Below are 53,082 nucleotides of genomic sequence, written 5' to 3' on the forward strand. Positions count from 1 at the left end.
CAGCGGTTTTCGCCTGATCCGATTTTGGACGGAATTCCTTGGTCAGCAGCGCTTCGAATTCTGAGGATCCAAACGCTGTTGCGCCTTCGGCGGCTTCTACATTGGCTTCTTGATCGGCCATCTTTTATTCCTCCTCGGCAGCATCGCCGCCCGGTTTGGGCTGGGCTGCAAGTGTTTTCAGCAGGCTGGGGTCCTGCATGATTTTCGAAATCAGATCCTCGGCCCCGGTTTTGCCATCCATGTACGTCATCAGGTTGGACAGCTGCGTCCGCGCATCCAGCAGCTCTTTCAGCGGAGCAACCTTGGCGGCGATAGCAGCAGGGCTGAAATCGTCCATACTTTCGAAAGTGATATCCACCGCCAAATTACCTTCACCGGTCAGGGTGTTCGGCACGGTAAACGCTGCACGCGGCGCCATCGACTTCATCCGGTCATCGAAATTGTCGACGTCGATCTCCAGGAATTTCCGGTCAGCGACGGCAGGCTGTTCCACCTCAGACTTACCGGCCAAATCGCTCATGACGCCCATAACGAAGGGCAGCTGCACCTTTTTCTCGGCTCCGTAAAGCTCCACATCATATTCGATCTGAACCCTCGGAGCCCTGTTCCGGGCTATGAATTTTTGTGAACTGTCAGCCATCTGTTGCTCCTCGATTCATCCGTCAGTTTTTTGTTTCGGTCCCCGCCCCGGCGCTGCCGGGCGCGGATTAAAATCCATCGTCATCATCATCTTTCAGGCCACCAATCTGGCGTACTTCGTCCAGGCCTTCCTTGGCCATGTCTTCGATGATCGTAAGAAAGTCGGCATTGACCAAGCGCTTGGCCCGCTCCAGCAAAATGGGAAGCGGGCTGGATGGCTCGCACCGCGCATAGTAGTCCATAATGCGATCCAGCATCCGGGTCACATCGTCGGGCGAATTGATCGCACCACCGCCCGCAGGTGCAGGCGCTGCCGCACCACCAGTCGGGGCCGCAGAAGGCGCTGAAACGCTTGCATCTACCATGTCATCGGCAGAAACCTCACCAACATCGGCATATTGGGCCAGTGCTTGCTTGATGCTCTTGAGCCCCACAATCAAAGGATCCAGATCGGGGCCTTCGCCTGGCGTCTTGTCCGAGAACACAGCGTCAATCGCGCTGACATCCTCTAGCGCTGACGAAACCGCATCGGCATTTGCAGACAGCACCTCGTCATCGGTGTCTTTGAAGGCTGCAGCAACGCTGTTGGCGTCCGGGATGTCGTCCAGATCGGCGGGCATATTGATCCGACCATCCACAACGTCCAAGTGACGCAGAGTCATGCGCCCAAACATACGGCTGTCCGTCAGACCCGTGCGACGCAGCGCTTTTACCATGCGATCCGACGAAGCCAGACCACGCACCGCGTTGATCCGCATTGTCGCATCGCCATCATCTTCGTCCAGCTCGGGGTGACATGTCTCCCAGAAATCTTCGAGCAGGGATTTGATATAATTCAGAGAGGTCGCAAATGCAGGCAGGCCCTTGGTGTGCAATACGGCCTCGGCCAGATAAACTGCGGCACGCAGGTCATGGCTTTGCTCCATGATCGCCAGCGCTTTGGACTCGACATCGCCCCAATCCTGTTCTTCGGCAGCGACGACCTCGTCACCCATTTGCCGTTCTTCGCCGGGCTGCGCGGCTATTTCCAGATCGGTAAACGCCGGATCATATTCCAGGTTTTCGCCGCTCGGCTGGTCCTCGTTTCTGGGCTCCAGATAAGACGATAAATTCATACTCTCCCCAATAACGTGGCGGTTGAGAACCGCTTTTTCGTTTGTTGGCACCGCTTAACGTGATGTTCCCGACTACCAATATGAACTATTTCACAGAGTGACAAAACTTGCACACATTTCACGTTTTAAGCCCAGTCATTGTGTTGAATCAGCCGCACACCCGGCACAAAGTCAAACCTTAAAAATACGTTTTTTTTACGACATTGCTTGGCCGCTACGGTGGGCAACAGCGATTTTTCTTTTGCCTGACGGATTTAGATGTAGTTGCAATGTATTTTTTTCTTCTTGCCTGCGGTTCAATGCTGCAATGATTGCTCAAAGTCGGACGAAGCGGTGTTTCGGAACTACGGCGCAAGCCCGCCAATCGGGAATGGGGAGAAGAATGAGAACAAGACTTATTGCAGCCATCGCGCTTTCATGTGCAGCTTTAATGGCCCAGGCGGACGAAAGCAGGCTTTCAATCGAGCTTAACAAATTCGAACCCGGCGAAGCAGGAGGCTGCCGCGCATTTTTCCTTTTTCGCAATCAGACAGACAACAGTTTCGAAGAATTTGAAATGTCGCTCGCGATCCTTGACAAAGATGGGGTGATCGACCGGCTTCTGTCGATTGACGCCGCCCCTCTGCCCGTTCAGCGGACCACTCTGAAACTGTTCGAAATCCCCGAAATTGAGTGCTCGGATATTTCTGAAATTCTGCTGCACGACCTGCCTGCATGCAAACCGCAGAATTCCGACCCTGTCGATTGCTTCCCGCTTCTGGCGCTGGACAGCAAGACCGCTGCCAATCTGGCGCAATAAGTCATGCCGGGCTTGGAAAACTTGGGCACCGGAGGCCCAATCATCGCCATTCTGGGGCTGCTATCCCTGCTGTCTCTGACCATAATCGTCGTCAAAGTGATCAAACTGGCCCCTGTCAATTCGGGCGGACCAGTAAGGGACGCAGCTTTTGTACAATGGTCCAAGGGCGAACGGCAAGCAGCGCAGCAGGCTGTCGCCGCGGGCAAATCCCCAGCGGACCGGGTGTGTGCCTACGCGATGCAGGGGCTTATCGACGGCTTCAAAGGCCCCGCCTTAATGGCCGAGCTGACACGGCGCGGCAATTTGGAATTTGCCACAATGATCAGCTGGATTCGCGTGCTGGAATTGATTGCAATGATCTCACCCCTGCTGGGTTTGCTGGGTACAGTGACCGGAATGATCCAGTCTTTTCAAGAGCTCGAGCTGGCACAGGGCGCTGCAAATGCCTCGGTTCTGGCAGGTGGTATATGGCAAGCACTTTTGACGACTGCAGCAGGGTTGGTGGTCGCCATTCCAGCCGCGATTGGGGCTTCATTACTATCAGGTCGGGCCGAAGCCGGCGCACAATCCATCGAGAACGCAGTGGGCCAACTCATGGTATTGGAGGAGCGCGGCGCGCATTAGGAAGATGTCGATGGACAGCGATCTCAGCCTGAACAGACGCAAGCCAACCCGGCCATTGATCTCGCTGGTGCCGATGATCGACGTCATGTTGATCTTGCTGGTGTTCTTCATGGTTACGTCGACGTATTTGAACCTCGACATGATCCCGGCGCTGGCGCAGCGCGACAGCCCCGCACAAGGGACGACCGGAGAGGGCACAGCTGAAACGTTACTGATCCGCATAGGCACGGACGGAGCCCCGTTTCATCAGGGCCAAGCGGTATCTCATGATGATTTGTCCGACCTATTGACCCGACGCCTAAGCCGAGACCCCGATCTTCAGGTCATCGTGCTGCCTACCGGAGGGGCCAGGCTACAATCTCTTGTATCGGTCATGGATACAGTCACCCAGGCCGGGACCGTGAACATGCGCGTGGTTCGACTGGAGGCTAGCCCGTGAAAATCACCCGCCCTGCCCCACGCCACCACCCCGAAACGATCATTGCCCTGATCGACGTTGTTTTCTTTTTGCTGGTCTTCTTCATGTTGATCGGACGTATGGATGCCACGGCACCCTTTGACGTGGCTCCGCCCGTCGCGGTGACCGGCGCGGACATGCCCGCAGGCGGCATCACAATCTCGGTGGCAGCAGATGGCATAATCGCATTGGACGGTGAGACCGTAGCGCCGGAAGACATCGAGCGTCGCGTTCAGTCGTTGCTGGTGGCCCAACCAGACATTCTGATCCGCATCAATGCGCATCGCGAAGCAACTTTACGATCAATCCTGCCCCGTATTGCTCAGTTTGAGGCTATGGGCGCTCGCGATGTGGTGTTGGTAGTAACCCCTCCGGGATCGCCGCAATGATCCGGGGGACCGTCTTATGGGGTATCGGGCTGGTCGTTTCACTCGCCCTGCATGTCGGAGGCGCCATTGCCCTTATCTGGAGCGTGGAGCCCGAACCGGTTGATGAACAGCCGGTTCCCGAAACACAAATGCAGCTGTCGGCCCACCGGGTAAAACAAAGCGAGGCCGTTGAATCTCAACCAGACTCAGAAACCGCTCAAACCGAGGACGCCTCGGGCGCGCAGCTGGGCCAAAGCACGATCCGACAGTCAACAGCGACTGCAGCTCAGCTTCCTCAGCAGCTGGTTGCAGTGACTATTCCGGACACCGATGCTTTGTCGGCGTCTGAGGCAAAGCTCGAACCCGCGCAGTTCGTTTCCGCCACATCTCAGCCACTGCAAGCGACAACATTACCCGCTTCGCAGTTGGTCTCTGCCGCGGTACAGGCCAATCCGGTCTCATTGAAGCAACCGCTGGCGCAAGCCGTGCCTCTGGCGCAACCCACTGCGGACGTCTCACAATCCGTGCAACTCCAACCCGTCGTCCTGACACAAACGGTTCCCGACATCCCGCAAACTGCAGCATCCGAGGTGTTTTCCACCTCTGGCGACGGACCGATAGACCCGGTCTCATTGGCCGCGATCCAGAGCTTTATGCAGCCGGAAGATGCCGGAAAATCGGCCGAGAACCTGCGCGACGGGATCGATGGACTTTTGGCGCAAGTCCCCTGCGCACGGCTGCAGGTTCAGTTTCAGCCAGACACAAACACTTTGCAGCTTATTGGACATATCCCCGAGGGTGGATTGCGTAACCCGGTTCTGGCCGCTCTTCAGACGCAGATGGGTTCCAACATCCAGGTCGAGGACAAGTTGCGCATCCTGCCGCGCCCGCAATGCGGCGCACTCAGCGGAATAGCCGATATTGGCTTGCCACAATCAACGGACCAGATCACCAATCCACTATTGATTGGGGAAGACGTTCACGCGCGTGCGTTTCGCTATGTGAACGGTCAACAACTGGTTCTTGATTTGACCGGAGCAGACTACGACGCATACGTCTATGTCGACTACTTTGATGCCCAAGGGCAAGTCATCCATTTGCGACCGAATGCATCGACCCCGATGCAGCCGACACTTGCAAAGTCCGCATTGCGCGTGGGCGCGGCCGCGCCGGGTGATCCCGGCCTTTTCATCACGATAGGTCCACCCTACGGACAGGAAATCGCCGTCGCCTTTGCTGCGTCAGATCCGCTATACCAAGAGGATCGCCCACTAATCGAACCGGCCGATGCTTACCTTAAGTTCCTCAAATCTCGCGTCGCCGAAGCTCGGGACGTGAACCCCGACTTCAAAGGAGAGTGGGTCTATTTCTTTATCACCACAGCCGAGCGTTAGAGACGCACCAAATCCGTGATCTAAGCAGAAGGACCTGCTGCCTTCACCCCGATGCTAATCCCGAACGCTGGACCTCAGGATCTACGCAGACTGTGCCGCTCTGATCTTGGCAACTGTTTGCTGAATATCCAAAATTTTGTTTTCCAATTCCGGGGCATTCAGAGAACCCTCACTGGCCAAGGTATCTTCTACAGCGCGCAGCCAGCAATCAAAATAAGCCGTTTCCACCGCCCGTGCCGTACCTGCTCGGTTGCGCCTTTCCGTTTCTGTGATCAGGGCCGCAAGGCAGGATTGAAACGTCGTCCAAGGGAAATGCCCTTGTTGGACCATGGCCACGACAAGAGCGAATATCCGAGTCTGCCATGGAGCAAGGAACAAAGGGCCGTTTTCATCCAGCCCGGGGATCGAGCGACGGACGTTTTGCAACGCCACGTCATGGGCATCACACATCGTCAAGATAACTCTCCCAAAGATCAAGACAGACGCAACCATTGGCGTCTGCAGCACTGCCCCACAAATCCTTGGACGAAAATTCGACCGTATAGCAATGCTGAGGATCAGGGCCTTGCCCGCTTGCCATCGAGTCGGCGAACTGAAACACCCCCATATCGGCGATGACCTTCCCGACGTGGTTGCGTACATAACGAGGCACCCGCGTGTGACCAACGGGACTGTTGGCCCGAACGCGCACCGACTGACCGACGGCAAAGCGTGGCGTGGCAGTGGTTGGGGGAAATGTCATCTCGGCCCCTGCCTTGGTGGCCGCCAGTATGTCAGCCGGACCGACCGCCGGATGATCACCCTGCGGGATATCGAACCGTTTCAAACCCGATGCGACTTCCTGTGGGTCAACCAGGCCCGCAGCTTGTACCAGCGCCGTCGCGGCCACGCTCCATTTTTCAAAGTAATCCAACCGCAGGTAATCCGCGGGGGCAATCCGTTCGATTGCCGCGCGGTGTTCATCGGCGCAGAAAGGCACGGACCAAGCCAAAGCCTCGGTCAGGGCAAAAGCGCGCTTTTGCCAATTGTGTTCAAAGGCCCGATCCTGATCGCAGGGAACCGGGCCAAACCCGTGCATCCCGCCCATATCATGAATGCCATCCATACCCTGCCCCTAGACCAAAGCCGTGCCGATCATGCCGTTGCGGGTGACACGATCAGCCAGTTCTGCAGCGGAAAGCCCCTCGGTCCCGTCGGGGCGGCGTGGCAGAACCAGATAGCGGATCTCGGCCGTGCTGTCCCAAACCTTGATCTGCACCTCTTCAGGCAGGCTGACACCAAATTCCGCCAAAACCGAGCGGGGTTCACGCACCACACTCGACCGGTAGGCGGGGCTTTTGTACCATGTGGGCGGCAGGCCCAAAACCGGCCATGGATAGCAGGAACACAAGGTGCAAACGATGACGTTGTGAACCGCGTCCGTGTTTTCGACCACCCGGATATGTTCGCCCTGGAACCCGCTGAACCCCATCGCATTGATCGCCGCGGACCCGTCGCGCAGTAGCCAGTCTTTGTATTCCGGATCCGTCCACGCACGCGCCACCACAGCCGCGCCGTTGCGCGGGCCGGTTTCGCGCTCATAATATTCAACGATACTGTCCAGCGTTTCGGGTTTGACCAACCCCTTGGCCACCATCAGCTCCTCCAGCGCGCGCACGCGCAGGGCGGGGCCTTCTTCCAGAGGATCGTGATCATGGGGCATGGCTCGGTTACTCCATCGCGCCGAGAATACGAGCGAGGTTCGAGAACCGCGCGATCAGGGCGAAAATCACGATATTTATCACCATGAAGATCACCGCAATCGACGCAATAACCGGCGTGTAGCCATAGCGCAGGGCGTTGAAAATCTTGATCGGCAGTGTCTCGACCGAGAAGCCCACGGTCATAAGCGCGATGATGTATTCATTCAGGCTGAGGACAAAGCAGAACGCAAACCCCGCAAAGGCAAAGGGGGCGGCAATCGGCAGGATCACCGTGCGGAAGACAACGGCGTTTGAGGCGCCCATGGTCTGGCTGGCCTCGATCAGCGCGTGATCGACGCTTTCCAACCCCAGAGAGATCGTCACCAAAGGCAGGGCCAGCAGGAAAACCGCATGGGCAATGATGACGTTGATCATCAGCCCGTTCAGCCCAATCCCGGTGAAGAACAACAGGAAGGCCAGCGCCATGATGACGGGCGGCAGGATAAACGGTGCTACCCCAAGCGCCAGCAGCGCCTTGGCATAGCGCAGTCCATAGCGCCACGCGAAATAGGCCACCGGCATCGCGATCAGAACCGAAAGGCTGGCCGAGGCGAAGGCGATGAACAAAGAGTTTTTCAGCGCAGTAAACCAATCATTCGCCACAAAAACCTCGGCATACCAGCGGAAGGAAAAGCCGCGCGGCGGGAAGGCTAGGAACTTTTTGGCGTTGAACGAAACGGCCGCAATCACAAGGATCGGCCCGATCAGATACAGCGCGAACAGCGCCAGATAGATACTGCGCAGCGCCCTCATGTCTTTTTCCCCGAGAATTTCGTGACCAGCCAGATCACCGTCGCGCTGAGAACCAGCAACACCACCGCCAGCGCTGAGGCAAAGGGCATATTGAAATTGAATATCGCCTGATCCGTAATCAGCACTGACAGCGTCCAGTGTTCGGGCTTACCCAGAACCTGCGGCACAATGATGGCCCCTAGCGTCAGCACGAAAACCGTCACCCCGCCCGAGATGATCGCAGGCCGCGTAACGGGAATGATCACCGTGAAAAACGTCCGCAAAGGCGAAGCCCCAAGCGTGCGCGATGCCTCGATCAAGCTTTTGTCCAACCGGCTTAGCGCGGGAAACAGCAGCAAGACCGAAAACGGCACGGTCAAATAGACCAGCGCGGCGACCACAGCGCCTGCCGAGGGGGTCATGGCAAAGCTTTTCTCAATCACCCCGATCCAGACAAGTATGTTGGCCACGCCTGCGGTGCGGGACAAAAGGATTTGCCAGCTGAAGGCGATCAGCACTTCGGACAGGGACAGCTGCGCCAGAATGTAGATCAACCAAAAGGTCTGCGAGCGCGGAGGGAAAGTGGTCAGGAAATAGGTGAAGGGATACGCGATCAGCAGGCTCAGCACTGCGATCAGCGCGCACAGACCTGCTGAGAACAACGCCCGCTCGATATAGAACCAGGTCAGAAATCGTTCAAAATGCTGGAGGTCAAAGCTGGTGGCATAACCTCCGTCATCGGTAGGCGTGGACACACTGGTCAGCAGGATCAGGACGAAGGGGATCACAAAAAACGCCCCGATCATCACCGAGGACGGGATCAGCCCGATATAGCGGGAAAGCGCGCTTGTCTGCATTTCGCCCTCCTATACCGCCAACACGCTGCAGGCCGTAGCAGGCATTTCAACATGGACCTGATCACCCACTTTCACATTGGGCCAGTCCTTTGGTGTCAGGACCGAGATCACCTCGTGCCCGGCGCAATCCACCAAAATCTCGATCGTGGCGCCGATATCGCGCACGAATGTCACCGTACCGGTGACTGAGTTGGCCACATCCACGTCCGAGGGATGATGCACGAACACCTCTTCGGGGCGGGTCATCAGCAGAACGTCATCGCCCTTGGTGAAGGTTCCAGTGTTGCCGTCCACCGTCAGATCAACCCCGTTCACATGTACACGGTCAGGCCCTGACATCTTGGCAGGCAGCAGGTTGCTGGTGCCGATGAAACCGGCCACGAATTTGTCGACCGGGGTCTTGTAAATCTCCATCGGGGTGCCGGTCTGCAGCACCTGCGCCTTTCCCATGACCACGATCTGATCGGCCATCGTCATCGCTTCGGTCTGGTCATGAGTGACGACGACAGTGGTGATCCCAAGCTCTTGTTGCAGCTTGCGCAGCTCGATCTGCATGACCTCGCGCAGATTGGCATCCAGCGCTGACATCGGCTCATCCAACAAAAACACATGTGGGTTCAGCGCAAGGGCCCGTGCGATGGCGACGCGCTGACGTTGACCGCCCGACAGCTGCGAGATTTTGCGGCCCTCAAGCCCCGGCAGGTGCACCATGTCCAGTAACTGCCGCGCGCGATCCTCGCATTCTGATCGGGAATGGCCCCGAATGCGCATCGCATAGCTGATGTTTTCGCCAACATTCAGATGCGGAAACAGCGCAAAGGACTGAAACACCATGCCGATATTACGCTGATGCACAGGCACGCCGGTCAGGTCCTGATCCTCGAAACGGATCGTGCCTTGCGTGGGTTCGTCCAGCCCGGCGATCATCCGCAGCAGCGTGGTCTTGCCACAGCCAGACGGACCCAGAAAACAGATCATCTCGCCGGTATTGAACTGAAGGTTCACATCTTTAACGGCCGTCACAGTGCCGAATTTCTTGGTGACGTTTTCGATGCTTAAACCTGGCATAAGGGTCTTTTCTTTCAACAAGGGAAGCGGCCCGCCCCACCTGCGCGGGACGGGCCAGTGTCGTGAGTGGTGTTAGCCCGCGATCATCTGGTTCCAGGTGTCGGAAATCCAGTTGGCATGCTCTTTGTAGACATCATACCGCGGAACGATTGGAGCCTCGGGGCTGCTCACCGCGGCGAGTTCTTCGGCGGTCAGATCGGTCAGGCTCGGGTCGATCACAGGAGCGGTGCCGACATTGCGCGACAACAACGCCTGCGTTTCGGGCGCAGCGATGAAGTCGATAAATGCGTGGATCTCATCCAACGGTTTGGCGTGTTCAGGCACGATCCAATAGCCCGAGTCCACGATCCCACCCTCTTTCGGGAAAGTCGAGACAACCGGGAAGCCTTCGGCAGCGGCCAGACCGGCCACGTCGTGATAGTACTGGCCCATCGGAATCTCACCGTCCTGCAGCGCTTGCTGGAACGCGCCTTCGTCCTTGTACCAAAGCCGCACATTGGGCACTACTTCGGACAGCTTTTCGAACACTTGTTGGATGCCATCTTTGGTATCAAGTATGTCCGTTCCACCAAAGAAAGTCGTCGCCGTTACCTCAAGCATGTACGAGTTCGAGGCCAGACCCAGAAGACCGATCTGATCTTTGTATGTCTCATCCCATAGCGCGGCCCAGCTGTCAGGAGCCTGCGGGATTTCGTCCGAATTGGTGCACAGCGTGATATACCAAGACACCGCGCCAACACCGAACAGGTTTCCGTCGTCATATCTGTCCTGGAACGAGTCGGTCATGTTGGCAAGGTTCGGGATTTTGGTGTCGTCCAGCGCCTTGAACACTTTCTGATCCGCCCCTTGACTGCGCGGAATACCCGCCATCAGCGACACATCTGCCGGGGCGGTTTTGGCGCGGGCAGCGTTCTTGATCTGCACCAGCCATGTCTCACCGGTAGGAACGGCGACCGAGTTCACTTCGATCCCGGTGGCCTTGGTGAATTCGGGGAAGATGAACTGCTTGAAGCTGTCTTCAAAGAACCCACCATAGGTTCCAACCTTGAGCGGCTGCGCCGCCTGAACGATGGCTGGCGCGGCTAGTGTGGCAGCCCCGGTTGCAGCAGCAGTGCCTAGAAATCGGCGGCGTGAAAGGGTGGTTGGCATTGTGATCTCCTGTTGGTTTTGTTCAGTTGGCCCGGTTTTTGGGCAGGACGCAAAGCATTTCATAGGCCAGATTGGCCCCGATCAGCGCAGTGCAGCCGCTAACATCATATTGCGGCGAGACCTCGACCAGATCTGTGCCGACAAGGTTCAGCCCTGCACAACCGCGCACGATTTCGAGCGCCTGAATATTGGTCAGCCCGCCCATTTCGACCGTCCCGGTTCCGGGCGCGTAGGCCGGGTCCAGACTGTCGATATCAAAGGTCAGGTAGGTCGGCACATCCCCGATCCGCGCGCGAATGTCCTGCATCAGGGGGGTCAGGGATTTGTGCCAGCACTCCTCGGCCTGAATGACAGTAAAGCCTTGATTGCGGCCCCAGTCAAAATCATCGGGCGCGTAACCCGTCCCCCGCAGGCCGATCTGGAACACCTTGTCATTCTGCAACAGCCCATCTTCGACCGCACGGCGGAACGGAGTGCCATGGGCGATCTTTTCGCCAAACATCTCGTCATTCGTGTCCGAATGCGCATCCACATGGATCAAGGCCACCGGACCGTGTTTGCGGGCGATCGCGCGCAGCACCGGATAGGTCAGCGTGTGATCTCCGCCCAGTGTGATCGGAACCACATCGTGGCTGAGTATCTCATCATAAGCCTCGGTGATGATGTCCATGGTTTTCTTAAGATCAAACGTGTTGATCGCCACATCGCCAATATCGGCCACCTGCATCTTGGCAAATGGTGCCGCGCCCGTGGCCATGTTGAAGGGCCGCAACATGCAGCTTTCGGCGCGGATCGCACGTGGCCCGTGACGCGTTCCCGTCCGGTTCGAGGTGCCGATATCCATCGGAATGCCCACGAAACAGGCGTCCAGTCCGGCGGCGGTTTCCTGCGCGGGCAGTCGCATCATTGTCGTGCCGCCTCCGAAACGGGGCATGTCATTGCCGCCCAGGGGTTGGTTGTAACGCGGCGCGGTCGTGTCTGGCATTATGGTTCCTGCAGCTGAGGTCATACGAAAGTCCTGCTGACCCTAATTGGCTCGGTTGGGCCAAAAAATAGCGATGCGCAAACCCTTACATTGTCATTTAGCAATGTATTCCCCCTCATACATTTGCTGAAGGGTCTGGATGAACAGTCCATTTACCTTAGGTACCGCTCCGGACCGTGTGACGATCTGCATAGGGCAAGAATAATCACGGCTGCTGTTGGGCAAGCGCCGCAACCGCCCCTGCTTTTCCCAACCCGAGGCCAGATGCAGCGGCAACAACCCGATATATGCCCCACTGAGGATCAGGATCAGCTGCGCTTCGATTTCTTGCGCAAAAAGGTCTCGGTCCGAGGAATGCTGGGTCTTTTGCCTTTGCTGGTTCCAATACCCGCGGTGGACCCAAGCCTGCTGGGCAATGGCATCATCACCAAGGGCGTGTTCCGGAACCCCAAACAACGGATGAGTGTCCGAACAATAGAGTGCGTGATGTTCGCGATACAGGTCGGTCAGGTTTAAGCCATTGCTTACATTGTCAAAACTACCAAATCCGATATGGTAGGTACCGTCCAGTACACCTTGCTGAATATCTTGCGGTTCGGAAATCACAAGGTCGATACGCACGGCCGGAGCAGCCTCGGTGAACTGTTTGATCGCCTGCGGCAGCTTGAATGCCTCATCGGTTGTGGTGGCGTCCACAACGGCCAGTTTTAGACGTCCAACCAGATTGCCCTTTAACTCGGCCAGATGGGTCGAATGCTGATCCAGCGAGTCCATTAGTGCCAGACCGATCTGATGCACCATCCGCCCTTTTTCAGTCAGCAGAAACCCGCGCCGCCCGCGCTGGCACAGACGCACGCCCAGACGTTCTTCAAGCGCCGTTATGTGGTTCGAGATCGTGGGCTGGCTGAGGCCCAGCTCGACCTGCGCCGCCGAGAAGCCCCGGTTCCGAACAACACTGTCGAAAACAGTCAAAAGATGAATGTCTGAACCCGTGATTTTCATCCTTGCATTGAGCCAGAGAAATGTATCGTTTTGCAACGCACTATTTGCAAAATCGGGCGCGCTGAATACGGTCGCGACCGCGGGCGCTGAAAATTTGATCGAACTGCGCCGGAACATAGGGACGTGTGCCATGAAGATCGCCGCATTTCAGATGCAAGCTGGAGGCAGCACCGAGGATCGGTTAGCCCAAATCGAACAGGCCCTGCACGATTCGGATGCCGATTTGCTGGTTGCGCCCGAACTGGCCATCACCGGATACGGGCGAGGTGCAGTTCTGCGCGATCTGGCGCAACCGAAAGATGGGCCATGGGTTCAACAGTTGACGCAGGCGGTGCGTGACAGCGGCATCAGCCTTGTCGCGGGTTTCCCCGAGGCCGATGGCGACGCCCGCTATATCAGCGCCTTGATCATCAACCGTGATGACCCTGATAGTCCGCTGATCTATCGCAAGAACTGTCTGTATGGCCCCTATGAAAAAGGTATCTTCCAGACGCCCGAGCGGTCCTTGGTGATGACCACAATGGCCGGTCTGCCCCTTGGTTTTCTGATCTGCTACGATATCGAATTTCCTGAAAACGTGCGTCGGTTGGCGCATGCCGGGGCGCAGGTGATCATTGTGCCAACAGCGATGGCCGAAGGCCCAGCCGGAGCGTTCATTGCGAAACAGGTTGTGCCGGTGCGCGCCTTTGAAAATCAGGTCTTTGTCGTCTACGCCAACCACGCAGGCTCTGACGAAAGCTATGCCTATCAGGGTATGTCCTCGATCGTGGCCCCGGACGGTCAGCAGTTGGGTTTTGCGGGGGAAGGCGGACAGGTGATCTCGGCTTCGATTGATCCAGATGCCTATGCCCAATCGCGCGACGAGAACCCCTATTTGTCAGACACCGTGACACTGAACCTAGCCCACCCCTAGTTGAAAGCCGCACGCATGACCGCTTCGCTTGCAATCGTGAATGCCGATCTGCGCACGATGGAGCCCGGTGGCCCTCGGCAGCAGGCGATATTCATGTCGGGGGATCGGGTCGCAGCGGTTGGATCAACGGAAGAGATCAAGGCATTATGTACCGTCGACACTCGGGTCCTCGACGCCGAGGGCGCAACGGTTCTGCCGGGCTTTGTCGAAAGCCATATGCATCTGTTTTTCGGCGCCTATTCCCTGAAGGTATTGCGGCTTGAGGCGATCACGGGCACTGCAGCCCTGACCCGCGCCATTCGGGAGTTTGCCGCACAAAACCCAGATGACAGCCTGCTTGTGGCACAGGGTCTGGCCTACGCGAGTTTTGACGGTCGCCAAAATCCGGACCGGCATATTCTTGACGCGATATGCCCCGATCGCCCGCTGTTGCTGCAAAGCGCTGATTTTCACAACGGCTGGGCAAATACCGCGGCGCTACAGGCTGCAGATGTGTTGCGGGGGCGCGATCTGGGACCGGGTTCGCATATTGAATTGGACCCGGACGGGATCGCCACTGGCACGCTGATTGAGCCTCCGGCCGTTGCCACGATACAGGCGCTTGGCCGCCATGGTGGGCGCGAGGTTCTGGGGCTGGAGGGGATCGAACCGGCCCAAGAAGTGACGCAAGCTCAGCGCGAGGCCGACAAGGTATTGATGCGCGAAGGGCTGCAATACTGCGCCCAGCACGGTATCACGACAATCATCAATATGGACGGCAACCTGTACCAGGCCAGTCTTCTGCAAGAAATCGAAGCCGAAGGCGATCTGTGTTGCCGGCTTGAGCTACCCTATCACTTCACGCCCGGCGAACCCGTCGAAAACATCGAGATTGCCGAGCAGATGCGGCGTAAGCTGAACAGCCCGATGCTGTGGTGCAACCGGGTCAAATTTTTCATGGACGGCACACTGGATGCGCACACCGGATACCGGGTGCGGGATTACCCCGATACACCTGGCCACAAAAGCGCACCGCTGCATGACCCGGCCCGATTTGCCGATCTGGCGGTGGAACTGGACAAGCGCGGGTTCCAGATCGCGGTTCATGCCATTGGGGATGGGGCCGTGCGCGCGGTGTTGGATGGTTATGAGGCCGCCCGCTCTGCCAACGGCCCACAGGGTAATCGGCACCGGGTGGAACATATCGAGTTGCTCGACCCTGCAGACCGGCACCGCTTTGCCGCGCTTGATGTGGTCGCCTCGTTCATGCCGCCGCATCCGCCGGGATGCGGGGATTTCCCGTTAGAGCCTCTGGCTTCGATCATCGGCAGGGACCAATGGCCTGACGCCTATGTGTGGCGGACGCTCAAAGAGGCGGGTGCGCGTGTCTGTTTCTCAAGCGATTGGCCGATTGCCGCCCTGCCACCTTTGACCGGGATCGACATCACCTTGACCCGGCAGGTCTGGGACGCCGATCAAAAGGACGAGCGACTGAGTTTTGAAGATACCCTAGCCGCCTATACCAGCGAAGGGGCCTATGCCTGCCGCCGCGATGATCAGTTCGGGCGCCTGGCCCCGGGCATGCTAGCCGATATCGTAGTTCTGGACCGGGTGCTGACGGATAACAACGCAGGCGACACCGCCGTTGAGGCTACGATCTGCAACGGGGTCGTGACCTACATGGCGAAAACTGAAAGCCTTACGCCGTCGACGCGTTCTTTCCATCCAACCACGCGCGAATGATTGCGCGGTGGCGATCCCGGTCATAGCTGGGGAAGTGACCCCCATGCACGGTTTCCACCGGCAAATCATACAAGCGCACCATCGAGCGGTAATAGTCCTGGGCATTGCTGTGATAGGTATCTTCGATCAACTCGCCATCATAGACAATATCGCCCGAGAACAAGATGCCCGTTGCAGCCTCCCACAAGGCAATTCCACCCGGCGAATGACCCGGCGTGTGGATCACCTCGAAATGCCTGTCCCCAAGATCGACGATATCGCCATCGTCCAACAGTCGCGTCGCCTGCGCACCGCTGACCGCATATGTGTCGGATCGGTAGGGCAATGGCGGCAGGCAGTCGAAAATCTCGTCCGTCACGTAGGGGTCGGCCAGCGTCGCCACGCGCGTCGGGTTGGCCAGAATATCGGCCTCGGCCCTGTGGACCGCGCGGTCCTCGAACTCATGATGACAGCCGATATGGTCGAAATGGGTGTGGCTTGCGACCGCCGTCAACGCACGTTCGGTCACCAGAGGCACCCATGTCCGCAGCGACACAACGCCCATGCCGCTGTCGACCAGCATATCGCGGTCGCGCCCACGCACATGCCACATGTTGCAGCGATAGAAAGGCGTGATGAAAGGCTCATCGATCAGGGTAATGTCTTCACCTTTGCGGGTGGTGCGGTACCAATCCTGCGGTTGCGCGCGCTGCATCAGGGGGTCTCCGGTTCGAACAGGCGAAAATTCTCGACATCTGCGGACAACGATACCACATCGCCCTGCGCCCAAGGGCGGTCAGGGGCCAGATAGGCCGTCAGGCTCAGGTCCGGGGCACAGGCCGGTGAAAGATGCGCCCGGCAATAGGTTCCGAAAAACGCCGCCGCAGTCACCGTGGCCATCCCCATCGGGAATGATCCTTGATCGTCGGCGCGGATATCCTCGGGGCGCAGGCAGATTGCGGCTTTGGTCGAGGCCGGGGCGTTCAGGGTTGGCAAAAGTCCAAACGGTGTTTCTAAACCCGCCCCGGATTTCACACCTGAAATGTGGTTATTTTCGCCCATGAAATCCGCCGTGAACAGGGTTGCCGGATAGCGGTAGACCCGGTCCGGGGTACCGTGATCTTCGATCCGGCCACGGCTCATGACCACGATCCGGTCGGCAATCGCCATGGCTTCCTCCTGATCATGAGTGACGTGGACAAAGGTTGTACCGATCTGTTGCTGAATGCTTTTCAACTCGTCCTGCATGGATCGCCGCAGCTTGAGGTCCAGCGCGCCCAACGGTTCGTCAAGCAGCAGAACGTCCGGGTTGACGGCCAGCGCCCGCGCTAGGGCGACGCGCTGTCGCTGCCCACCGGACAGGGCATGAGGACGTTTGAGCGCTGCATCCTTCAGGCCAACCAGATCCAGCATCTGTTCGGCGCGTGCGTGGCGGTCTTTCCGACCCATACCGCTCATACGCAGGCCAAAGCCAACATTGTCGCGCAAGGACATGTGCGGAAACAGGGCATAATCCTGAAACACCGTGGTCGTGGGACGTTTGACCGGCGCTACACGGGTCATGTCCTGACCGCCGATCAGCACGCGGCCCTGGGTAGGCTCAAGAAACCCCCCTAGGATCGACAAAAGAGTGGTCTTGCCGCAGCCGGACGGGCCCAGCAGAGTCACGTATTCACCGGCCTCGATCTGCAGGTCGATCCCGGACAGCGCCTGAAACTGACCAAACCAGTGATTGAGACCCGAAAACGTGACAGACGCGGTCATTGGCGGCCTTTCCGAAAGATGGTGAGTTCCAGCAGCAGCACAACCGCAACTGAAATCAAGAAGACAAAGCTGCCGATTGCGTTCAGTTGCGGCGACAGGCCCGACCTGAGCAGCGACCAGATTTCAACCGGCAAGGTGACGTCAAAGCGGGTCAGCAGGAAGGAGATAATAAACTCATCCCAGCTGAGCGTGACCGACAAGAAAAAGGCCGCCGCAATCGAGGGCAGCAACATCGGTACTGTCACCAACGCGATCACCTTGGGCTCGGACGCGCCCAGATCACGGGCGGCGCGTTCGGCGTTTTGCTGTTGTGCTCCCATCGAGGCATAGATGATGGCAAAGGCCAGCGGCAAGTTGATGACCACATGCCCGATGGCTGCGGTCCAAAGCGAAACGCCAAAGCCCGAGCGCGTAAGAACGATCAGCAGGCCCAGCCCAACGATCAGGTAGCTGACCGTCAGGGGGGCGATCAGCAGTCCTCGGATCAGGGCCGATCCTGGCAGAACGTGCCGTGCAAGCCCGTATGCCGCCAGAAATCCCAGCGCCACGGCAACCGCAGACGACCCGAACGCGACAAGGATCGAATTGCGCAGCGCTGCCATCAAATCCTCGTCCCCAAGAATGGTCTGATACCATTGCAGGGACGGCCCGTTGAACGGTGGCACAGGCAGCGATCCTTCCTGAAACGAGAACAGGACCAGCACGCCCACCGGAAGGTAGATAAATACAAACGCAGCGATCAGGTAGGCCCAGGGCAGAAAGCGCATCATAACCGGTCAAGCCTTAACCAGCGGGCAGACAGAAGATAGGCCAGCGCAACGATGCTCATCAAGACGATGGCCAGCGCCGAGGCCAACGGAAAATCCGCGCGCCGTCCCAGTTGCACCATGATAACCTGCGGCACGGTCAATTCGGTATTGCCGCCCAGAATCTGCGGCGTGACGTAGTCGCCGATACATAGGACAAACGTTAGGAATGCTCCGGTGACGATACCGGGCAGAGTCAACGGCAAGATCACGTGTCGGAAGGTTTGAAACGCGTTAGCGCCTAGGTCCATTGCCGCCCGGCGATAGTTCGGGGACAGCTGGATCAGGTTGGCATAGATCGTCAGAGTCAGAAGCATCACAAAGAAATGCACAAAGCCAGTCACCGTAGCAAAGCGCGTATTGGCCAGCGTGATCGGCTCGGCGATGGCTCCGATCCACATCAGGGTCTCGTTCACCACGCCCTCACGCGCCAGAACCAGCAACCATGCATAGGAGCGCACCACATAGGAGGTCCAGAACGGCAGGATTGCCAGCAGCAGGGCAAGACGCTGCCAGCGCGGTGACACACGAAAGGCAATGATCCAGGCCAGCGGATATGCCAGCACGACCGAGATCACCGTCACCGTCAGAGTGATTTCCAGCGAAACCAGGATCGCCCGCCATAGATATTTCTTTTCAAGCAGCTTGGCGTAGTTGGCCAGTGACAGATCCCAAACAAGCGTTCGCCCTTCAAGCGAAGCAAGGCTCATCGCGCCCATCACAACGAAAGGCACGATGAAAAAGGCGATGGTCCACAGCAGGGCCGGGGTTACAAAGCCCCAGCCGCCGACCTGGTCCTTGGACATGTTCACTGCTGCAGAGTTTCCAGCCACAGATCCTGCATTTCGATGTCCAGATCTGCATCCGGTGCAGGGTACAGCTGTGTCAACGCCAGATAGTCAGGCTGTTGATCCCAGCGCAGGATGTCTTTTTGTACGTCGGTCAGAACGTCTCCGGCCTTGGCATTTGCGGGCATTCCCCAAAAGCACGAAGACGTCGCCAGACGGGCCTGCCCTTCGGGGCTGGTGATGTACTTGATGAACTCAACCGCCAGATCGGGGTTACTGGCCCCCTCGACCACGCCGATGGATTGCGCCCAGCGAACCGCGCCCTCCTTGGGGATGGTCCATGTCAGTTCCGGCTGTTCCGAGGCGAGCACGGCCGTCAGCCACTCACCCCCACCCACAACGATATCTACTTCGCCTGTCGCCAGTGCCGTTTGCGCCGCAACCACCCCCGCGACCGAGGCAGCTCGGCTTCGCATGGTTGAAAGGACACCATCGATCTTTGCTAAATCTCCCGCGCCAATTGCGTCCGTTGCAATGCCCTCGGCAATGGCGGCCAGCCCCATCACGGGCAGGTAGTAGTCATAGATCGAAATCCGCCCGTCGTATTTCTCGGACCAGACAGTGCTCAGGCTTTCCATATCTGCGGGATCGACCTTGGCCGAGTTGTACGAGATCGTGTTGTAGCCAAATTTCTCGGTCACGGCATAGGTCACGCCGTCAACTGTGTTGTTTTCGGCCATGACAACTTCGGGGAAGTAATCCGCAGTCGAGACCGCGCCCTCGGGCAGCGGGGCCAGGACACCGGCCTCTACTGCGCGGAAAACATCGATCCCGTCGACCACAAGCACGTCCCAGTCGCCGGGCCTGGATTGCTCCAGCAGCGCAAGTGCCGCGCCCGTTCCCTCGTATTCCCGTAGATTGACCTTGACGTTGTGCTTCGCCTCAAACGGAGCGATCAGTTCGGGATCGGTATGGTCGCACCACACCAGAGCATTCAGTTCGCCTTCGGCCCAGGCCGTACCAGCCATCAGGGCCAGCGCCGACGCACCAAGGATTTTACGTCCAATTTGCATTCGTTTCATCTCCTGTTGATTTCGGTTTGCCCTGTTTTTTTCCGGGTCTGTCACAAAAAACTTGAACAGCCTCACCTTTGTAGTCAACTCTAAACTTAGATTTATGCCAAACGAGGTCGTTTTTCCAAATGGCAGGATTAAGAGAGCGGCAAAAGGCGGCGCGCGAGCGGCGCATCTTGGAAGCTGCGTCTGCGAAATTCCGGTCACACGGGTATCGGTCCGTGAAAATCGAAGATCTGGCTGAGATGGCCGAGGTCTCGGTCGGCACTGTTTACAACTACTATGAAACCAAAGGGGACATCCTGATCGCCACGGTCGCCATGGAGGTCGAAGAGGTCATCACAGCGGGCGCGCCGATCCTGGCGAATCCGCCTTTACGCGTGGAGGACGCGATCCTGGGTCTGATTTACCAGTATTACGACCACTCCCTCGAATATCTCTCGAAAGAGATGTGGCGTACGGCGATCGCGCACTCAATCGAGCACCCCAATACGCCAAGCGGTCGGCGCTATGCCGAGCAGGATCGCCGCCTCGCGGCACAAGTGACCGAGTTGATCGCCGCTCTGCAAGACCGGGGCCAAGTGCGCCAAAGCCTTGTTGCGTCGGACTTGGGTGCGCTGATCTTTAATGCCCTGAATCAGGCTTTCGTCGAGTTCGTCAAGAATGACGATATGACACTCGCGCAACTCAGAGATCAGATCGCGGCGCAAATCCTACCAATCGCTCATTTGATTGCGGTAAATTCAGATTAGACGGGCAATGCAATCCTGGCTCGCTTTTGATGAAGCTCGGCTCTGGTCACGTGCAAACCCAGAATATCCTGAAAACTCTTGTTGCCGGGTTCCAAACGTAGCAACATCACAGGCAAGTATTGCAATCGTATTGAGGGATATCACATGGCTGGCAAATTTGAGATTTACAAAGACAAGGCTGGAGAGTTCAGGTTTCGGCTGAAAGCCGGAAACGGTGAGATCATTCTGGCCAGCGAAGGCTATGTCCAGAAAGCAAGCGCTGAGAACGGTATTTCATCCGTCAAGACAAACGCACCAAGCGACGAAAGATTCGAACGCAAGGAAACCAAATCCGGTGGCCATATGTTCAATCTGAAAGCCAGCAATGGTCAGGTAATCGGTACAAGCGAAAGCTACACAACCACCTCTGCACGCGACAACGGTATCGAGTCCGTTAAACGAAATGCACCTGACGCACGGGTTGAGGATTTAACCTAAATCAACTGCGATCCGCAGACGTCGGCCGGGCTGGTTATTACCCCAACCAGCTAGCGAATTCCGTGCATAGATGACTAGAGCTTTCGGGAACGCCCGAGCAGGATACAAATGAGGGCTTCATCAAAATCCCGACCAACGCGTACAAATGACAAAGGCCGCAGCTACCTGCGGCCTTTCTTCTTGTTCTTCCAGAACGGCGGCACATCACCGGCCATGATGCAGCCGTAGGGGTCGATATAGTCCTCGATCTCGGCCAAATCATAGGACTTGATCTGCGCCACAACGCTGTCCGCGCTTTTATAGCTGGACGGCAGTTCCGAGGCATCCACACCGCCGGCATGGAAGCGAATATCCAGACCTTCGGTTTCCGCCTTCAACATCTCATCCGGCGTGACGGACCCCATCCGGCGCTTATGTTCGGAACGCGAGAAATTCCGCCCCGCCCCATGTGGGCTGAAGCCCAGACCGTGACCTGCATCCTTGCCGCGCACGACCAGCACCGGCTCGGACATGTTCAGCGGGATCAGGGTCAGCCCGGTCGCATCGGCGGCATAGTCACCCCACGCTGGGGTTGCGCCCTTGCCGTGATAGAACAGATCGCCCCGTTTGAAGACGAAGTTGTGTTCGTTCCAGTACCGGTCCCCGACATCGCCCACATGCGCGGCCTCAACCGTCGCTTGATGGATCGCGTTGTGGTTGGCTTTGGTCCATTTGCGGATCAGTTGCAGGGCATCCCAATAATCGCGCCCTTCCTGCGTGTCAGCCGGAATCCAGGCGTTTTGCTTGGGCGTACCCGGCGACAGCTCCTTGCGGAAACGATGCGCGACGGCCATGCCGTTCTTATACAGAACTGCCCCCGGCCCGCGCGAGCCGTGATGGGTCACAATCGCCGTCCGCCCGGTTTTGCGCGACCGGCCGACAAACAGGAAATGGTTCCCGTCGCCTTGCGTCCCCATATGCTCCTGCGCTATGCGCAGCGATTTCGGGTTGTCCAGAAACGGATTTTCACGGAACGCATCCAGCAGTTTCAGCGAGGTTGTGAAGCGCTTGCCCTGCGGCCGACCGCCCGGTCCGAAATGGGTCACTGACTGCGCCGCATCCAGCACGGCCTTTGGGTCAGCATTCCCCAGATCGGTGATCATGACCGAGCAGCAAATGTCGGCCGAATGCATCCCCGGGTGGATCGCATTGCGCGCCGCCGCGACGCCGCCAACCGGGATCGTGCCGATCGGACCGGCCGGACAGGCATCGGGCATAATCGCCCCGGCCTCAATCGTCGGGGTCCGCATCAGCGCGGTCATCGTTTCGCGGACTTTGTCGACATTGTCTTCCTCATCCGGGTCACTGGCGTCGATATTCTCGTGAAACTGCACCTCACCGGGCGCGCGCAGATCCATTGTTGGCGGGGTCGGAGGGATCTCGCCCTCCAGCTCCTGCCGGATGCGCACCAGACCGAAGCCTTCGGCCCGCATCTCATTCGCGCGCGCCAGCAGGGCGGGGAATTGCTTGCCCGGGCGATGTCCCCAGTCTTTCAGGTGTTCGCCCGTTACGGGATCAAATGTGTTTTCCATCATCATATTCACTCAAATTCAGGCCCCGGCGACAAGTGGGGAAGAAACAGTTCGGGAGGCCCGCCCCGCATCTGAATGGGCAGATGCGTTTGCCGTCTGGGCGCCGGCACGGAGGGGAGTTGAACCCGCTCGACCTGTCCCTGTTGAGCCATGTAGTTCCTTCGGCATTCGCCGGGGGTGTCCTTTCGTTTTGGGTCTCGACGACAAGAGTTTGGTGAAACGCCCTGCTCTACCCGACTGAGCTACCGTCCGTCCCCCGTGGGGCTCGGACGAGCGGGATTCGAACCCGCGACCTGGAGAGTCGAAATCTGTAGTTCCACCGGCATTCGCCGAGATACGTCCTTTTGCTCGGGTCAGACAGACAAGGGGTGGTGAGACAGCGCCCGCAACGGGCGCGGATCAGTAACAGCGATGTAGTCCCACCGGCATTCTGCCTGATGTTGTTCTGATGGCCGGGGCGGCGCACCGCCCGAGCCTTGTTTATACGTCGATCTTTTCGATCTCAGCGACCCAATGATCCGGGCCAGCTTGACCGCTGGCAAAAGCCGCGATCTGGTCAAACACCGCATCCGAGAACCCGCCGAAATTCAACACATCGGCACGCGTCTGCGCTTGAGTGGTCCCGTATGGGGCGATGTCGATGCAGACCAGCTTGGCCTTCGGGTTGCGACGCTTGATCACCTCCCATTCCTTCAACATCGCTGTGCCTTGTCCACCGTTCCGGGCATCCACCCAGGATTGGTTATCGGACACGAACACCACCAGATCCGGTGCGCTACCGCGCTTATTCAGCCAGACCAGCGGCGCGGAACAGTTCGTCCCACCTCCGGCCAGTGCGGCCAGACGCTCGGCATTGGTCAGGATCGTGTCGCGCGGCTCCAGACGCTCATCACGCACGTCGAAATCGAACGGCAACACCTGACACCCGCGGTTCACCCGTTGGAAGGACGCCGCCACCAGCGCCGCCACATCCACATGCCGCACAACCGAGGTTGCCCCCGGACGATACCCAGTCACGGACCACGTCATCGATCCCGACACGTCCGGGCACACAACCACCTGCCCCGCAACCTGCGGCACATTCTGCGCGGCGATCTCCATCGCGTCATGCAGCGCGTCCACGATCGGGCGCGGCATATCCGGCACCACGTTTTGCGCGGCCACCATCAACTGGTACGGAAAGGCCCGTGCCTTGGCGATGGCTTTTGGGTCGCGCAGCAAAGCAGCCACGTGATCCACATTGCGGGACACGTCGAAAACGCCGTGACGCTGGAATGTGTTCAGGTTCTGACGCACCATCTGCCACGAGCCCTTGCGCGCAATCCGCGCCCATTGGACCTGTGTCAGTTCCAGTTGCGTCAGCATCTGGAACGGCAGGTCCGGCACTGGACCTTTGCCGGTTTCCCGAAACGCGATCCAATCCCTCAGGGCCTGCGGCAGCCGTGCCAGATTGCACGGCCGCCCGACGATCCAGGCAAACAGCGCCTCCCGCTCGGCTGATGCCGGTTTCGGGTGCACCATCTTGATCACGTCCGCCAAAGACGGGTCATTCCCGATATTGGCATTCAGCAGCGCCCGGTCAGACGCTGTGTTCAACCAGGTCTGCACCATCGCTTTCGGTGCCGACCCCAGAGACTTACGCCCCGTTTGACCCGACCGGATAACTTGCACGAACGTGCGCAGCATCTTGCCGTTATCGACCACACGAGCGAAAGCTGCCCGAAACAGAACCGGATCACGCCGGGCCAGAACAGCCAGCAAGACAGCGGGCATGTCCTTCATATATCCCGATTGACGGGCATAGATCGCAGCTTGCGCCAGGTACTTTGCCTCAACGGTTTCAGCCACATCCAGAACGTATTCCAGTTCTTCTTGCGGCGACTGATAAAACATGCCGCCGAAAGTCCCGGTCACGGCGACCTGTGCCAGAGCATGGGCCTCGGAATACGCATAAGCCGGAGCGCCATGAGCGTTCACTGCAATTGCCTTTGGCAGCAACCGGCCCTTCAACGATGCAAACACGGATTTGTTCGCCATTTCCTTATCCTCATTGGTTTGTGAGGATGTTTTGGCACGGAACGGCTCGCGACAAGAAAAGAAACTAAAAAACGTGGTATCTTGTTGTTTTTAATTGATATTCCTGACTATTGATGAAATTCGCAACCAGAGATACGATAAAACAGGATAGTAAGATATAAATTTAGATAGACCATGAAAAACGTTGTCATTGGATTCCTAGGAACGCAGCTGGACATGGGCAAGAAGCGGCGCTGGAAACCGACGCCCAGCTTGACCATCCATGACCACTTCAACGTCGATCGGCTTGAATTGCTGCACGACCACAAGTTCAATCGCCTCGCCCATCAGGTAAAACGCGAGATCGAAGAGCTGTCACCCCAAACCGAAGTTCTGTTGCATCGTATGGACCTGGCTGATCCTTGGGATTTTCAGGAGGTCTACGGCAAGCTTTTCGACTTTGCCCGCGCCTATGGGTTCGACGAAGATCGCGAGCAGTATCACGTCCATCTGACCACCGGCACCCACGTGGCACAAATCTGTTGGTTTTTGCTTTCTGAAAGTCGCCACATCCCCGCGCGACTGATCCAGACCGGGCCACCCGGACCGGATGACGCCATTCCTAAGTTCGACATCATTGACCTTGACCTCAGCAGGTACAACGCCCTGCAGCAGCGCTTCGACCAATTGTCCCGCGAGTACAGCGACCAATTGAAGGGCGGAATTGAAACGCGCAATCCGCGATATAACGCACTGATTGACCGGATAGAGCTGATCGCCAGCAACTCGAACGAACCCATCCTGTTGCTAGGAGAAACAGGTACTGGAAAAACAGAATTGGCCCAGCGAATTTACAACCTCAAATTGGATCGGCGGCGGGTCAAGGGCCGGATGGTTCACGTCAATTGCGCCACATTGAATGGCCCCGATGCAATGGCAACACTGTTTGGGCAGCGGCGCAGTTTTACGGGTCAGGCAGGAACAGAACGCAGCGGGCTATTGCGTGAATCGGATGGGGGTGTACTGTTTCTGGATGAGATTGACGAACTCGGATGGAACGAACAATCCATCCTGTTGCATGCAATTGAAACGGGGCGGTTCTATCCCTTGGGCTCGGACCACGAGGTGTCCACCCGGTTTCAGATCATAGCAGGTGCAAGTCGAGATCTGCGAGTTTTATCCGCCGAAGGCGCTTTTCGCTCTGACCTGCTCGCCCGTCTGAATATGTGGAGCTTCACGTTGCCTGCGCTGCGCGACCGCCGCGAAGATGTCGAGGCCAATCTTGCTTTCGAACTGGGGCGGGCTGAACGGTCAATGGGTACTCAGGTCGGCTTCAATGTCGACGCACGCGACGCTTTCGTCCGGTTCGCCACCAACCCCGCGACTCCGTGGCCGGGAAACTTCCGCGATTTTAGCAGTTCAGTGAAACGGTTGTGCACCCTAGCGCCCAGAGGGCGCATAACGCGTTCCATGGTGACCGAGGAAATCCGGACCCTACAATCTGACTGGCGCGCCTCGGCGCAGGATGCCGAGTTTGCATTGGTCAGAGATCTTTTGGGGCCGGCGGTCGACGATATCGATCCGTTCGATCTGGCCCAACTGGCCAAGGTAATTCAAACATGCCGCAATTCGCCTAGCCTCAGCGCGGCAGGTCGCACACTATTTGCCGTATCCCGTCAAAAGAGGACAACCCAAAACGACGCAGATCGTTTACGCAAATACCTTCAAAAGTTCGGTTTGGAATGGGACGCATTATCGGCGTGAAAGACAGACGTGCCCGTGACTCTTTTGTTCGTGAATGTCCTGCCTGCAAACACTGCCGAACTATAGCCCAATAGACGCCAAGCCTGCCGTGGCGCATTTAACATCGTCAGGTCCGGCCGCCCCCGACACACCGATTGCACCTATCAACTCGCCATCTTCGCGGATCGGCAAGCCACCGTCCCAAGCACATAGACCCGGACGGTTGACCATGCCAAGGTTCAATTCGGCGCTGGACAGCATCCGCTTGGCGAATTCGGTTGTGGGTTTCCCCAACACAGCTGTTCGGGCCTTATCCATTGCGAAAGCCATAACGGCTGCGGGGGTTTTGTCCATGCGGCCCGCCGCGATCATATCCCCGTTCAGGTCGACCACGATCGCAGCGACATTCCACCCATTTTCATCGGCAAACGCCAAGGCCGTTTGGACAGCCTTATTTGCCGCCATCTGAGAAATTACGTGCCTAGGGATCGAAACAACCATATCGCCTCCACCTACAGGTCAAAAATCAGATCATTGGTGCCCGATTGCACTATTTGATCGTGTTGATTGAACACATTGAACTGAAACGTGACGATGCCACGGCTTTGCGATGACGTCAGGCGTTTCGCGGTTACAGTCAACTCGGCTCTGATCTCATCTCCGGCAAAGACAGGCTGTTCAAAACGCCAGTTCCACCCAAGCGACGCCAGACCTGCCGGCTTCGCATCCGATTGAAACTTGAGCCCATCGACAACCGACAGCACCAACAGCCCATGAGCAACGCGGGCCTTATACCCCAGCCCGCGCGCCAGGTCGTCGTCGATGTGCAAGGCGTATTTGTCTCCGGTCAGGTCAGCAAAGGACGATATCAAGTCCGTCGTGATCGTCGCAGAACCGGTTTTCATCACGTCGCCGACCTTTAGGTCGTTATACCCGTATTGCCCCGCTGAAAGCCGTTTGGTCATTGCGGAACGGGCGCGTCCTCGCGCAACAACCCTTTGGCTTTCAGATCCGCCCAGAAGGCAGCCGGAATGTCGTGGCTGAACCAGTTGAGATTCTGGTCCAGTTGTTCGACCGTCCGGGTGCCTGCCATAAAGGTGGGAACTGCCGGGTGCGCTACAACAAATTGCAATGCAGCGGCGGGCAATGGCACATCGTAGTCTGCACAGACCGCCTCGATCTTACGAACTTTTTCCATAATCTCGGCCGGGGCTGGAGCGTAGTTATATTTGGCCCCGTCTTTGGCGCCCGTTGCCAGAATGCCCGAGTTGAAACCACCGCCTACAACCACGGCCGCACCCCGTTCTTCACACAAAGGCAAGAACTTATCCAATGCATCCTGTTCTAGCAGCGTGTAGCGCCCGGCCAACAGAAAACAGTCAAAGTCTCGCTGCTCGAGTGCGGCGTGGCAGACCTCCCATTCATTCACCCCAACGCCAATGGCTTTGACGACACCCTGATCGCGCAAAGATTCCAGTGCTTTCCAAGCCCCATCCATCGCCTGTCTGAACACTTCAGGCTGTTCGTCGCCGCGGGTAAAAACGTCGATATCGTGGATGAAGCAAATATCCATCCGCTCCAGCGCCATGCGCTGCAGGCTGTCCTCGAAGGATCGCATAACACCGTCATAAGTATAATCGAAATGCATCGTGAATGGGGCCGCATTGGTCCACGGTTCAAAATTGATATCACTGCGTTTGGCCGGTTTCAGTACGCGGCCAACTTTAGATGACAACACATAATCGTCCCGGTTCTTCCAGCGCAGGCTTTGGCCTGTTCGCAATTCCGAAAGCCCGTGGCCATACATCGGCGCGGTGTCGAAATACAGAACGCCTTTGTCCCACGAATGCTGGATCATCGCATCCGAGGTCTCTTCGTCGATCTCACGAAAAATGTTCCCGATGGGCGCGGTACCAAAGCCAAATGCGGTAACCTCCAGATCGACGCGGCCAAATTTGTTTTTTGTGTTCGGATTCATGCAAGCCTCCCTAAAGCAAGCCTACGCCCGCCCAACTGCACTTCAAATAAGTAACTGTTTGGTTATTTACCGCAATCGACTGACGCGATCAACCCACTTGACGCAGCAAGGGTGCAACGCATATTAGTAACTGATTAGTTACATTATGGGGCGCAACTATGTTTCTCACGGAAACCCACATTCAGGTCCGGGACATGACCCGCCAGTTTGCCGACAATGTGATCCGACCACTGGCCGAAGAGCTGGATCGGGATTCCCGCTTTCCAGCCGAAATCTACGACCAAATGGCCGAACTGGGTCTGTTTGGAATCTGCGTTCCAGAAGAAATGGGCGGACCCGGCTTTGACACGATCACCTACGCGCTGGTGATGGAAGAGCTTTCGCGCGGCTATGCGTCCATTGCGGATCAGTGTGGATTGCTGGAGCTGGTCACCACCTTGCTGGTGCGCCACGGCACCGCGGACCAACAAGGTAAGTGGTTGGCTGACCTGCTGGCTGCCAAATTGCGCCCCGCTTACTGTATCACGGAACCCGAGGCTGGCACGGATGTGTCCGGCATCCGAACAACCGCCTTGCGCAATGGGGACAGCTGGGTTCTGAACGGCGGTAAAATCTGGATTCACAACGCGCCCGTGGCTGATATGGGCTTTGTCCTTGCGAGAACGGATCCCGAAGCCGGTCATCGCGGCATGTCGATCTTTGTCGTCGACCTTCACGCAGCAGGTGTGACGCGCGGACCGAAAGAGATCAAGATGGGCCAGCGCGCCAGTCAGGTTGGCCCCCTGTCCTTTGACGATGTCCGACTACCCGCCGACGCATTGCTGGGCACTGAGGGGCGCGGGTTCCACATGATGATGAGCGTGCTGGACAAGGGTCGCGTCGGCATAGCTGCGTTGGCCGTTGGGATTGGTCAGGCCGGCTTGGAGGCCGCCACTGATTATGCCCAACAGCGCAAGCAATTCGGCAAGCAAATTGCGGACTTCCAGGGCGTTCAATGGCTGTTGGCCGATATTGCCAAAGACGTCGAAGCGGCCCGGCTGCTGGTACATTCAGCCGCTTACAAGATCGACGCCGGGCTGGATGCGACCAAGGCGTGCTCGATGGCCAAGTGTTTTGCTGGGGATATGGCCGTGCAACGATCGTCGGACGCGGTGCAGGTTTTTGGCGGATCAGGTTATATCCGGGGGTTCGAAGTCGAGCGCCTTTACCGGGACGCCAAGATCACGCAGATTTACGAAGGCACAAATCAAATTCAGCGTATGATCATCGCACGAGAGCTATTGGCGAAAGGGGCCGCAGCATGACACCTCAGGCCGCACTTGTGACCGGGTCGTCCCGTGGGATCGGTTTGGCCGCTGCGGTTGCACTGGCGCAGGAGGGGTTCTCGATCGCCCTGAACGGCCCCGTGGCGGATGACGAACTTGCAGCTGCCGCAGAAACAATTCGCGCCATGGGCGTACCGGTCGTCACGGCACCTTTCGACGTGTCCGATATCGCCGTACACGATAGCAAGCTGGCGGAAATCGAGGCAGAAATCGGCCCGCTTACGACCTTGGTGAACAATGCAGGCGTTGGCGTTATGCAACGCGGTGATCTTCTTGAAGTGACCCAAGAAAGCTATGATCGCTGCATGGCTGTGAATACCAAAGCGATGTTCTTTCTGTCGCAAGCCTTCGCCAAGCGGCTGCTAAGCCGTACGCGTGACGCCGACGCGTTCCACAGCATCGTTAATGTCACCTCATCCAACGCCGTGGCGGTGGCGGCCCCGCGTGCGGAATACTGCGCCTCGAAAGCAGCCGCTGCGATGATCTCGAAAACCTTTGCAGTGCGGTTGGGCCAAGAGAATATCGCGGTCTATGACGTGCAGCCCGGACTGATCTCGACCGACATGACCGCACCGGTGATCGAGATGTATGATCAGCGCGCCAAAGATGGCCTGACCCTGTTTCCCCGCGTCGGCCAGCCCGAAGATATGGGGCGCATCATAGCCTCGTTGGCAAGCGGCAAGCTTCCCTACACAACCGGACAGGCGATCTCGGCGGATGCCGGTATGCTGGTCCCTCGGTTCTAAGGTGTTTCGATGAAAATTCAGCTTCCCGATACAACCGGCGCTTTGCAGGACTATCACCTGACAGGCACACCGGTTGCGCCCTCGAAACTGACGCCGAATTCCGCACGGGTGCTGTATTCTGCGGCGCATGTGGTCGCAGACCCGTTCGGCGACCACGACCCTACGGGTCCAGCCCATGTGGACTGGGAAAAGACGTTGGAGTTCAGACGGTATCTTGCAGATATGGGGATGGGCATTGCCGAAGCGATGGATACCGCCCAACGCGGCATGGGTCTGGACTGGACAGGCGCATTGGAACTGATCCGGCGCACCAAAGAGGAACTGCCGGATGCCCTGGTCGGGAATGGGTGCGGCACCGACCACCTTGATCCTGCAGATGCCAAGACGTTGGACGACGTGCGCCGCGCCTACCTGCAGCAGGTCGAAGCCATCCAAAAGATCGGCGGTCGCATTATCCTGATGGCCTCGCGTGCGCTGGCCAGGGTTGCTAGGGGTCCAGAGGACTATATCTCGGTCTACAGCGATGTTCTGGCCGCCTGTGACCAACCGGTCATCCTGCACTGGTTGGGAGAGATGTTTGATCCACAACTGACCGGGTACTGGGGTTCCGACGCGTTTGAAGATGCGATGAACACTGCTTTGACCGTTATCAGCGCAAATGCAGACAAGGTGGACGGGATCAAAATCTCGCTGCTAGACGCTGAAAAAGAGGTCATCATGCGTCGCCGCCTTCCCGCTGGCGTTCGAATGTATACCGGCGACGATTTCAATTACCCCGAACTGATCGAAGGTGATGATCAAGGGTATTCTCATGCCTTGCTTGGAATCTTCGATCCACTTGCCCCAGCGGCCGCCTATGCGGTCAGCAAACTGAGCGAAGGTGACGCGTCAACCTTTCGCGCCACGCTGGACCCCACTGTGCCGCTCGCGCGCCATATCTTTCGGGCACCCACACAATGTTATAAAACAGGCGTAGTATTCCTGGCCTGGCTGAACGGGTTTCAGGATCACTTCATCATGCTGAATGGGGCGCAGGCAACGCGGTCTCTGCCCTATTTTACTGACTGCTTTAGAATGGCTGACGAATGCGGTTTGCTGCGCGATCCCGATCTGGCGGTCGAACGGATGCGCCACATGCTGAAACTCTACGGGGTCTGATCCAGATGCGCGATTTCTCGCAGGATCATTCTGCACTCGCGCTGAATACCGCGACGCTGGGCCATAATCTGGACGGGTTTGGTGCGGGATGGTCACCCGAGCAGATCATCGACGCCTGTGCCGCGCGTGGGTATGGAGGGATCACCTTCTGGCGGCGAGAACTGGACGGACGCGAGGCCGAGATCGGCGACAAGGTCCGCGCTGCCAGGCTGCAAGTGGTTGGCCTATGCCGAACGCCGTTCCTGACCGGACCACTGGCGCTGCCCTCGGACCAGCAGATCATGGATGACTTTTACCTCTCTATCGACCAAGCAGCAGGGCTTGGCACGGATGTCCTGACCATTGTCACCGGCGGACCAGAGCCTGGCACCAAGGGCGTTCTGGACAGCCAGAAAATCCTGGCGGACCGCGTCGCACGGGCCGCAGCTTATGCGGCCGACCGCGGCGTAAACCTGGCGCTCGAGCCGCTGAACCCCGCCACCGCGGGCAACCGCACTTGCCTGATGACAGCAGCCGATGCTTTGAATGTCTGCGATACGATAGGCGCGCCGAATGTGGGCATTGCCGTCGACGTTTATCATGTCTGGTGGGACACCACGCTGGCCGATACATTGGCGCGACGCGCGAACGGGCGCATTCTGGGCTATCACCTGTGTGACTGGCTGGCCGATACCACGGATATCCTGCTGGATCGCGGCATGATGGGCGACGGTGTCGCGGATCTTCGGGCCCTGCGCTCCGCTGTAGAGCATGCAGGCTACAAGGGGCTGTGCGAAGTCGAGATCTTCTCGGCCGACAACTGGTGGAAACGCGACCCAAACGAGGTATTGGACGTGATCGTGGACCGGTTCCGTACCTGTTGCTGAGCTTGGTTCAGCTGCGCCTTCTATACCTCGATATCACACACGAATACACCGTCAGGGCCATTGACTGTTTTGCCAACGATCCGGCCTCCGACTTCCTGATGCGCAGGGTCGACCAGATAAACATCGCGCACGGACTCGTCGCGGAAGTCAAACCAGAACATGTCATTGAAGCCCCGCACCAGATCGGTCTCGACCGACACATTGCTTCGGCTTTGGAAGTCCAAAATGCCCTCGATATGACCAGAAAGACCGGCCAAATCCCGATAGAGCGTGGCCTTTTCTTCGTCGGACACGTCGTCCTTAAAGCGCAGGTGAACAAGGTGACGTATCATATTTAGGCCCTCATGATTTGATGCTTACCAGAAATCAGGTTTTTTGCGATCCTTGAACGCGGCCAAACCGGTTTTCAACTCGGGTTGGACGGCAGCGATCCGACCTGCCAGCGCTTCGAAAACACGCTCACGTTCCTCGCCCTCAGCGGCGTTGATCAGCATTTTGGCAAGCTCTGTAGCCACCGGCCCACGATGGCGCATCCGGTTGGCCAGCTCATCCGCAGCGGCAAGGCCCTGCCCTTTTTCGACGACCTGATCCACAATCCCCGCAGTCAACGCATCATGGGCCGAGAACTGCTCGCCGAAAAGCGCCATGCGCCGGACAAGCTGGGCACCGAACCGCCGGACCGCCCGCTGAGTGCCAGACCAGCCGGGAATGATCCCCAGCGCCGGTTCAGGCTGTCCGATCCGAATGTGATCCTCGGCAATGCGGTAATCGGCGCACGCCGCAAGTTCCAGACCACCGCCCAAAACATGCCCGTTCAGCACCGCAATCACAGGCTGTCGCAGCCGCGTCAGGGCATCCAGCGCCTGATGCCCATCGCGGAGCCAATGGCGGCCGAATGCGTCTGCCGATTGGCTGGACCACGCGTCGATATCACCCCCTGCGCAAAACGCCTTTCCCGCACCGGTCAGGATCACAACATGCGCGTCCTGGGTGTGTTCGATCTGACGGCACAGCGCCATGAGCGCATCCATCATCGCCTCATCCATGGCGTTCAGGCGCTCGGGGCGGTTAAGGGTCAACCGCGCGATGCCGTCCCGAATATCCAGAAGGAAATGCTCCATTAGCCCGCCGCGAGTTGCAGCCCCATCAGGGCCGGGTCAAACAGGGCCGCGTCCATCCGGACAAGGTCATCTGAAACTAACAAGGGTGTCGCCGCCTGATCCAGAATATCGCGTTGCAGGTCCAGCCCGGGCGCGATCTCGGTCACCATGAGGCCCTTTTCGGTCAGCTTGATCACGCAGCGCTCGGTCACGTATGTCACGTCCTGCCCCTGCATCTGTGCCCGCTTACCTGAAAATGAGATTTGATCGACCTCATCCACAAACTTGGCCACTTTCCCCTCTTTCAGAATTTTCAGCTGACCATCCTCAATGGCCATCTTGGCTCCTGCGTTGAAGTTGCCAGAAAAAACGATCTTGCGCGCCCGCGCTGTGATATCCACGAACCCTCCTGCTCCGGCAGTCCGGTGCGGAATGGCTGACAGACGCGAGACGTTGACCGAGCCGTGTTTGTCCACCTCGAGGAAGGACAGAAGCGAGGCATCAAACCCGCCCGCCTGGAAATAACAGAACTGATGTGGCGACGGCACGAAGGCCTCTGCATTGGCGGAACAGCCAAATTTGAAATCCAACAATGGTACCCCGCCAACCGCGCCTTGCTCGATCATCCACGTGACCGAGCCATGCAAACCCTCTTCGACCAGAATACGCGGAACGTTGGCCGAGATGCCGAACCCGATATTTACAGCCCAACCATCCTTCAACTCTTTCGCCACACGGCGCGCTATGACTTTCCCGACGTTGAAGTCGGCCGTTCGAAAGCTTTCGATCGGGCGGGTCAATTCGCCCGAAATTGCCGGGTCATATTCCGTAGCCGTGGTCTGTAACTGGTCGGGCGCTTCGACAATCGCGTCGATCAAAATACCGGGTACGTGCACGTCATGTGGTCGGATACTTCCTGCCGCCGCGATGCGTTTGGCCTGAGCAATCACCACGCCACCGTTGTTGCGCGCCGCCAGGGCCATCTCCATCGCGCCCAGATAGGCCCCCTCGTGTTCGAAACTCAGGTTACCTTTTTCATCGGCTGTGGTTGCTCGAATAATCGCCACATTCGGCGCCATTGATTTGAAATACAGCCAATCTTCGCCTTCGAACTCCATCCGTTTCACGATGGGCTCGGCACGGGCAGCGGCGTTCATTGCGCAGCCTTCGATCTCGGGGTCGACAAAGGTTTCCATACCAACTTTGGTCAGGACACCCGGACGTTTGGCGGCAGCCTCGCGCAGCATGTCAAAGATAATACCCGACGGTACGTTATACGCGCGCACCTGTTCGCCCGTGATCATCTGCCAGACAAGCGGCGGTTCAGCATTGCTCGGCCCCGATGGGTAAGAACCGCCAATGATCCGACTTAGCAGACCCGGTTTGGCGATATGATCTACCCCCTTCGTGCCAAAAAAGTCACCTGCAGCTATGGGATGAATGGTCGTCAGATTTGTTGGCGCACCCTCTTCATCAAAGCGCTCGCCAAGGCCTTTCAGAACTGCATCCGGACAACACAAACCACTTGAAGAATTCACCGCGACCGTCGCACCATCGGGTACAAGATTTGCCGCTTCGCGTGCCGTCATCTGCTTGCTCATGCGATCCTCACGAAAGTAACCAATTGGTTATAAGTTATGCCTTCAGGTGCACCGAAAAGCAACAAAAATAACCAAAACAAGGGAATTGACCGAACCTCAAGTAACTAATAAGTTACTTATTGAGTTTGTTCTTTGGGAGGATCACCGTGAACATCTATTTTCGAAACACTTATCAGCGTACCTTCGGCACATTCCCCCTGACCGGAGCAGAACTTCGCGACTCGATGGCGATTGCAGCCGAGATCGGGTATCGGTCCTTTGACACCGCTCAAATGTATGAAAATGAGAAGGAAACCGGTGACGCGCTGGCCGAAATTGGCCTGAAACGAGATGAAATGTGCGTCACGACCAAAGTGCATCCGGATAAATTCAGTGACGACGCGTTCCTGCCATCCGTGGAAGAAAGCCTTAAGAAGCTTCGCCTTGATTACGTGGACGTCCTGTTGTTGCACTGGCCACCTATAGGGGGGGATATCGCGCCATCTTTGAAATTGCTTGAACAGGCTCATGCAAAGGGTCTGGCAAAGAACATCGGCGTCTCAAACTATACCGCGCAAATGATGCGAGACGCAGTCAAGATCATCGAAACACCGATCGTGTCCAATCAGGTCGAGTTTCACCCGCTGCTGAACCAAGATGTGCTTCTGGCAGCCGCCTCTGAAACGGGCATCCCTTTGTCGTCCTACTGCTCGGTGGCGCGCGGAGAGGTGTTCAAGCACCCGATTTTTGCCGAGATCGGTCTAGGCTACGGAAAAACCGCCGGACAGGTCGTGTTGCGTTGGATTTTGCAAAAAGGTGTTCCGATCAACACCATGTCTACAAAACGCGCTAACATTCAGGCCAATTTTGACGTGATGGATTTCATCTTGTCCAACGTTGATATGGATCGGATCGACGCCATGACCCAGGCAGGTTATCGGATCGTCACCGAAGACTTGGTGCCTTGGGCCCCCGATTGGGACTAAAGAAAAAAGCGGCGCTCATTCAAGGCGCCGCCAGTTCGGGGAGGTAAATCGATTTCAGTGATTGCCCCGGATCATGTCCGCCGCTTTTTCGGCCATCATGATCGTCGGTGCGTTCGTGTTAGACCCAATCAGGCTGGGCATGGCTGAACTGTCGCATATCCGCAGCCCGTCAATCCCGCGCACCCGCATTTGCGGATCGACCACCGCCATCTCATCCAGGCCCATTTTGCAGGTACATGTCGGGTGATAAGATGTCCGGCCATATTGGCGGGCATAGGCTTCGTATTCGGCCTGTGTTTTCACGTTGTCACCGGGGAAGTGAATTTTGCGGATGTAGTTTTGCAGACTTTTCTGCCGGAAAATCTCGACACTGTGTTTCACCCCTTCGACCGAGATTTTCAGATCATCCGGGTGACCCAGGAAATTGGGATCGACCAGCGGCATATCCTCGACCTTGTTTGACCGCAGACGCACTGTACCACGGGCCTTGGGACGCACAGTGTATGAGTTCAGCGTAATACCCGAGCTGCCTTTGGGCACGCTGGGCACCCCGGCCTCGGCACCGGCACCTGCAAGGAAATGAAATTGCAAATCCGGCACGGGGGCCGTGTCGTCGCCATACCAGAACGCCCCGCCTTCAACCACGTTCGAGGTCACAGGCCCCGAGCCGAACAAGTAATACTGTATTCCGGCCCAGGCCGCCCAGTGAGGCTTATTGTACTTGTCCAGACTATAGTGCCCGTTCAGTTCGGCCACGATATCGATGCCAAAATGGTCGTTCAGGTTCTCACCCACACCGGGCAAGTCTTGCTTCACCTCGATCCCGTGCTCGCGCAGATGCGCGGCGGGGCCGACACCCGACAGCAACATCAGCTTGGGTGTTCCGATCGCGCCCGAAGTGACCAGCACCTCCTGATCCGCCGATGCGGTTTCAACCTGTCCACCCTGATCAAATTCCACTCCGGTCGCCCGGCCATTTTCGATGACAATCCGATGCACCTGACACCCAGTTTTGACCGTCAGGTTCCCGCGCGACATCGCCGGTTTCAGATATCCCACAGCAGCCGAGCAGCGTTTCGCGTTCCAGGTGGTCGTCTGGTAAACGCCTGCACCTTCCTGAACCGCCCCGTTGAAGTCGGGGTTATACGGGATGCCCGCCTCTTGGCACGAGCGCACAAAGGCGCGGGTCATCTCTTGCGGGTCCGGGATGTTGGACACACCCAAAAGCCCTTCGGTCCCGTGCCAGTCTCCGGACAGGATTGCATTGCGTTCGGACCGAATGAAGTACTTCTGGATGTCCTTGAAGGCCCAGCCTTCGCACCCTTCCTCATTAGCCCAACGGTCATAATCGACCGGGTTGCCGCGCGTGAACACCTCGGCATTGATCGAGCTTCCACCACCGATCACCCGGCCCTGAGCATAGGGGATCTCACGGTTATTGGCGTTGACTTGCGGGACGGTGTTAAAACCCCACGTATGCGGCCCGTCCGTCATCTTGGCAAAGCCCACAGGCATGTGGATCAACGGGTGATTGTCCTTTCCGCCCGCCTCAAGCAGCAGCACCCTGACGGCGCCGTCTTCGGTCAGGCGATTGGCCAAAACACAGCCCGCTGATCCGCCACCAACGATGATATAGTCAAATCCGTTTGCCATTACTCTACCCAATGCGACCGTTTGCCGATCTCGACATGGATCGACTTGATCTGCGTATATTCCTCGACGCCGTGCATCCCGGCCTCGCGGCCCCAACCGGACGCCTTGAACCCGCCAATCGGCAGTTCAGGCCCCCCAGCTAAAGTTGTGTTGACCCAGAACCGTCCGGCCTGAACGCGGCGAGAGATGGTCAGCGCCTTGTCGATATTCTTGGTCCAAACACTTGCCGCCAGACCGTATTCAGTATCGTTGGCAATCGAGATCGCTTCGTCAATCGTATCAAACGGGATCACAACCAGAACCGGGCCGAAAATCTCTTCGCGCGCTATGGCCATGTCGTTGGTCACATCAGTGAATACCACCGGGTCGATATATTGCCCGCCCGAGATTTCGGGCGTTCCGCCCCCGATCAGCAGGGTCGCGCCCTCTTCCTGACCCTTGGCGATGTAGGACAGGATGGTGCGGTTCTGCGCGTTTGTCGTGATCGCGCCCGCCTGGGTGCGTTCGTCCAACGGATCGCCCACGCGGACCTTGCGCAGCTTGTCCGCGACCATGCCTGCAAACTTTTCTGCAATCGAGCGTTCGACCAAAAGGCGCGCACCGGAAACGCAACACTGGCCGGTGTTGAACGCGATGCCGAAGGCCACACCATCGGCTGCATCTTCAAGGTCCGCATCAGCAAAGACAATCTGCGGATTCTTACCGCCCAGTTCCAACCCCAGCTTTTTGAAATTGCTCTGCCCCGCCGCCGCAACGACCGAGCGGCCAACAGCGGTCGAGCCGGTAAAGGACAGCATATCCACATCCATGTGTTCCGCCAGCTTCTGGCCGATCACGCTGCCTGATCCGGTGACCACATTGAACACACCATCCGGCAATCCTGCTTCCGACAGGATCTCGGCCAGCAATAAAGTCGTGGCACTGGTCACCTCGGAAGGTTTGGCAACAATCGTGCAGCCCGAAGCGAGGATATAAGGCACCCGCTCGCACAGGATCAGGAAAGGGAAGTTCCAAGGCGTGATCAGACCGACAACGCCAACCGGCTCACGGGTGACAATGCCCAACGCGCCATCGCCGCTGTTGTTGAAACTCTCCCCATGCAAAGCTAGCGCCAGACCGGCAGCGAATTCGAACATACCAACGCAACCGCCAATCTCGCCCCGCGCCTGCGCGATGGGCTTGCCGTTCTCCAACGTTTCCCAATAGGCGATCTTATCGGTGCGCTGGCGGATCAGATCGGCCGCTTTCAATAAAACAGCCGCGCGGTTAGACCCGGACAACCCGCACCAGCGGCGATCATCGAACGCCGTGCGCGCCGATGCGACGATCTCGTTCAGATCATCCTCGGTACAGCGCGGGATGCGCGTGACCGGCACGCCATGACCCGGCGAGGACCGCTCGAACACGTCGCGATCACCGGCGGGAACCCATTTGCCGTCCATGAAGAACCCAAATTCACGGGGCTCGGAAGGCGGTGTAAGTATCTGTGCGTTTTGGTCCATAGTCGGGGCTCCGAGAAAAAGCGTCAGGCTGAGGCGTCCAGGCCATCGCGGAAATCGTTCCACCCACCATCCACCGAGGACGGCGCATCATGCCATTGGTGCAGAATTTCACCGGTCGCAGGGTCTTTATCCGGAATCGGCAGCATCATGATCCGTTTGGCGGCCGCCTGGAACATTTCCGGAGTCAAAAAAGCCTCTTGAATATTGTCCCAGTCGCGGCCCCCGGCGTAACCGCCACACATCATGATGTCGTCGGATCGGCCGACCATCTCATGACTGACACCCGCAGGCATGACGATAACATCGCCAGCCTCGATCCGTACCCGAGTCCAACCTTCGACAGATAGGTTAAACTCCATCCAGCCCCGCGCGCATCCCAGACATTCATGAGATGTCGAATGGAAATGCGGGTACTCGTAAACGCCCGGATATTCCCAGTTGTTGCCCCAGCCATTTGCGCGGAACCGGGCCTTGACGGCATCCACGCCGCCACCTGGGATCGCTCCTCGATGGATCAGCAGGGGAAAACGGCTGTTCGGGATCATGCCTTCTGGTTTGGATGTATAGACTTCGACGGTCATGCTGAGCTCCTCCCTCTCTGGCGTTTACGTCATCGTTATTTGGGTTTTCAGATCAGTCGGACGATCCTGGAAACTGTCAAATGCTTCCTGAATGCATTCCAGCGGATAAATCGCTTGGGTAAAGCGTTCAGTTTTTATCCGACCGTGGGTCAACAGGGTCAGCGCGTCATGCATATCCTGCCCCATCCCAGCGACAGAACCTTTGATCGAATTCTCTTGCAGGATGGTTTGCAGGATATCGACAGGCAGGGTCTCTCCTGCACCAGTCAGTCCAAAGGCCGCGATATGACCCCCTTTTCGAGCCAGTTTGGTGGCCTGTTGATAAAGAGCAGGCAGGCCAACGCTTTCGATCACCACATCAGCACCGCGACCATCCGTATGATCCCTAACCACCTGTTCCAGTTGGTCTGGATCGGTGACACCAACATCCGCCCCGACCTCGAGCGCCATGTTCACACGCGCCTTGGACAAATCCGCAACGATGATCGGCGCCGCCCCGATCGTGCGCAAGAGTTGTACGTGCAGGTTACCGATGGGGCCCGCGCCCAGTACCACGACCGACTGGCCAAATGTGATGTTGGCTTTACGCGCACAGCGCACAACACAGGCCAAAGGTTCGGTCAACGCCAACACTTCGGCAGCTGTGTCCTGCGGAGCTGGAATAACAAGGCACGCGGGGACGCAGATGTATTCGGCAAAGGCGCCATCCATGGTGATACCCATCTGCTGCATCTCGGGGCAGTTCAGGATTTCATTCCGGCGGCACCAATAGCAGGTGCCGCAACCGATATTCATATCGACCACAACCGGCGCACCAACCGTCAGGCCGGCTACGCCTTCGCCCAACTCGGCAATTGTGCCCGTAAATTCATGACCGGGTATCAGGGGCAGGCTGTCGGCCGCGTAGTGGCCGTTAAAGATATGCATGTCGGTCCCGCAAATCCCGACCCGTATGATGCGAACCAGAACTTCACCCCGACCTGGGTTGGGGCGTGCGACGTCAGTGACCTCGAACCGACCGGGTTCGGTCAGCACCGCCGCTCGCATGGTCGGGGTCATTTCACAACCCTCAGCTTGGTTCGGTCGATGGTCAGTGCGATGGCCACAATCAGAATAAGGCCAAACACCATCTGCTGTTGCGTCGCGTCGACCTCAAAATAAAGCATCGAAGACCGGATCACAGCCACGATCAGAGTGCCAATCAGGGTGTTGATCACTCCGCCCACACCACCGGTCAGCGGTGTCCCACCCACCAAAACCGCGACGATCGCAGGCAGCAGGAACCCGTTTGCCAGAGTGGGAGAGCCTCCGGACAATTTCACTGCAAACAGCAAGCCCGCAATCGCCGCCAGTCCACCGGACAGAGCGAACGCCATGATCTTGATGCGATTGACATTCAGGCCCGAGGCCACGGCGGCAGGTTCCCCCGCCCCCACAGCCTTGAGCGCACGGCCAAAGGTGGTGCGTGATTGCAGGAACCATGCACCCAGAACCAACGCGGCGGCGATGAACAATTCGCTGGGGATGCCCGCCAGCGATCCGGTCATCCAACCAAAGGTCGAATCCCGAAGTGTGGCGTCCATGAACAGCGCGCGCTGCCCTGACATGTATTGTGCGGCGGAAAAGGCGATGCCGCCAACCGCAAGGGTCGAGATAAAGGACGGCACAAACAAGCGCGTCGTGACAAAGCCCGAAACCCCGCCCAGCACAACACCGGCTAGAATGCAGATCAACGCAGCACCAATGCCAAAGGTTGGCAGGGCAATCGTGGCCACGACTGTGGTCATGTTGGCAACCGACTGCGCAGACAAATCTATCCCGCCGATATAGATTGCGAACGTCATGCCAAGCGCCATGATGAACAGCGGCACGATATCCGCCGCCATCGAAATCAAGTTGGAAGGGCGCAAAAAGTTGGAATCTGCAGCCCCGACGACCAGAACCAGAACCAACAGAGTGATCCAGGGCAAATGCGGTTTGATGCGTTCAAAACTCATGTGTTCGCCCTCAGATCATGTGATGGACAAGGTCATACAGCGACGGTTTGTCCCCTGGGCTGCAATCGAAACGTTTCTGGGCGATACCGTCCTTCAGGACGATAATCGTGTGGCTGAGGCCAATGGCCTCTTCCAAAGTGTCAGCGACCAGAATGATGCCGACGCCGTCATCCGACATCTCGCGTACCATGTCATAGACATCTTCTTTGGCGCCGATATCCAGACCGCGCGTCGGGTGATCCAGCAGGATGATATCGGACCCGGCCGAGCGCCATTTGGCCAGCACAACCTTTTGCTGGTTGCCGCCCGACAACCCGCCACAATCCTTGTAGACATCTGGTGTCTTGATCGCCAAACGATCGATCCATTGTCGAGCCAGTTTTTTTTCCTCACCAATCCGCAACACGCCCGAATTGGCATAGTTTCCCATCTGGCTGAGCGTCATGTTTTCGTAAACGCTCATGCCTGCGACGATCCCTTCAACCTTGCGTTCGCGAGGGATGTAACCAACGCCGTTGGCGACCCCGACTTGCGCGTTGAATTTGCTGACGGGAACGCCCTTGATGCTTACGGCACCGGTAGATGGAGTTTCGAGCCCAAAGATCGTGCGCAAGATCGCCTCGCGTCCCGAGCCTTCGGTACCGACCAGACACAAAACCTCGCCGGGGCGCAGATCGAATGAAATGTCCGAGTACTTTCCCGTTGCAGTCACGTTCTGGAAGGCAACCAGCGGCTGTGCCTCAACCTGATAAGGTTTTTGCTTCTGCTCGCGGTAATATTCCTTGTCGACATCGCGCCCGACCATCTTGTGTTGGATCGCATCAACATTCGCATCGTCGTGGGCGACGACGTCTACAACTTCGCCGTCTTTCATCACATAGATACGGTCGGACAGGTCCAGAACCTCGTCCATTCGGTGGCTGACAAAGATGAACGACGCCCGTTTTGTCAGCTCACGCACAAGCGAAAACAACAACTCGACCTCTTCCTTTGCCAAAACTGAGGTTGGTTCATCCAGCAGGATGACCAGATCGCCGTCGATCCGTTCTTCAAGGGTCAGCACCTTGGCCAGTTCCACCAGCTGGCGCTGCGCAAAGGATAGTTTCGACGTTGTCATCGCCGGATCGATGTCCAGTTTGACCTTAGACAGTTGCTTGCGCGCGGCCTCGGCCATGGCTTTCCAGTTGATAACGCCGTAGCTCACGAATTGCTGCTCGAACCCCAGAAAGATGTTCTCCATCACGGTCAGGTTGGTTATCAGCGATTGTTCCTGAAACACCATGCCGATACCGTGATCCATCGCCTGACGCGGGTTCTGGAACCGAACCTTAGTGCCGTCGATGGTGATGTCGCCGCCGTCGGGTTGGTATGCCCCATAGATGACCTTCATCAGGGTGGATTTGCCCGCACCGTTTTCGCCAACGAGGCCCACGATCTCGCCGCGCCCGATCTTGAAGTCCACGGATTTCAGAGCGTGGACGCCGGGGAATTTCTTGTCGACATTGATCAGTTCGTACATCTGCCCGCCCCTATTTCACGAAGGTTACGGATTTGCGGTCGGTCGATAGAACCACCGCGGCGATGACCAATATGCCCAGAACACCGTCTTGCACGTAGCCGGGCAATCCGATCACAACCATGCCGTTGTTAATGACATTCACGATCAACACACCGATCAGCGTATTCCAGACACCGCCGATCCCGCCCCACAGAGCAGTACCACCCACCACAACCGAGGTGATCGACACGAACATGAAATTCGACCCTGTCGCTGTCTCGGCAATACCGATCCGCCCCACGGCCAACAACGCGCCGACCGCATAAAAGACACCGGCCAGTGCAAACCCCATGATCCGCACGCGGTTGACGTTTAGACCTGAAGCATGAGCCAGTTCCTCGCCCCCGCCAACAGCATAGAAGTTACGGCCCAGTGTCGTACGAGACTGGATGAACCAAGCGATCAGTAGAAACAGAAGTGCGACATAGCACATGATGGGAAATCCGAACCAACGCTCGGTCAGCAGCGAACGGAACAGGTCGTCCTCCACTCGGATGCGGTCGCCCCCTGTCAGCAGCAGCGCGAAACCAGTGCCGACGAAACCCATTGCCAGAGACGCCATAAACGACGGTATCTTCAGCAAGACATGCACAAGCCCGTTCACTAACCCGATTGCCCCGCCGACAAGCAAGGCCAGAGGGATGGCAAGCCACGCCCAGGACGCCAACGTGCCACCCAAAGCAATGAAAGCAAAAGCAAACACCACGGCACAAACCGAAACCGTGCCCTCCATCGACAAGTCGATCGATCCCATTATGATGATGAATGTCACGCCAATAGCAACCATCAGCGCCGGCGCCGAAGAAATTCCGATCCGCGCAAAGTTGCGCAGTGAAAAAAAGCGCGGCTCCATCGCCGTAAAGAACAGGACCAAAACCAAAAGGACGATCAGGGGCGCCCATTTGATCAGAACATCCCGTGTCAGCACATTGCTCACGTGCTTCCTCCCACTGAGTGAACTGGTGGTGGTCGATCAAGTCGGACCCGAATGTACGAGCCGGCTCTGAGGCCGGCTCGCAATCACATTATTTGTATTGAATTTGGCCGTTCGACGTGGACCAGAAATCTTTCCAATCATAGGTCGGGACACTGTCCAGATACTCGGCCTTGAACGCTTGGGCGTCTTCTGGGCGGACCATGATGGTCGGGCCATAGAATTCGCGGTGTTCGTTTGGTTCGTCAGAGGGCTTGAAGTGACCCGTGGCCGCGTAATACGCCAATGCCGCCGTGATACCGCCACCCCAGTGCGGGTTGGTGAAGACGGTGGCCAGGATCTTGCCCTCGCCCACCAGCTCAACCGCCTGCGGGTTACCATCATATGATACGATGGGCATATCTTCGATTCCTTCCGCGCGCAGGGCCTCTAGCACGCCGTAAGCAATGGTGTCATTGGCGCAGTGAACACCCTTGATGTCATCCCCATACCGGGTGAGGAACGCGCTCATGACCTGATTGGCTTTCTGCGTATCCCAGTCGGCGGGCTCTGCCGCCAGCAACTCGGCATTCGGGTAGTCTTTCAACGCGTTCTTCAGACCGGCCAGCCGCTCGATCGCTGGGTTATTCGAGGCGATACCGCCCAGATGAACAACGCCACCGGAACCGCCCATGGCATCCAATAGAATGCGCGCGGTTTGCTCGGCTGGGCCTTCGTCGGACCAGCTCATGTGGCTGACATAGTTGTCGCCGAAATCCCAGGGGTGCAGGTCGTCGGTCTTGTTCCACAGGGTCGAAACATAGGCCCCTGCTTCGACACAGGATTCCACAACCGGACGCGCATTCGGAGCATCGTTGGTGTCGATGGCCAACGCGAGTTCGCCATTTGTCTTGGACAAAAGCGCTTTTACATCCGCCAGCGATTTCTCAGATGAGCCTTCGTTGATCAGGTGCGTCAGGAAATCCTTGGGTTTACCCAGACTTTCGACAAAAGCCTCGCCGCCGGACACGATCTCATTCCAATATGGGTTCGTGCGATTGCGATAAGACCAAGCAACAGTTGGGTCCGTGATGGCAGCACGCGCCATTCCACCCAACATGCTAGAGATTGCTGCACCGCCAACACCATACGCTGATGCCAGCAACAGGTTACGACGGGTTATCGTCTCCTGCGCGATATAGTTTTTGATGAACGACATATTTTCCTCCCATTACGATCTGCACCTTGGGTCCGCGATTGATGACCCGGTTCGGACGCGCGGCATTGATCGCGGCTATGCACGCCTTTAATGCACTAACTAGTTACTTCTTTACGAAATGATGTGTCAAGCGTTAAGAATGATGGAAAACAGGGGGCAATCGCTCATTCAAAACAGATGTGGCTACACCTCTGCGGCTCATCAGAGTAATAGAAAGGTTCATCAGAAGGGTTTAGCCGTGGCCGAAATACCGAAAACAAAAAAGAAAAGAGACGCCGAGGCGACCAAGTCCAGAATCCTAATGGCCGCAAAGAGTGAGTTTGCCAAACGGGGTCTGGGTGGCGCACGCGTTGATGAAATCGCTGAACTGGCCGAAGCCAACAAACGCATGCTGTACCACTACTTTGGCAGTAAGGAAGACCTGTTTCGAACCGTACTGGAGGAAGCCTATCTGGATATCCGCAAGGCCGAGCGGGAATTGAACCTCGAAGATTTGTCCCCGACTGATGCACTGGAAACCCTGGTGCGGTTCACTTGGCAGTATTATCTTGATAATCCTGAATTTATTACACTGGTTAACAGCGAAAACCTGCATGGCGCGCGACACATAAAGTCGCTTGATAACCTGCCAGAAACTATGCGCGGTCTGGTTGGAATGGTGGACGAAATCCTGGTCAAGGGACAGGCTACAGGTGAATTCAGAAGCGGCATCGACGCTGCTCAGTTGAATATCACGATCGCCGCGATCGGCTATTATTACCTGACAAACCGGCATACGGGCTCGTTTCTGTTCGGGCGCGATCTTATGGAAGAAAAGGCGCTGGACGAACGTTTGGCCTTCAACATTGAAACTGTTTTAAGATTGGTCCGAGCTGACGCACAGGGGAATTGAGAACCGCTTTTGACTAGTCGCTTTCGGCCTTAAATCTTTTGCAGTGCGGCCTTGAAGAAACAGGTTCTTGCCAATCACTTTGAAGGGTAACCAACCTTCTGTGACTGCGAAAACCCACCTGTTGCGCAAACAGGCTCCGAGGTTCGCAAGCGGTCGGGCCGCACGTTTTCCGCTCTATACATCCTCAGCTTCTGTCGGTATGAGCAGCGCTTCGATTATGATCCGTGTGTTGGACGCTCTGAGGGTGACAGCATCACCCAGGAAAGCTGAACCATGAAACAAACGCTCGAAACTGCGCTGAAGCGCAAGGGATACGACACTCTGACCCCCGTCCAACAGGCCGTCACCGCGCCCGAACTGCAGATGCGGGATATGTTGGTATCGGCACAGACCGGATCGGGTAAAACCATCGGATTCGGTTTGGCGATTGCCCCAACCATTCTGGGCGATGCACAGGCGTTTGACACAGCGGATACGCCCCTGGCATTGGTCATCGCACCGACCCGAGAACTTGCAATGCAGGTTAAGCGAGAGCTGGGGTGGCTTTACGCAGATGCCGGTGCCTACATCACATCCTGCGTTGGCGGCATGGATATGCGGGATGAACGCCGGGCCCTGTCTCGAGGCGCGCATATCGTTGTGGCGACACCGGGGCGCTTGCGGGACCACATCATGCGCGGCTCGATAGATCTAACGAACGTCCGCGCCGTAGTTCTGGACGAAGCCGACGAGATGCTGGACCTCGGGTTCCGTGAAGATCTGGAGTTCATTCTCGAGCAAACCCCAATCGACCGTCAGACCCTTTTGTTCTCCGCGACCGTGCCGCGCGCCATCGTTAGCCTGGCAACACGATACCAACAAGACGCTCAGCGTGTCAGCACCGTCAGCGAGCGTACACAACACGCCGATATCGAATACAAAGCCATGAGCGTCGCCCCACGCGACGGCGAAAACGCCATCATTAACGTGCTGCGGTATCACGAAGCCCCCAACGCAATCGTCTTTTGCAACACGCGTGCCATGGTCAGCCGTCTGACCGCCAGATTGTCGAACCGCGGATTCCCCGTAGTCGCGCTGTCAGGCGAGTTGACACAGAGTGAGCGGTCCAATGCCCTGCAAGCCATGCGGGACGGACGCGCCCGTGTTTGTGTCGCCACAGATGTTGCCGCGCGCGGGATTGATCTGCCGAACTTGGATCTGGTGATCCATGCTGAACTGCCAAACAGTCATGAAACCCTATTGCATCGCTCTGGCCGGACCGGGCGCGCGGGCCGCAAAGGCGTCAGCGCACTGATCGTGCCCCCGGCTTCATTTAAAAAGGCTCAGCGTCTGCTCAAATTCGCCAAGCTGACGGCTGAATGGGGCGCCGCACCCTCCGCCGAAGAGGTGAATGCACAAGACCTGCAGAGAATGTTCAACTCAGATGACTGGCAATTGGACATCTCCGACTCTGAACGTAACTCCGTGGATGAATTGCTGTCGAAGTTCTCACCAGAACAACTTGCCGCGGCTTATGTCCGTCAATACGCGCGACAACATTCTGCGCCCGAGGAACTAAACGAAGTCAAAGAACCTGGACCCAAACCAAGTGTTCCGTTCGGCCCGAGCGTCTGGTTTGCAGTGTCCGAGGGACGCAACGAAAACGCGTCTCCAAGATACCTGCTGCCGATGATCTGCAAAGCGGGCAACATTACCAAATCGGACGTCGGAGCGATCCGCATCGCTGAGACCGAGACATATATCGAAATCCGCGAAAGCAGCGTTGCCGGTTTTCTGGAGGCCATCGGTCCCGAGATGACGATTGAGAGTACAAAGGCAATCGTTCAACTGGACGCCGCCCCCGATTTCCAGGCAGCAGGCAAACCCAGCTTCAAGCGAGGCGAAAAGAGCAAGAAGGAATTTGCCAAAACCGGCAAAAAGCCCCCGCGCAGTGTCGAGCCTAAACCAGCCAAGGCGTGGAAGAAGCCCGAGCGAAAGTCCCCTGACACGCCGAAAACCGACGCTAAACCCAAGCGCGACTCTGGCAAGGCTGGCGATCAGGCGGCCAAACCTCCGCGTCGCCCAAAAGGCCCGCCACCACCAAAGGGCAAACCGAGCAGCAAGAAAAATCGCGCGCGCGCTGCAGCGGCAAAAGGCGGCAATGCGATGCCAAGGCGGTCCAAGTAAAGTTCGAGCCGGCAATCAATGACCGGCTCGAAACTTGCTCAAACGCCTGAACGCTCCTTACGAGCCGTACAAAAGGTTCGGTAACCACAGAACCAGCGAAGGTACGAAGGTCAGTAACAGCAAGACCGCCAACAACGGCACCAGAAACGGTAACGTGGCGCGGACGCATTGTTCGAATGGCACCTTCGAGACGCGCGACAGCACGAACAACACCATGCCCACCGGCGGGGTCAGCAGACCCAGCATCAGGTTCAAGATTACGATGATGCCCAGATGCACCGGATCAATCCCGAACTGTGCCGCCACCGGCATCAGCACCGGCACGAGGATCGAAATCGCCGCGATGGTCTCCATGAACAGGCCCACGACCAGCACAACCGCCATGATCAACAGCAGCACAACGGCCTTGCTGTCGGTAAATGACAGCACAAATTCTGCGAAATGCGTGGCGACCTGATTGGCGGTCAGGATCCATGCGAACACCGAGGCCGCGCCAACGATCATCATGATCGCAGCCGTCGTCTCAATGGTTTCCAGCGAGATCACCGCCAGCTTGCGCGGAGTCAGGGTGCGATAGACGATGGTGCCCAGAAACAGCGCATAGGCGGCAGCCCCGATAGCGGCCTCTGTCGGAGTGAACGCCCCCGAGACGATGCCGCCCACAATGATGACCGGGGTCATCAGCGGAAGGAACGCGGCCCGAAACCGGGTGGCGATGACCGAGGGGCTAAAGCTGACATCACGCGGGTAGTTGCGTGTGCGTGACATCCACCAGATCATCGCCGATAACGCCGCTGCCATCAACAACCCTGGAACAATCCCGGCCACAAACAGCTTGCCAATCGACACCGACGCCATGACGCCAAAGATCACCAGCGGCAAGGACGGCGGGATGATCGGCCCGATAGTCGACGAAGCGGCAGTGACCCCGACGCTGAAATCGTCATCATAGCCTGCCTCACGCATGGCCTTGATCTCGATCGCACCCAGTCCGCCAGCGTCGGCCACGGCAGCGCCAGACATGCCCGCAAAGATGATGCTGGCGCCCACATTCACGTGGCCCAGACCGCCATGCATCCAGCCGACGATGGCGCGCGCAAATCCGAAGATCCGCGCGGTGATCCCGGCCGAGTTCATCAATGCGCCCGCGAGGATAAAGAAAGGAATGGCAAGCAGCGGGAAGCTGTCCATGCCATTGACCATGTTATGCATCAACAGAACCGGTGGCAGGCCAGAATACAGAATGTAAGCAAACGAGGACAGCGCGAGCGAGAAAGCGATCGGCACCCGCAGCAGCATCAGGCCGAACAGCGATACGAACAGAATAGTCAGACCCATTTGTCTTCACCTTTTGCAATCTGCTTCAAACGCGAGACAATCTGCCAACCGACGACGCACAGGTTTGCCCCGGCTAAGGCCATGACGCATGCGTGCAGGTAGTATTTCGGGAAAGGCAATGAGACCATTTGCTGGAACGATGTCCTCTGGATCAGCTCCCACGCGGACCACATGATCACGGCAAACAAAACGAAGGTTGCCGCCAGCGCAAAGATATGGACCCAACGCAGGCGGAACCCATAGTATTTGTCGACAAATTCCAAAACGATGTGGCTGCCGACAACCTGACACCGGATCGCCCCGGCAAAGCCCAGAAGGATCAGCAGATATCGCGCGGCCTCTTCCGTCCACGCGACTGAATCGTTCAGCACATAGCGCGTGAAAAACTGCAAAAAGACCACGCCAAACAGCAACCCGAACAGGGCCAGTAGACCGTAGTCTCCGATTGTGATGCGGAAATTCTGGAAATGAGCGTCGTCTTCGGCGGCCAGTGCGTCAAAGTCGATCTCGGGCGGGGTTTCGGTCTGGGTCATTCGGGGCCACCTTGTGCGGTCAGAATGCGCCCGGCGCGAGGCCGGGCACAGTCTAGATTAGTCCTGGATTGCCTGAAGACGTTCGAACGTCTCAGCATCCCAAGGCACGTCATTGCCCGTCAACAGCGGCGCGACGGCGGCCATGAAAGGTGCGCGATCCACCTCGTTCACGGTAACACCCTGTTCACGGAACCAATCAGCCAGTTCAGCCTCTGACTGAACAATTTCATCCGATGTGCTCGAGGCCGCTTCGGCCAATGCGTCAAGCAGCGCCTGCCCGTCATCGCCCATCTTGCCCAGCGTCACAGGTGACACCACAACCGCAAGCGAGTTGGTGATATGTCCGGTCAGGTTGATGTTCGACTGCACCTCGTAGAACTTTTTGAACTGGATGGTGGGCAGCGGGTTTTCCTGTGCGTCTACAACACCTTGCTGTAGGGCCAGATAAACTTCGGCAAAGGCCATGGGTGTCGGGTTTGCGCCGGTGGCCTTGGGGAACATCTGATAGGCAGGCGCGTTCGGGGTACGGATTTTCAGCCCGTCCATATCTGCGGGCGCCAGGATCGGCTTGTTCGAGGTCACGTGACGCGCGCCGTAATAGGTCATTGCCGCGACGGTATTGCCCGAAATGTTCTTGTATTCTGCTGCCATTTCATTGAACAGATCCGAGTTCACATAGGCTCGCCAGTGATCATAGGACCGCATTGTGAACGGATAGTCCGAGATGCTGATCGGGCCATAGGACTGACCCAGAAAAGCCACGCCGGTATAGATCGCGTCAACCGTACCCAGCGACAGCGCCTCGTTCAGCGCGGCCTCTTTGCCCAATTGCGAAGCCGGGAAGACCTCCATCTTGTAGCGCCCGTCGGTCTTTTCTTCCAACAGCTCGGCCGCACGTACAGCTGCTGCGTGATAAGGCGTCGAAGCCTCATAGACGTGGCCAAACCGCAGGGTCTCTTGTGCCAGGCCAGCCGTTGCGCAAAGCGCAAAAATACAGGCGGCCCCAAAGGCCGTTTTTCCAAAGTTAAACATTTAGGGTAGTTCCTCCAGGTTGATTTAAGATGCCCGCCGGTTTCTTCAGCCCGGTCAGGCGGTTGTTTCATTCCGCCGCCAGTTCCTCTGAAAAGCGGAAGTCTTCGATGGTTTCGGGTTTTATTTCGATCGAGAACCCTGGCTTTTCCGGCGCCATATAGGCCCCGTTCCTCACCACACAGGGATCGACGAAATGCTCGTGCAGGTGATCGACATATTCGATCCGCTTGCTGTCTTTCTCACCCGAGATCGCGATGTAGTCGATCATGGACATATGCTGGACGTATTCACACAGACCCACGCCCCCGGCATGGGGCCAGACGGGCAAGTTGTATTTCGCGGCCATCAGCATGACGGCCAGAACCTCGTTCAGCCCGCCCATCCGGCAGCTGTCGATCTGAACAATGTCGATCGCGCCTTCCTTGATGAACTGTTTGAAGATGATGCGGTTCTGGCACATCTCGCCCGTCGCCACCTTGACCGGCGCGACCCCTTCGCGGATCGCCTTGTGGCCAGATACATCATCGGGGCTGGTGGGTTCTTCGATGAAGTACGGGCGCGCAAAGGACAGGGCCTTGACCCAGTCGATGGCCTGATCCACTTCCCATACCTGATTGGCATCGATCATGATGTTCATGTCTTCGCCCAGAACCTCTCGCGCGATGGTCAGGCGGCGGATATCGTCGTCAAGGTCGCGGCCCACCTTGAATTTGGTGTGAGTAAAACCTGCGTCCTTGGCCTCCTGACACAGGCGGCGCAGCTTGTCGTCAGGATAGCCCAGCCAACCAGCCGAAGTCGTGTAGCAGGGATAGCCTTCAGCTTTCAACTTGGCGATGCGGTCGGCCTTGCCCGGCGCGGCAGCGCGCAGCATGGCCAGCGCTTCGTCCGAGGTGATCGCATCGGTCAGATAGCGAAAATCGATCAGGCGCACGATCTCTTCGGGGGACATGTCGCCCACCAGCTGCCAGACGGGTTTCCCCGCCTCTTTGGCCCACAAATCCCACGCGGCATTCACCACCGCGCCAGTCGCCAGATGGATCGCACCCTTGTCCGGCCCGATCCAGCGCAGCTGACTGTCCCCGGTGATATGACGCCAGAAGCGGCCCATATCTTCGGTGATCCAATCCAATTCCAAACCCTTGACCAACGCGCCAAGCGCTTTTATCGCGGCCACGCAGATCTCATTGCCGCGCCCAATGGTGAACGTGAGGCCGTGGCCCTCATGCGCACCATCCGTTTCCAGCACCACATACGCGGCGGAATAGTCGGGATCGGGATTCATCGCATCCGATCCGTCCAGACTGTCCGAGGTCGGAAAGCGCAAGTCTTCGGTTCGGATGCCGGTGATGCGGGTCATGCGCTGGCCTTTACATCCTGCCGCTGCACGCCCAGTCCCTCGATCCCCAGCTCCATCTTGTCGCCGG

Annotated in this window: 54 protein-coding genes (1 of these 54 cut by a window edge); 17 read left to right on the top strand and 37 right to left on the bottom strand. The window is 57.6% G+C overall.

What is annotated here, in order from left to right; all coding sequences use genetic code 11:
• The 3 genes from tssC to tssA form a co-directional block, all read right to left on the bottom strand.
• On the bottom strand, positions 1-121 hold the 5' portion of the coding sequence (tssC, locus tag AC2TAD_RS19655) for a type VI secretion system contractile sheath large subunit (protein ID WP_170356374.1). Its footprint begins 1,376 nt before the window's first position; only the first 121 of its 1,497 coding nucleotides appear in the window; it begins with the start codon at positions 119-121; its stop codon lies beyond the left edge, outside the window.
• Positions 122-124: 3 nt separating this feature from the next.
• Positions 125-640, bottom strand: a complete 516-nt coding sequence (gene tssB / locus AC2TAD_RS19660) for a type VI secretion system contractile sheath small subunit (protein ID WP_170356373.1) — start codon at positions 638-640, stop codon at positions 125-127.
• A 67-nt stretch (positions 641-707) separates the two neighbouring features.
• Positions 708-1,754 (bottom strand): type VI secretion system protein TssA, encoded by a 1,047-nt coding sequence (gene tssA, locus AC2TAD_RS19665; protein ID WP_480869827.1) that lies wholly within the window; start codon positions 1,752-1,754, stop codon positions 708-710.
• A 382-nt stretch (positions 1,755-2,136) separates the two neighbouring features.
• On the opposite strand from tssA, the gene AC2TAD_RS19670 reads away from it, so the two are divergent.
• From AC2TAD_RS19670 to AC2TAD_RS19690, 5 genes are read left to right on the top strand one after another with little or no spacing between them, the layout of a single operon-like run.
• Positions 2,137-2,553: a hypothetical protein gene (locus tag AC2TAD_RS19670; RefSeq protein WP_170356421.1), complete on the top strand. Its 417-nt coding sequence runs from the start codon at positions 2,137-2,139 to the stop codon at positions 2,551-2,553.
• Between the two features lie 3 nt (positions 2,554-2,556).
• Complete coding sequence (locus tag AC2TAD_RS19675; RefSeq protein ID WP_480869829.1) at positions 2,557-3,177, top strand: MotA/TolQ/ExbB proton channel family protein; 621 nt, start codon at positions 2,557-2,559, stop codon at positions 3,175-3,177.
• Positions 3,178-3,187: 10 nt separating this feature from the next.
• Positions 3,188-3,616, top strand: coding sequence for an ExbD/TolR family protein (locus AC2TAD_RS19680; protein ID WP_480869831.1), 429 nt, complete (start codon positions 3,188-3,190; stop codon positions 3,614-3,616).
• The gene (locus AC2TAD_RS19685) at positions 3,613-4,023 is read left to right on the top strand and encodes an ExbD/TolR family protein (protein WP_170755837.1); all 411 of its coding nucleotides are present in this window, start codon (positions 3,613-3,615) and stop codon (positions 4,021-4,023) included. Before AC2TAD_RS19680 ends, AC2TAD_RS19685 begins: the two co-directional genes overlap by 4 nt.
• Positions 4,020-5,396, top strand: a complete 1,377-nt coding sequence (locus AC2TAD_RS19690; RefSeq protein ID WP_480869834.1) for a DUF4384 domain-containing protein — start codon at positions 4,020-4,022, stop codon at positions 5,394-5,396. Before AC2TAD_RS19685 ends, AC2TAD_RS19690 begins: the two co-directional genes overlap by 4 nt.
• Before the next feature lie 81 nt (positions 5,397-5,477).
• Here AC2TAD_RS19690 and AC2TAD_RS19695 read toward each other — a convergent pair whose 3' ends face one another.
• From AC2TAD_RS19695 to AC2TAD_RS19735, 9 genes are all read right to left on the bottom strand, one after another.
• Entirely contained in the window at positions 5,478-5,846 is a 369-nt protein-coding gene (locus AC2TAD_RS19695; protein WP_480869907.1) for a nitrile hydratase accessory protein, read from the bottom strand.
• Entirely contained in the window at positions 5,839-6,501 is a 663-nt protein-coding gene (nthB, locus tag AC2TAD_RS19700) for a nitrile hydratase subunit beta (RefSeq protein WP_480869836.1), read from the bottom strand. The genes AC2TAD_RS19695 and nthB overlap by 8 nt, the downstream gene beginning before the upstream one ends.
• Before the next feature lie 9 nt (positions 6,502-6,510).
• Entirely contained in the window at positions 6,511-7,098 is a 588-nt protein-coding gene (gene nthA / locus AC2TAD_RS19705; protein ID WP_480869838.1) for a nitrile hydratase subunit alpha, read from the bottom strand.
• A gap of 7 nt (positions 7,099-7,105) precedes the next feature.
• Positions 7,106-7,891 (bottom strand): ABC transporter permease, encoded by a 786-nt coding sequence (locus AC2TAD_RS19710; protein WP_170755832.1) that lies wholly within the window; start codon positions 7,889-7,891, stop codon positions 7,106-7,108.
• Positions 7,888-8,727, bottom strand: coding sequence for an ABC transporter permease (locus AC2TAD_RS19715; protein ID WP_480869840.1), 840 nt, complete (start codon positions 8,725-8,727; stop codon positions 7,888-7,890). Before AC2TAD_RS19715 ends, AC2TAD_RS19710 begins: the two co-directional genes overlap by 4 nt.
• A 9-nt stretch (positions 8,728-8,736) precedes the next feature.
• Entirely contained in the window at positions 8,737-9,795 is a 1,059-nt protein-coding gene (locus AC2TAD_RS19720) for an ABC transporter ATP-binding protein (RefSeq protein WP_480869842.1), read from the bottom strand.
• 72 nt (positions 9,796-9,867) lie between these two features.
• Entirely contained in the window at positions 9,868-10,944 is a 1,077-nt protein-coding gene (locus tag AC2TAD_RS19725; protein WP_480869843.1) for an ABC transporter substrate-binding protein, read from the bottom strand.
• A 22-nt stretch (positions 10,945-10,966) separates the two neighbouring features.
• Entirely contained in the window at positions 10,967-11,929 is a 963-nt protein-coding gene (speB, locus tag AC2TAD_RS19730; RefSeq protein WP_170356360.1) for an agmatinase, read from the bottom strand.
• Between the two features lie 93 nt (positions 11,930-12,022).
• The gene (locus AC2TAD_RS19735) at positions 12,023-13,063 is read right to left on the bottom strand and encodes a LysR family transcriptional regulator (protein ID WP_480869845.1); all 1,041 of its coding nucleotides are present in this window, start codon (positions 13,061-13,063) and stop codon (positions 12,023-12,025) included.
• Here AC2TAD_RS19735 and AC2TAD_RS19740 point away from each other — a divergent pair.
• Together AC2TAD_RS19740 and AC2TAD_RS19745 are read left to right on the top strand one after the other, a co-directional pair.
• Entirely contained in the window at positions 13,062-13,844 is a 783-nt protein-coding gene (locus AC2TAD_RS19740) for a carbon-nitrogen hydrolase family protein (protein WP_480869847.1), read from the top strand. The two genes, AC2TAD_RS19735 and AC2TAD_RS19740, sit on opposite strands and share 2 nt — an antisense overlap.
• 15 nt (positions 13,845-13,859) lie before the next feature.
• Entirely contained in the window at positions 13,860-15,566 is a 1,707-nt protein-coding gene (locus AC2TAD_RS19745) for an amidohydrolase (protein WP_480869849.1), read from the top strand.
• Here the strand turns inward: AC2TAD_RS19745 and AC2TAD_RS19750 are convergent.
• From AC2TAD_RS19750 to AC2TAD_RS19770, 5 genes are read right to left on the bottom strand one after another with little or no spacing between them, the layout of a single operon-like run.
• Positions 15,523-16,260: an MBL fold metallo-hydrolase gene (locus AC2TAD_RS19750; protein WP_480869851.1), complete on the bottom strand. Its 738-nt coding sequence runs from the start codon at positions 16,258-16,260 to the stop codon at positions 15,523-15,525. The two genes, AC2TAD_RS19745 and AC2TAD_RS19750, sit on opposite strands and share 44 nt — an antisense overlap.
• Positions 16,260-17,309: an ABC transporter ATP-binding protein gene (locus AC2TAD_RS19755; protein WP_480869853.1), complete on the bottom strand. Its 1,050-nt coding sequence runs from the start codon at positions 17,307-17,309 to the stop codon at positions 16,260-16,262. Before AC2TAD_RS19755 ends, AC2TAD_RS19750 begins: the two co-directional genes overlap by 1 nt.
• Positions 17,306-18,079 (bottom strand): ABC transporter permease, encoded by a 774-nt coding sequence (locus AC2TAD_RS19760; RefSeq protein WP_480869855.1) that lies wholly within the window; start codon positions 18,077-18,079, stop codon positions 17,306-17,308. Before AC2TAD_RS19760 ends, AC2TAD_RS19755 begins: the two co-directional genes overlap by 4 nt.
• On the bottom strand, positions 18,076-18,921 hold the full coding sequence (locus AC2TAD_RS19765; protein WP_480869857.1) for an ABC transporter permease: 846 nt from the start codon (positions 18,919-18,921) through the stop codon (positions 18,076-18,078). Before AC2TAD_RS19765 ends, AC2TAD_RS19760 begins: the two co-directional genes overlap by 4 nt.
• 2 nt (positions 18,922-18,923) lie before the next feature.
• Positions 18,924-19,976: an extracellular solute-binding protein gene (locus AC2TAD_RS19770; RefSeq protein WP_170755822.1), complete on the bottom strand. Its 1,053-nt coding sequence runs from the start codon at positions 19,974-19,976 to the stop codon at positions 18,924-18,926.
• A 128-nt stretch (positions 19,977-20,104) separates the two neighbouring features.
• Here AC2TAD_RS19770 and AC2TAD_RS19775 point away from each other — a divergent pair, with 128 nt between their 5' ends.
• Positions 20,105-20,728, top strand: a complete 624-nt coding sequence (locus tag AC2TAD_RS19775) for a TetR/AcrR family transcriptional regulator (protein ID WP_170356351.1) — start codon at positions 20,105-20,107, stop codon at positions 20,726-20,728.
• A gap of 144 nt (positions 20,729-20,872) precedes the next feature.
• The gene (locus AC2TAD_RS19780) at positions 20,873-21,205 is read left to right on the top strand and encodes a YegP family protein (RefSeq protein WP_170356350.1); all 333 of its coding nucleotides are present in this window, start codon (positions 20,873-20,875) and stop codon (positions 21,203-21,205) included.
• 161 nt (positions 21,206-21,366) lie between these two features.
• On the opposite strand, the gene AC2TAD_RS19785 is transcribed toward AC2TAD_RS19780, so the two are convergent.
• Complete coding sequence (locus AC2TAD_RS19785; RefSeq protein WP_480869860.1) at positions 21,367-22,776, bottom strand: RtcB family protein; 1,410 nt, start codon at positions 22,774-22,776, stop codon at positions 21,367-21,369.
• A 480-nt stretch (positions 22,777-23,256) separates the two neighbouring features.
• Positions 23,257-24,813, bottom strand: a complete 1,557-nt coding sequence (locus AC2TAD_RS19790; protein WP_480869862.1) for a vWA domain-containing protein — start codon at positions 24,811-24,813, stop codon at positions 23,257-23,259.
• A 174-nt stretch (positions 24,814-24,987) separates the two neighbouring features.
• Between AC2TAD_RS19790 and rtcR the strand changes: the two genes are divergently transcribed.
• The gene (rtcR, locus tag AC2TAD_RS19795; RefSeq protein ID WP_480869864.1) at positions 24,988-26,556 is read left to right on the top strand and encodes an RNA repair transcriptional activator RtcR; all 1,569 of its coding nucleotides are present in this window, start codon (positions 24,988-24,990) and stop codon (positions 26,554-26,556) included.
• Between the two features lie 60 nt (positions 26,557-26,616).
• On the opposite strand, the gene AC2TAD_RS19800 is transcribed toward rtcR, so the two are convergent.
• From AC2TAD_RS19800 to AC2TAD_RS19810, 3 genes are read right to left on the bottom strand one after another with little or no spacing between them, the layout of a single operon-like run.
• Entirely contained in the window at positions 26,617-27,036 is a 420-nt protein-coding gene (locus AC2TAD_RS19800) for a GlcG/HbpS family heme-binding protein (protein ID WP_170755817.1), read from the bottom strand.
• Positions 27,037-27,047: 11 nt separating this feature from the next.
• Positions 27,048-27,500 (bottom strand): MaoC family dehydratase, encoded by a 453-nt coding sequence (locus tag AC2TAD_RS19805; protein WP_170755816.1) that lies wholly within the window; start codon positions 27,498-27,500, stop codon positions 27,048-27,050.
• The gene (locus tag AC2TAD_RS19810; RefSeq protein WP_480869865.1) at positions 27,497-28,513 is read right to left on the bottom strand and encodes an aldo/keto reductase; all 1,017 of its coding nucleotides are present in this window, start codon (positions 28,511-28,513) and stop codon (positions 27,497-27,499) included. The genes AC2TAD_RS19805 and AC2TAD_RS19810 overlap by 4 nt, the downstream gene beginning before the upstream one ends.
• Before the next feature lie 158 nt (positions 28,514-28,671).
• Between AC2TAD_RS19810 and AC2TAD_RS19815 the strand changes: the two genes are divergently transcribed.
• The 4 genes from AC2TAD_RS19815 to AC2TAD_RS19830 are packed head-to-tail and all read left to right on the top strand — an operon-like array spanning position 28,672 to position 32,608.
• Positions 28,672-29,817, top strand: a complete 1,146-nt coding sequence (locus AC2TAD_RS19815; RefSeq protein WP_480869867.1) for an acyl-CoA dehydrogenase family protein — start codon at positions 28,672-28,674, stop codon at positions 29,815-29,817.
• Positions 29,814-30,584 (top strand): 3-ketoacyl-ACP reductase, encoded by a 771-nt coding sequence (locus tag AC2TAD_RS19820; RefSeq protein ID WP_480869869.1) that lies wholly within the window; start codon positions 29,814-29,816, stop codon positions 30,582-30,584. The genes AC2TAD_RS19815 and AC2TAD_RS19820 overlap by 4 nt, the downstream gene beginning before the upstream one ends.
• A 9-nt stretch (positions 30,585-30,593) precedes the next feature.
• Positions 30,594-31,742 carry a dihydrodipicolinate synthase family protein gene (locus AC2TAD_RS19825; RefSeq protein ID WP_480869871.1) on the top strand — a complete coding sequence of 383 codons (1,149 nt, stop codon included), beginning with the start codon at positions 30,594-30,596 and terminating at the stop codon, positions 31,740-31,742.
• Between the two features lie 5 nt (positions 31,743-31,747).
• Positions 31,748-32,608 (top strand): sugar phosphate isomerase/epimerase family protein, encoded by an 861-nt coding sequence (locus AC2TAD_RS19830; protein ID WP_480869873.1) that lies wholly within the window; start codon positions 31,748-31,750, stop codon positions 32,606-32,608.
• Between the two features lie 20 nt (positions 32,609-32,628).
• On the opposite strand, the gene AC2TAD_RS19835 is transcribed toward AC2TAD_RS19830, so the two are convergent.
• The 3 genes from AC2TAD_RS19835 to AC2TAD_RS19845 are packed head-to-tail and all read right to left on the bottom strand — an operon-like array spanning position 32,629 to position 35,309.
• A complete protein-coding gene (locus tag AC2TAD_RS19835) occupies positions 32,629-32,940 on the bottom strand; it encodes a Dabb family protein (protein WP_480869875.1) in 312 nt (103 codons plus the stop codon).
• Between the two features lie 24 nt (positions 32,941-32,964).
• A complete protein-coding gene (locus AC2TAD_RS19840; protein ID WP_480869877.1) occupies positions 32,965-33,729 on the bottom strand; it encodes an enoyl-CoA hydratase/isomerase family protein in 765 nt (254 codons plus the stop codon).
• A complete protein-coding gene (locus AC2TAD_RS19845; protein WP_480869879.1) occupies positions 33,729-35,309 on the bottom strand; it encodes an acyl CoA:acetate/3-ketoacid CoA transferase in 1,581 nt (526 codons plus the stop codon). Before AC2TAD_RS19845 ends, AC2TAD_RS19840 begins: the two co-directional genes overlap by 1 nt.
• Positions 35,310-35,455: 146 nt before the next feature.
• Between AC2TAD_RS19845 and AC2TAD_RS19850 the strand changes: the two genes are divergently transcribed.
• The gene (locus AC2TAD_RS19850) at positions 35,456-36,274 is read left to right on the top strand and encodes an aldo/keto reductase (protein WP_480869881.1); all 819 of its coding nucleotides are present in this window, start codon (positions 35,456-35,458) and stop codon (positions 36,272-36,274) included.
• Between the two features lie 54 nt (positions 36,275-36,328).
• Here AC2TAD_RS19850 and AC2TAD_RS19855 read toward each other — a convergent pair whose 3' ends face one another.
• From AC2TAD_RS19855 to AC2TAD_RS19890, 8 genes are all read right to left on the bottom strand, one after another.
• Positions 36,329-37,927 (bottom strand): GMC family oxidoreductase, encoded by a 1,599-nt coding sequence (locus tag AC2TAD_RS19855; RefSeq protein ID WP_480869883.1) that lies wholly within the window; start codon positions 37,925-37,927, stop codon positions 36,329-36,331.
• The gene (locus AC2TAD_RS19860; RefSeq protein ID WP_480869885.1) at positions 37,927-39,429 is read right to left on the bottom strand and encodes an aldehyde dehydrogenase family protein; all 1,503 of its coding nucleotides are present in this window, start codon (positions 39,427-39,429) and stop codon (positions 37,927-37,929) included. The genes AC2TAD_RS19855 and AC2TAD_RS19860 overlap by 1 nt, the downstream gene beginning before the upstream one ends.
• A 23-nt stretch (positions 39,430-39,452) precedes the next feature.
• Complete coding sequence (locus AC2TAD_RS19865) at positions 39,453-40,010, bottom strand: hypothetical protein (RefSeq protein WP_170755804.1); 558 nt, start codon at positions 40,008-40,010, stop codon at positions 39,453-39,455.
• A gap of 24 nt (positions 40,011-40,034) precedes the next feature.
• Positions 40,035-41,069: a zinc-dependent alcohol dehydrogenase gene (locus tag AC2TAD_RS19870; RefSeq protein WP_480869888.1), complete on the bottom strand. Its 1,035-nt coding sequence runs from the start codon at positions 41,067-41,069 to the stop codon at positions 40,035-40,037.
• On the bottom strand, positions 41,066-42,007 hold the full coding sequence (locus AC2TAD_RS19875) for an ABC transporter permease (RefSeq protein WP_480482284.1): 942 nt from the start codon (positions 42,005-42,007) through the stop codon (positions 41,066-41,068). The genes AC2TAD_RS19870 and AC2TAD_RS19875 overlap by 4 nt, the downstream gene beginning before the upstream one ends.
• A gap of 10 nt (positions 42,008-42,017) precedes the next feature.
• Positions 42,018-43,526 carry a sugar ABC transporter ATP-binding protein gene (locus AC2TAD_RS19880; protein ID WP_480869890.1) on the bottom strand — a complete coding sequence of 503 codons (1,509 nt, stop codon included), beginning with the start codon at positions 43,524-43,526 and terminating at the stop codon, positions 42,018-42,020.
• Positions 43,527-43,536: 10 nt separating this feature from the next.
• A complete protein-coding gene (locus AC2TAD_RS19885) occupies positions 43,537-44,502 on the bottom strand; it encodes an ABC transporter permease (RefSeq protein WP_170356330.1) in 966 nt (321 codons plus the stop codon).
• Positions 44,503-44,590: 88 nt separating this feature from the next.
• The gene (locus tag AC2TAD_RS19890; RefSeq protein ID WP_170356329.1) at positions 44,591-45,697 is read right to left on the bottom strand and encodes a sugar ABC transporter substrate-binding protein; all 1,107 of its coding nucleotides are present in this window, start codon (positions 45,695-45,697) and stop codon (positions 44,591-44,593) included.
• A gap of 139 nt (positions 45,698-45,836) precedes the next feature.
• Here AC2TAD_RS19890 and AC2TAD_RS19895 point away from each other — a divergent pair, with 139 nt between their 5' ends.
• Both AC2TAD_RS19895 and AC2TAD_RS19900 read left to right on the top strand, forming a co-directional pair.
• Positions 45,837-46,589 carry a TetR/AcrR family transcriptional regulator gene (locus AC2TAD_RS19895; protein ID WP_480869892.1) on the top strand — a complete coding sequence of 251 codons (753 nt, stop codon included), beginning with the start codon at positions 45,837-45,839 and terminating at the stop codon, positions 46,587-46,589.
• A gap of 273 nt (positions 46,590-46,862) precedes the next feature.
• Complete coding sequence (locus tag AC2TAD_RS19900; protein WP_480869894.1) at positions 46,863-48,755, top strand: DEAD/DEAH box helicase; 1,893 nt, start codon at positions 46,863-46,865, stop codon at positions 48,753-48,755.
• Positions 48,756-48,812: 57 nt separating this feature from the next.
• Here the strand turns inward: AC2TAD_RS19900 and AC2TAD_RS19905 are convergent, their stop codons facing one another.
• The 4 genes from AC2TAD_RS19905 to AC2TAD_RS19920 form a co-directional block, all read right to left on the bottom strand.
• Entirely contained in the window at positions 48,813-50,093 is a 1,281-nt protein-coding gene (locus AC2TAD_RS19905) for a TRAP transporter large permease (RefSeq protein WP_480869896.1), read from the bottom strand.
• Positions 50,084-50,626: a TRAP transporter small permease gene (locus tag AC2TAD_RS19910; protein WP_480482295.1), complete on the bottom strand. Its 543-nt coding sequence runs from the start codon at positions 50,624-50,626 to the stop codon at positions 50,084-50,086. Before AC2TAD_RS19910 ends, AC2TAD_RS19905 begins: the two co-directional genes overlap by 10 nt.
• Before the next feature lie 57 nt (positions 50,627-50,683).
• The gene (locus tag AC2TAD_RS19915; protein WP_480869899.1) at positions 50,684-51,658 is read right to left on the bottom strand and encodes a sialic acid TRAP transporter substrate-binding protein SiaP; all 975 of its coding nucleotides are present in this window, start codon (positions 51,656-51,658) and stop codon (positions 50,684-50,686) included.
• 67 nt (positions 51,659-51,725) lie between these two features.
• Positions 51,726-53,082 (bottom strand): L-fuconate dehydratase (locus tag AC2TAD_RS19920; protein WP_480869901.1); only part of this gene is annotated, 1,357 nt, incomplete at its 5' end.

Source organism: Ruegeria sp. HKCCD7628, from assembly GCF_057221005.1.

Coding starts and splice junctions, on each gene's coding strand:
- AC2TAD_RS19815 (WP_480869867.1), top strand. CDS start 28,672: ATGTTTCTCACGGAAACCCACATTCAGGTCCGGGACATGACCCGCCAG.
- AC2TAD_RS19825 (WP_480869871.1), top strand. CDS start 30,594: ATGAAAATTCAGCTTCCCGATACAACCGGCGCTTTGCAGGACTATCAC.
- tssB (WP_170356373.1), bottom strand. CDS start 640: ATGGCTGACAGTTCACAAAAATTCATAGCCCGGAACAGGGCTCCGAGG.
- AC2TAD_RS19675 (WP_480869829.1), top strand. CDS start 2,557: ATGCCGGGCTTGGAAAACTTGGGCACCGGAGGCCCAATCATCGCCATT.
- AC2TAD_RS19690 (WP_480869834.1), top strand. CDS start 4,020: ATGATCCGGGGGACCGTCTTATGGGGTATCGGGCTGGTCGTTTCACTC.
- AC2TAD_RS19860 (WP_480869885.1), bottom strand. CDS start 39,429: ATGGACCAAAACGCACAGATACTTACACCGCCTTCCGAGCCCCGTGAA.
- AC2TAD_RS19900 (WP_480869894.1), top strand. CDS start 46,863: ATGAAACAAACGCTCGAAACTGCGCTGAAGCGCAAGGGATACGACACT.
- AC2TAD_RS19835 (WP_480869875.1), bottom strand. CDS start 32,940: ATGATACGTCACCTTGTTCACCTGCGCTTTAAGGACGACGTGTCCGAC.
- AC2TAD_RS19880 (WP_480869890.1), bottom strand. CDS start 43,526: ATGTACGAACTGATCAATGTCGACAAGAAATTCCCCGGCGTCCACGCT.
- AC2TAD_RS19910 (WP_480482295.1), bottom strand. CDS start 50,626: ATGACCCAGACCGAAACCCCGCCCGAGATCGACTTTGACGCACTGGCC.
- AC2TAD_RS19710 (WP_170755832.1), bottom strand. CDS start 7,891: ATGAGGGCGCTGCGCAGTATCTATCTGGCGCTGTTCGCGCTGTATCTG.
- AC2TAD_RS19875 (WP_480482284.1), bottom strand. CDS start 42,007: ATGAGTTTTGAACGCATCAAACCGCATTTGCCCTGGATCACTCTGTTG.
- AC2TAD_RS19790 (WP_480869862.1), bottom strand. CDS start 24,813: ATGGCGAACAAATCCGTGTTTGCATCGTTGAAGGGCCGGTTGCTGCCA.
- AC2TAD_RS19895 (WP_480869892.1), top strand. CDS start 45,837: ATGATGGAAAACAGGGGGCAATCGCTCATTCAAAACAGATGTGGCTAC.
- AC2TAD_RS19745 (WP_480869849.1), top strand. CDS start 13,860: ATGACCGCTTCGCTTGCAATCGTGAATGCCGATCTGCGCACGATGGAG.
- AC2TAD_RS19765 (WP_480869857.1), bottom strand. CDS start 18,921: ATGTCCAAGGACCAGGTCGGCGGCTGGGGCTTTGTAACCCCGGCCCTG.
- AC2TAD_RS19805 (WP_170755816.1), bottom strand. CDS start 27,500: ATGACCAAACGGCTTTCAGCGGGGCAATACGGGTATAACGACCTAAAG.
- AC2TAD_RS19830 (WP_480869873.1), top strand. CDS start 31,748: ATGCGCGATTTCTCGCAGGATCATTCTGCACTCGCGCTGAATACCGCG.
- AC2TAD_RS19725 (WP_480869843.1), bottom strand. CDS start 10,944: ATGCCAACCACCCTTTCACGCCGCCGATTTCTAGGCACTGCTGCTGCA.
- AC2TAD_RS19670 (WP_170356421.1), top strand. CDS start 2,137: ATGAGAACAAGACTTATTGCAGCCATCGCGCTTTCATGTGCAGCTTTA.
- AC2TAD_RS19780 (WP_170356350.1), top strand. CDS start 20,873: ATGGCTGGCAAATTTGAGATTTACAAAGACAAGGCTGGAGAGTTCAGG.
- AC2TAD_RS19750 (WP_480869851.1), bottom strand. CDS start 16,260: ATGCAGCGCGCGCAACCGCAGGATTGGTACCGCACCACCCGCAAAGGT.
- AC2TAD_RS19740 (WP_480869847.1), top strand. CDS start 13,062: ATGAAGATCGCCGCATTTCAGATGCAAGCTGGAGGCAGCACCGAGGAT.
- AC2TAD_RS19680 (WP_480869831.1), top strand. CDS start 3,188: ATGGACAGCGATCTCAGCCTGAACAGACGCAAGCCAACCCGGCCATTG.
- AC2TAD_RS19760 (WP_480869855.1), bottom strand. CDS start 18,079: ATGATGCGCTTTCTGCCCTGGGCCTACCTGATCGCTGCGTTTGTATTT.
- AC2TAD_RS19810 (WP_480869865.1), bottom strand. CDS start 28,513: ATGAATCCGAACACAAAAAACAAATTTGGCCGCGTCGATCTGGAGGTT.
- rtcR (WP_480869864.1), top strand. CDS start 24,988: ATGAAAAACGTTGTCATTGGATTCCTAGGAACGCAGCTGGACATGGGC.
- AC2TAD_RS19840 (WP_480869877.1), bottom strand. CDS start 33,729: ATGGAGCATTTCCTTCTGGATATTCGGGACGGCATCGCGCGGTTGACC.
- AC2TAD_RS19720 (WP_480869842.1), bottom strand. CDS start 9,795: ATGCCAGGTTTAAGCATCGAAAACGTCACCAAGAAATTCGGCACTGTG.
- AC2TAD_RS19905 (WP_480869896.1), bottom strand. CDS start 50,093: ATGGGTCTGACTATTCTGTTCGTATCGCTGTTCGGCCTGATGCTGCTG.
- tssA (WP_480869827.1), bottom strand. CDS start 1,754: ATGAATTTATCGTCTTATCTGGAGCCCAGAAACGAGGACCAGCCGAGC.
- AC2TAD_RS19785 (WP_480869860.1), bottom strand. CDS start 22,776: ATGGAAAACACATTTGATCCCGTAACGGGCGAACACCTGAAAGACTGG.
- AC2TAD_RS19845 (WP_480869879.1), bottom strand. CDS start 35,309: ATGAGCAAGCAGATGACGGCACGCGAAGCGGCAAATCTTGTACCCGAT.
- AC2TAD_RS19800 (WP_170755817.1), bottom strand. CDS start 27,036: ATGGTTGTTTCGATCCCTAGGCACGTAATTTCTCAGATGGCGGCAAAT.
- AC2TAD_RS19775 (WP_170356351.1), top strand. CDS start 20,105: ATGGCAGGATTAAGAGAGCGGCAAAAGGCGGCGCGCGAGCGGCGCATC.
- AC2TAD_RS19755 (WP_480869853.1), bottom strand. CDS start 17,309: ATGACCGCGTCTGTCACGTTTTCGGGTCTCAATCACTGGTTTGGTCAG.
- AC2TAD_RS19820 (WP_480869869.1), top strand. CDS start 29,814: ATGACACCTCAGGCCGCACTTGTGACCGGGTCGTCCCGTGGGATCGGT.
- nthB (WP_480869836.1), bottom strand. CDS start 6,501: ATGGATGGCATTCATGATATGGGCGGGATGCACGGGTTTGGCCCGGTT.
- AC2TAD_RS19855 (WP_480869883.1), bottom strand. CDS start 37,927: ATGGCAAACGGATTTGACTATATCATCGTTGGTGGCGGATCAGCGGGC.
- AC2TAD_RS19890 (WP_170356329.1), bottom strand. CDS start 45,697: ATGTCGTTCATCAAAAACTATATCGCGCAGGAGACGATAACCCGTCGT.
- AC2TAD_RS19715 (WP_480869840.1), bottom strand. CDS start 8,727: ATGCAGACAAGCGCGCTTTCCCGCTATATCGGGCTGATCCCGTCCTCG.
- nthA (WP_480869838.1), bottom strand. CDS start 7,098: ATGCCCCATGATCACGATCCTCTGGAAGAAGGCCCCGCCCTGCGCGTG.
- speB (WP_170356360.1), bottom strand. CDS start 11,929: ATGCCAGACACGACCGCGCCGCGTTACAACCAACCCCTGGGCGGCAAT.
- AC2TAD_RS19735 (WP_480869845.1), bottom strand. CDS start 13,063: ATGGCACACGTCCCTATGTTCCGGCGCAGTTCGATCAAATTTTCAGCG.
- AC2TAD_RS19695 (WP_480869907.1), bottom strand. CDS start 5,846: ATGTGTGATGCCCATGACGTGGCGTTGCAAAACGTCCGTCGCTCGATC.
- AC2TAD_RS19870 (WP_480869888.1), bottom strand. CDS start 41,069: ATGACCCCGACCATGCGAGCGGCGGTGCTGACCGAACCCGGTCGGTTC.
- AC2TAD_RS19915 (WP_480869899.1), bottom strand. CDS start 51,658: ATGTTTAACTTTGGAAAAACGGCCTTTGGGGCCGCCTGTATTTTTGCG.
- AC2TAD_RS19770 (WP_170755822.1), bottom strand. CDS start 19,976: ATGCAAATTGGACGTAAAATCCTTGGTGCGTCGGCGCTGGCCCTGATG.
- AC2TAD_RS19865 (WP_170755804.1), bottom strand. CDS start 40,010: ATGACCGTCGAAGTCTATACATCCAAACCAGAAGGCATGATCCCGAAC.